The sequence below is a fragment of the Streptomyces sp. NPDC058955 genome (assembly GCF_042741435.1).
In the GTDB taxonomy this organism is placed as follows: domain Bacteria; phylum Actinomycetota; class Actinomycetes; order Streptomycetales; family Streptomycetaceae; genus Streptomyces.
Genome location: NZ_JBHYKM010000007.1, coordinates 1 through 51386, shown reverse-complemented (window position 1 = coordinate 51386; position 51386 = coordinate 1). Strand labels below are relative to the sequence as shown.

The following is a 51386-nucleotide window of genomic DNA, read 5'->3' as shown; positions in this document are numbered from 1 at the left end:
GCGGGCCCCCCCGGTTGTTTCTGCCCGTGGGGGTCTTCTGGTGTTCCCCCCCCCCCGTCCCCCCCCCATCCCGTGGCCCCCCGGGGGGCCCCCCGGCTTCCGGCGTCTCAGGCCAGCCGCTTGAGCCGGTCCACCGCCTCCTGGAGGACCTCGGTCCGCTTGCAGAAGGCGAAGCGGACGAAGGGGGCGCCGGCCTCGCGGTGGTCGTAGAAGACGGCGTTCGGGATGGCGACGACGCCGGCCCGTTCGGGCAGCGCGCGGCAGAACGCGAAGCCGTCGTCCTCGCCCAGCGGCCGGATGTCGGTGGTGACGAAGTACGTGCCCTGCGGCCGGTAGACCGCGAACCCGGCCTCCGCGAGCCCGTCGCTCAGCAGGTCCCGCTTGGCCTGGAGGTCGGCGCGCAGCCCGTCGTAGTAGGTGCTGGGCAGCCGCAGGGCCTCGGCGACGGCGTACTGGAACGGGCCGGAGGAGACGTAGGTGAGGAACTGCTTGGCCGAGCGGACGGTGGCGGTCAGCCCGGGGCTCGCGGTGACCCAGCCGACCTTCCAGCCGGTGAAGGAGTACGTCTTGCCGGCCGAGCCGATGGTGACGGTCCGGTCGCGCATGCCGGGGAGGGTGGCGATCGGCACGTGTGCGGCGCCGTCGAAGACCAGGTGCTCGTAGACCTCGTCGGTGACGACCAGGAGGTCCCGCTCGACGGCCAGCTCGGCGATCGCGGCGAGTTCGGCGCGGGTGAGGACGGTGCCGGTGGGGTTGTGCGGGGTGTTGAGGAGGATCAGCCGGGTGCGGGGGGTGACGGCGGCCCGCAGCTCGTCGAGGTCGAGGACGTAGCGCCTGTCGGCGGCTCCGCCGCCGGGGCCCTCGTGGGGGCGGAGGGTGACGGGCACCCTGGTGCCGCCGGCCATCGCCACGCAGGCCGCGTACGAGTCGTAGTACGGCTCCAGGGCGATGACCTCGTCGCCGGGCTCGACCAGGGCCAGCAGGGTCGCCGCGATCGCCTCGGTGGCGCCGGCCGTGACCAGGACCTCGGTGTCGGGGTCGTACTCCAGGCCGTAGCGGTCGCGCTGGTGGTCCGCGATCGCGGTGCGCAGCTCGGGGACGCCGGGGCCGGGCGGGTACTGGTTGCCGAGGCCGTCGCGCAGCGCCCGTACCGCCGCCTCGCGCACCTCCTCGGGGCCGTCGGTGTCGGGGAAGCCCTGACCGAGATTGATCGCCCCGGTCCTGGCGGCGAGCGCGGACATCTCGGCGAAGATCGTGGTGCCGAACTCGGCCAGTCGGTTCAGTCGCGTCATGGCGGTCATCCTGGGCCGAAGCTCTGGACTTGCTCAAGTGCGCTTTGGGCAGCGGACGGGGCGGGAATCCCCGGGGCAGAGGCGGCAGGGAGCCGCCGGAACGGGGGAGACGACGATGGAATTCGTGGTCACGGTGTTCGTGGTCGTGGTGGTGATCGGCCTGATCGTGGCGGGCACGGGATCGTCGGGCGGTGGGCGGCGGAAGCGGCGCGGCGGCTGGTCCGACGGCGGGAGCGGCTGCGGGGGGTCCAGCTCGTGCGGGTCCAGCTGCGGCGGCGGCGGGTGTGGCGGCGGTGGCGGGGGTGACTGACGGGGCGTGCGGGGCAACGGGCTGCGGACGGGACGGGATTGGCTTCGTGAGGGCCGCTGTCGATCGCTCGGCGATCGATTCTGTTTGAACAATTGAACTGTGGGGTCCCCGAAGGGGATGGAAACCACGGCAAGTTGGGTAAAAACGCTGCGAGTCGTCCGGAGACCGTGGTTCTCTCGCTCCTGTCAGAGACAGCCCTCGGACCGTGTGTGGACCCGAGCCGGCGATTCCCCCACTCCCGTTGAAACCCTCTCCGGGGCGCCCCCGGCCCACCCGCCAACCGTGTTTGCGGAGCCGACCCATGCTCACCACCCTGAAGACCTCCTACACCGACACGCGCGCGGCCGACCTGGCCTGGGCGCTGGGCCGCGAGCCGCTGCCCGCGCTCGCCGTGCTCGATCTCGAACTCTCCGGCGCCAAGCTCCAGTTGAGACTGCTGGGCGCCTCCCACCAGGTCCTCCTGGAGGAGGAGGGCCGCAGCTGCTCCGAGACCGTGGCCTGCATGCCGGGCAGCAGCACCCCGCTGCCGCTCGGCGTCTCCAAGCGGATCGGCGAATGGGAGTACGAATTCGCGGCCCGCGTCGAGACGCTCACCCAGGGCTCCTTCGCGGGCCGGGCGCAGGAGCTGCTCGCGCTGGTCGCCGACCATCCCCACGGCCTGGCCGGCACGTTCCCCGGCTCGCCGCACGCCTTCACCGCGATGCTGGCGCAGCGTCACGAGGGCCAGGTGCGCTGGCGGACCTGGCACGCCTACCCGCAGGAAGGCCAGCTCGTGGTCACCCGCACCAGGATCGGCGCCCGTATGCCCGCCACGCTCTGATGCGCCCTCCCGGAGCCCCAGGTGCACTCGTGTGGGTGACAAGGGGCGAGTGGGTCGTGACGTAGCGTTACTGCATGATCGAGCCGACCGTGACCCTGCCACCCACGAGGGTGCGGCGCCGACCGCCACCGCGGCCGCGCGACACGGTGCGGTGGCCGGTCCTCGCCGTCGTCTTCGTCTGCGCCGCCTGCGGTCTCGTCTACGAGCTCGAACTCGTCGCGCTCGCCTCGTACCTGATCGGCGACTCGGTCACGCAGGCGTCCGTCGTGCTCTCCGTGATGGTCTTCGCGATGGGCCTGGGCTCGCTCCTCGCCAAGCGGCTGCGCTGCCGTGCCGCCGTCGGCTTCGGCCTGGTCGAGGGCGCGCTCGCGCTCATCGGCGGCACCTCGGCCCTGGTGCTGTACGCCTGCTTCGCCTGGCTCGGCGAGTCCCGCTGGGTCCTGGTCGCCTTCTCGCTCGCCATCGGAGTGCTGATCGGCGCGGAGATCCCCCTCCTGATGTCGCTCATACAGCGGGTGCCGGAACGGTCCGTCGGCACCGGCCGGGCGGGCCGGGCGGGGCGGCCGACGCCGCCCGGCGACGCCGAGGACGCGGCCGGGACGGTCGCCGACCTCTTCGCCGCCGACTACGTGGGCGCGCTCGTCGGCGGCCTCGCCTTCCCGTTCCTGCTGCTGCCCTGGCTGGGACAGCTCACCGGCGCGCTCGTCACCGGCGCGGTGAACGCGGTCGCGGGCGCCGCCCTGGTGCTCTGGTTCTTCCGCCGCGACCTCACCGCCCGTGGCCGCGCGCTCGTCGTCGGCGTCAACCTCGCCGTCCTCGGCGTGCTCGCCACCGCGACCGTCCTCGTCGACGACTTCGAGGAGGCCGCCCGTCGGGCCGTGTACGGGGAGCCGGTCCGGGTCGCCGTCCACACCGAGCTCCAGGAGGTGGTGGTCACCGGCGGCCGCGAGGGCCCGCCCGACCTCTACCTCGACGGCCGGCTGCGGGTCTCCGGCGCCGACGAGTACCGCTACCACGAGGCGCTGGTCCACCCCGCGATGAACGGGGAGCACGCGCGCGTGCTCATCGTCGGCGGCGGCGACGGCCTCGCCGCCCGCGAAGTGCTCCGCTACCCCGACGTCCGCGCCGTCACCGTGGTCGAACTCGACCCGGGCGTCGTCCGGCTGGCCCGCACCGACCCCGCGCTCGCCGCGCTCAACCGGCAGGCGTTCCGCGACCCGCGGGTGCGGGTGGTCCACGCCGACGCCTTCCACTGGCTGAGGGGCGCCGTCGATCGTGTGCAGGAACGGTACGACGTGGTGATCTCCGATCTGCCCGACCCCGGGATCACCCCCAGCACCAAGCTGTACGCCCAGGAGTTCTACGGCCTCGCCGCCGGCGCCCTCGCCGACGGCGGCCGGCTCGTCGTGCACGCCGGGCCCGCCACCGACCGCCCGCGCACCTACTGGACCGCCGACGCCACCCTCCGCGCCGCCGGCTACGCCACCCGGCCGTACAGCACCGAGGGCGGCACCCCCGGCTTCGCCGCCGGCCCCGACCGCGCCGACCGGGACAGCGGCACCCGCCACGAACCCGACGACTGGGGCTTCCTGCTCGCCGTGCGCGGCGCCCGGCCGCCCGCCCTCGGGCTCGCCCCCGACGCGCCCCCGCTCCGCTCCCTGGCCCGCCGCGACCTGGCCGCCGCCGCCCGCCGGGCCGAGCGGACCCGGATCGCCGGACTGCCGCCGTCCACGCTGGTGCACCCCCGGTACGGCCACTGAGGCGGGGAACCGGGGCGCGGCACCCGGGACGAACGGGCGACGCCGGGCGCCCCGCTGAGTAGGCTCGGCTCCCATGGAGCATGAGGTGTTCGTCCCGGTCCCGGCCGAGGCCCTGCGGGCCACCCTCACCGACCCGGCCCGGGTGGCGCGCTGCCTGCCCGGCTTCCAGCGCGACGCCTCCGACCCCGGCGAGGGCGCCCCGGCCGAGGACCTCGTGGGGCGCTTCCGGCTCCGCGTCGGCGGCCACACCATCACCTACCGGGGCGGGCTGCGGATCGTCGAGCGGGACGGCGCCATCACCTACGAGGGCGAGGGCACCGAGGCCCGCGGCAAGGGCGTCGCCGAGGTCTCCCTCACCGTCGTCCTCACCCCGGCGGACGAAGGCACCGGACTCGGCTTCACCGGCGCCCTCACCGCCACCGGCCGGCTCGCCGAGGAGCCCGAGGAGGCCCGGGACGCCGCCCGCGCCCGGCTGCTGGACGCCTTCGTGGAGACCGCCGCCGCGCTCGCGGCCGCCGAGGCCGCCGAGGCCGCCCCCGACGGGGACACCGCCTTCGGCACCGGCGCCTTCGACGGCGGCCCCGGCTTCGACGACGACGTGTTCCCCGAGCCCGCCCCGCCCGTGGAGATCCCCGCCGCGCCCGCCGCCGAGGCCGCCCACGCCCGCCGGACGATGATCGGCCGGAGCGCCGAGGAGGTCGACCACGCGCCGCCGCGCGGCCGGTACGCCCCCGTGCCCGCCCCCGAGCCGAGCGGCGCGGGCGCCACGCTCCGCTGGGTCGCCCCCGCCGCCGCGCTCGCCCTCGCCTCCGCGGTCATCGTCGGACGCGCCCTGCGCCGACGCCGCTGAGCGTCCGCGTCGAAACGGTCCGATCGGCCGGGCGGCAGGACTTAGGGTCGGGGCGTGAGCAACCTGACGCGACTGACGGCGGGCGACGCCGAGCTGACCATCAACCCCGAGCGCGGCGGCCGGATCGAGAGCCTGCGCATCGCCGGCACCGAGGTCCTCAAGCAGGGTGAGCGCTACGGCAGCTTCCCGATGGCGCCCTGGTGCGGCCGGACCCGCGACGGCCGGTTCCGCGACGGCGCGACCACCCACCAGCTGCCGATCAACGCGGCCCCGCACGCCATCCACGGCACCGTCCGCGACCGGGCCTGGACGGTGGCCCGGGCCTCCGCCGCGGAGGCCGTCCTCACCTGCGAGCTCGGCGACCCGTGGCCGTACAAGGGCCGGGTCACCCAGGTCCTCGAACTGGCCGAGGACCGGCTGACGCTGCGGTTCGGGGTGGAGGCGTACGACGACTCCTTCCCGGCGCAGGCCGGCTGGCACCCCTGGTTCCTGCGGAACCTCGGGCAGGGCGGCGAGGACGTGACGATCGGCTTCACGCCCGGCTGGCAGGAGGAGCGCGGCGACGACCACCTGCCCACCGGCCGGCGCATCGCCCCCCTCCCCGGGCCGTGGGACGACTGCTTCGGCATGCCCGACGGCGTCGACGTCACCCTCACCTGGCCGGGCGAGCTGGAGCTGAAGGTCACCAGCCGCGCCGAGTGGGTCGTGATCTACGACGAGCCCGCGGACGCGGTCTGCGTCGAGCCGCAGTCCGGCCCGCCGAACGGCCTCAACACCCACCCGCGCCTGGTCACCCCCATCGACCCGCTGGAGGTCGAGAGCGTCTGGGCCTGGCAGCGGCTTTAAGCTGCTGCGCATGACTGACGTACGCGCTGAACTGCTCCAGCAGATCAAGGACAAGGCCGTGGTGCACGGCAAGGTGACCCTCTCCTCGGGTCTGGAAGCCGACTACTACGTGGACCTGCGCCGGATCACGCTGGACGGGGCGGCGTCGCCGCTGGTCGGCCAGGTCATGCTCGACCTGGTCAAGGACCTCGACTTCGACGCGGTCGGCGGCCTCACCCTGGGCGCCGACCCCGTCGCCACCTCGATGCTGCACGCCTCCGCCGCGCGCGGCGAGCGCCTGGACGCCTTCGTCGTCCGCAAGGCCGCCAAGGCCCACGGCATGCAGCGCCAGGTCGAGGGCCCGGACATCAAGGGCCGCCGGGTCCTGATCGTCGAGGACACCTCCACCACCGGCGGCTCCCCGCTGACCGCCGTCGAGGCGGCCCGCGCGGCCGGCGCCGAGGTCGTCGCCGTCGCCACGATCGTGGACCGCGCCACCGGCGCCGGCGAGAAGATCAGCGGCACGGCGGGCGTCCCGTACCTCTACGCCTACGCGCTCGACGAGCTCGGTCTCGCGTAGTCGCACGGAGGAACCGCCGCGAAGTCGTGACTTAGGTCCCGGACCCCGGCGAATGCGGTTCTGACCTGGGCTTTTCCCGAAGGGCGGGGTGTTTCACGTGAAACACCCCGCCCTTCGGCATGCGCCGCCCGTGGGAGCCCGCACAAGAGTCTGGAAAGATGGCACCGACGATGACGTCGCCCCTAGGTCAGGGACAAAGCAACGCCCACACCCGCACATCACAAGGAGCGGACGAATGCCCATCGCAACCCCCGAGGTCTACGCCGAGATGCTCGACCGGGCGAAGGCTGGCAAGTTCGCCTACCCGGCCATCAACGTGACCTCGTCCCAGACCCTCCACGCGGCGCTGCGCGGGTTCGCCGAGGCCCAGAGCGACGGCATCATCCAGATCTCGACCGGTGGCGCCGAGTTCCTGGGCGGCCAGTACAGCAAGGACATGGTCACGGGCGCCGTCGCCCTGGCCGAGTTCGCCCACATCGTCGCCGCGAAGTACGACATCACCGTCGCGCTGCACACGGACCACTGCCCGAAGGACAAGCTGGACGGCTACGTCCGCCCGCTGCTCGACATCTCCGCCGAGCGCGTCAAGGCAGGTCGGAACCCGCTCTTCCAGTCGCACATGTGGGACGGCTCCGCCGAGACCCTGGCCGACAACCTGGCCATCGGCCAGGAGCTGCTCGCCAAGGCCGCCGCCGCCAAGATCATCCTCGAGGTCGAGATCACCCCGACCGGCGGCGAGGAGGACGGCGTCAGCCACGAGATCAACGACGAGCTGTACACCTCCGTCGACGACGCGATCCGCACCGCCGAGGCCCTGGGCCTGGGCGAGAAGGGCCGCTACCTGCTCGCCGCCTCCTTCGGCAACGTGCACGGCGTCTACAAGCCGGGCAACGTCGTGCTCCGCCCCGAGCTCCTCAAGGACCTCCAGGCCGGCGTCGCCGAGAAGTTCGGCCAGGCGTCCCCGTTCGACTTCGTCTTCCACGGCGGCTCCGGCTCGACCGCCGAGGAGATCGCCACCGCCATCGAGAACGGCGTGGTCAAGATGAACCTCGACACCGACACCCAGTACGCCTTCACCCGTCCGGTCGTGGACCACATGTTCCGCAACTACGACGGCGTCCTGAAGGTCGACGGCGAGGTCGGCAAGAAGTCCACCTACGACCCGCGCACCTGGGGCAAGCTCGCCGAGGCCGGCATGGCCGCGCGCGTCACCGAGGCGTGCGAGGCGCTGCGCTCGGCCGGCAAGAAGCTGAAGTAACAGCCGTGACCGAAGGGCCCGGCACCCCCGCGTGGGTGCCGGGCCCTTCGCGCACCCCGAGGAGAGTGGCGTTGTACGACTTCGACGAGACACCGGACCGGCGGGGCACCTGGTCGGTCCAGTGGGACGGCATCACGGACCGCTTCGGCGTCCCCGACCTGCTCCCCTTCACCATCTCCGACATGGACTTCGCCTCCCCGCCCGAGGTCCTCGACGCGCTGCGCGCCCGCGTCGACCACGGCGTCTTCGGCTACACCGACTGGCGGCTCGGCGGGGACGACGGCTTCCGCGAGGCGATACGCCACTGGTACGCGAGCCGGTACGGCACCGCCGTCGACACCGAGGCGCTGGTGTACGCGCCCTCCGTGCTCAACCAGGTCTCCCAGCTGCTGCGGATGTGGACCCGCCCGGGCGACGGCGTCGTCACCCACACCCCCACCTACGACGGCTTCCGCAAGGCCGTCACCGGTCTCGGCCGCGAACTGCGCGGGGTCCCGGTCGGGGACACGGCCGCGCTGGAGCGGGAGCTGGCCCGGCCGGACAGCACGATGCTGCTGCTCTGCTCCCCGCACAACCCCACCGGGCGGGTGTGGACGGAGGAGGAGCTGACCGGCTTCGCGCGGCTCGCCCGGCGGTACGGCGTGCCCGTGGTCAGCGACGAGATCCACGCGGACCTCACCGCCGACGGGCACCGGCACATCCCGTGGACCCGGATCGCGGAGGCCGGCGGCGACCGGCGCTGGGCGCTCGTGACCTCCGGCACCAAGGCGTTCAACTTCCCGGCGCTCTCCGGCTCGTACGGCTTCGTCGGCGACCCGGAGGAGCGGGCGGCGTTCGTCCGCCGGATGGAGACCGGCGAGGGCCTCGCCTCCCCGGCGGTCCTCTCGCTCACCGCCCACATCGCCGCCTACCGGCACGGCGGACCGTGGCTGGACGCGCTGCGCGGCTATGTCGCCGGCACGATGGCGATGATCGCGGACCGGCTCGCGGCGGGCCTTCCCGGCGTGGAGTGGCGGCCGCCGCAGGCCGGCTACCTCGCCTGGATCGACCTCCGGCCGCTCGGCGTCGACGAGGACCGGCTCCAGGCGGAGCTGGTCGGGACCGAGAAGGTGGCGATCATGCCGGGCGGCACCTACGGGACCCCCGGCTTCGTCCGGCTCAACGTCGGCTGTTCGCGCGCCAAGGCCGAACGGGGCGTGGACGCCCTGGTCAGGGCCGCGGCACGGATGCGCACCGACCGGGGCTGAGGAGGCAGCCGGAGCCGGAACGCGGGACCATGCAGGCATGAGCGCGGCCGGTACCGAGGTGCGGATGGCGTCCGGGACGGGGCGGTGGATCGTCTTCACCACCGTCCTCGGGTCCGGTATGGCGCTGCTCGACTCGACCGTCGTCAACGTGGCGCTGCCGCACATCGGCGAGGACCTCGGCGCCGACCTCGCCGTCCTCCAGTGGACCGTCAACGCGTACATGCTGACGCTGGCCGGGCTCATCCTGCTCGGCGGGTCGCTCGGCGACCGGTACGGGCGGCGGCGGGTCTTCGTCGTCGGCGTCGTCTGGTTCGCCCTCGCCTCGCTGCTCTGCGGGCTCGCCCCGAACGCCGGCGTCCTCATCGCCGCCCGCGCCCTCCAGGGCGTCGGCGGGGCGCTGCTCACCCCGGGGTCGCTCGCGCTGATCCAGGCGAGCTTCCACCCGGACGACCGGGCCCGGGCGGTCGGCCTCTGGTCCGGCTTCGGCGGGGTCGGGGCCGCGATCGGCCCGTTCGTCGGCGGGTGGCTCGTCGACGGGCCCGGCTGGCGGTGGGTCTTCCTGCTCAACGTGCCGCTCGCCGCGCTCTGCGTGCCGGTCGCGCTGCGGCACGTCCCCGAGTCCCGGGACGAGACCGCGCACGGCCGCTTCGACGTGCTCGGGGCGGTGCTCGGCGCGGCGGCGCTCGGCCTCGTCACCTACGCGCTGATCGGCGCGGTGTGGTGGCCGGGGGCGGTGGGGGCGCTGGTCGGGGTCGCCTTCGCGCTGGTGGAGCGGCGGCGGGGCGAGGCCGCGATGGTGCCGCCGTCGATCTTCCGGTCCCGGCTCTTCACCGCCGTGAACCTGGTGACGCTCTGCGTGTACGCGGCCTTCGGCGGCTTCTTCTTCCTCGCCGTGATCCAGCTCCAGGTGGTCTCGGGCTACTCCGCCCTCGCCGCCGGGACGGCCCTGCTGCCCACCACCGTCCTGATGCTGCTGCTCTCCGCGCGCTCCGGCGAGCTGGGGGAGCGGATCGGGCCGCGCGTCCCGCTGACCGTCGGCCCGCTGCTGTGCGCCGCCGGGATGCTGCTGATGACGCGGGTCGGGGAGGACGCCTCGTACGTACGGGACGTGCTGCCGGCCCTCGTCGTGCTGGGGCTCGGCATGACGGCCCTGGTCGCCCCGCTGACCGCGACCGTGCTCGCCTCGGTGGACGTCTCCCGGGCCGGTCTGGCGAGCGGCATCAACAACGCGGCGGCCCGGGCGGCCGGGCTCGTCGCGGTGGCGGCGCTGCCGCTGCTGACCGGGATGGGGCCGGAGGCGTACCGCTCGGCGACCGAGTTCGACGCGACGTTCGACCGGGCGATGCCGATCTGCGCCGGGGTGCTGGTGGTGGGCGCGGCGCTCGCCTGGACGACCATGCGGACCCCCGAGCACCCGGGCTGCCACCCCGGGTGCCGGACGCACTGCGCGGTGACCGCCCCGCCGCTCGACCCGGGCACCCCCTGAACCCGGCCGCCGCGCGCACGGGCGTGCGGCAGACTGGGGGGATGGCTATCCATGAGAACTTGCTGGGCGGGCCCGCGCCCACCCTGCTGCCCGACGAGCCCGAGCCGCGCGAGCTGCTGGCGCAGGGCACCGCCCCGGCGGACGTGGCCGCGAAGTACCCGACCTCCTCGCTGGCGTGGGCGCAGCTCGCGGACGACGCGTTCGAGGCGGGGCGCGTGGTGGAGTCGTACGCCTACGCCAGGACCGGCTACCACCGGGCGCTGGACGCGCTGCGGCGCAACGGCTGGAAGGGCCACGGCCCGGTGCCGTGGGAGCACGAGCCGAACCGCGGCTTCCTGCGGGCCTTGCACGCGCTGGCGCGGGCCGCGGGGGAGATCGGCGAGCAGGCCGAGTACGAGCGCTGCACGACCTTCCTGCGGGACTCGTCGCAGACCGCGGCCGACACCCTCGGCTGATCGCCTCCCCCCGGCCGGTACGATCCCCCGGACCGGCCTGAAGCAGGGGGGAAACTGTCGTGGGCAAGCGGGGAGCGCCTGACCGGCGCCGACAGAACCGACATAGCGGGAGGAGCCGCCGCGGGGGGACGCGTGTCACGCGCCGCGGCCGGCTCGTCCTGTCGACCCTGGTCCTGATGGGCGTCTCGCTCGGCGCGGGCGTGGCGCTCGCGCACTTCCAGAGCGAGGCGGAGCTGCGCGACGGCGCGGCCAAGGCCCCGGCGTCCGAGGCGCCGGCGGCGCCCGCGCCGACGGCGGCCTCCCCGACGCCGACCCGCACGGCCTCGCCGAAGCCCCGGCCGAAGCCCACCGTCAAGCCGAAACCGAAGCCGACGCCGACGGCGACCCGTGAGAAGTCCGTGGCCGTGCCGCAGTCCGGCCGGGGCACCTTCACCACCGCCTCCTCCTCCGGCACCGTCACCGGGGAGAGCGGCACGCTGCGCCGGTACCGGGTGCAGGTCGAGGAGGGGGTCGACCTCTCGGCCCGGCGGACCGCCGAGGAGATCGAGGCGATCCTGGCCCATCCGCGCAGCTGGGCCGCGCACGGCCGGGGCCGTTTCCAGCTGGTCGAGTCGAACGCCGACTTCGTGATCCGGATCGCCACCCCCGACACGGCGGACGCGCTCTGCGCCCGGCAGGGCCTCAACACCCACGGCGAGCTGAACTGCGAGACCACCGACGGGGTGGTGGTGAACCTCAAGCGGTGGATGCTGGGCTCGCCGACCTTCGCGGGGCCGCCGGAGGAGTACCGGCACCTGATCATCAACCACGAGGTCGGGCACGAGATCGGCATCCGGCAGCACATGGGCTGCGGCGGTCCCGGCAAGCTCGCGCCCGCGATGATGCAGCAGATCAAGGGCCTCAACGGCTGTCGTTCGAACGCTTTTCCGTATGACGAAGACGGGGTCTACATCACCGGTCCGATCGTGTCATGATGCGCATGGGACGGCGCGCGACGCAGCACGCCTCCTGAGGGGACCGGGGCTCCCGTGGCGCCCTTCCGCACCGAGCGGAGGGTCGTGCGCGGTGGAGCAGACCGCTACCCGGTAGTGCGTACCGAGGAGACAGCGATGTCACTCTTCCCGGGTTCTCCGGATTCCACCGCGGCAGACGAGGCGTCCGAGGCGACGCCGAACCTCGACTTCGCGGGCACCACACCGTACGAGGACTACGTCCAGGCGGACGTCCTCACCCACCTCCAGCACCTCCGCTCGGACGACCCCGGCGAGATGGTCTTCCTGGTCACCACCCAGGTCATGGAGCTGTGGTTCACCGTCATCGTCCACGAGTGGGAGACCGCGAGCCGCGCCCTGCGCGAGGACCGACTGCCGGTCGCCGTCGACGCGCTGAAGCGCTCGGTGCGCGAGCTGGAGGCGCTCAACCACTCCTGGCGCCCGCTCGCCCAGCTCACCCCCGCCCAGTTCAACTCCTACCGCGGCGCCCTCGGCGAGGGCTCCGGCTTCCAGTCGGCGATGTACCGCCGCATGGAGTTCCTGCTCGGCGAGAAGTCGGCGTCCATGCTCGTCCCGCACCGGGGCGCGCCCCGCGTCCACGCCGAGCTGGAGAAGGCGCTGCACGAGCCGAGCCTGTACGACGAGGTGCTCGGCCTGCTCGCCCGGCGCGGCCTGCCGGTCCCGCCGTCCGTCCTCGGCCGCGACCTCACCCGGCGCTACGAGCCGTCGCCGCAGGTCGAGGCCGTGTGGGCGGGGCTCTACGCGGCGCCGGAGGAGAACGAGGAGCTGGTCCGCCTCGGCGAGGCGCTCAGCGACGTCGCCGAACTGGTCTGGCGATGGCGCAACGACCACCTGGTGGCGACCCGGCGCGCGATGGGCGCCAAGACGGGCACCGGCGGCTCCGCGGGCGTGGCCTGGCTGGAGAAGCGCGCCCAGAAGAACGTGTTCCCCGAGCTCTGGACGGCCCGCAGCCATGTCTGACCTGTACGAGCGAGCCCTGGAGCTCGACGCCGCCGACCCGCTCGCCGGCCACCGCGCCCTGTTCGCCCTCGACGACGCCACCGTCTACCTCGACGGCAACTCGCTCGGCGCGCTCCCCGCGCACGTCCCCGCCCGGATGGCCGAGGTCATCGGCCGCGAGTGGGGCGAGCTGCGGATCCGTTCCTGGGACGAGTCGGGCTGGTGGACCGCCCCCGAGCGGATCGGCGACCGGATCGCCCCGCTCGCCGGCGCCGCCCCGGGCCAGATCGTCGTCGGCGACTCGACCAGCGTGAACGTCTTCAAGGCGGTCGTCGCGGCGACCCGGCTCGCGGGGGAGGGACGCGACGAGATCCTCGTGGACGCGTCGACCTTTCCCACGGACGGGTACATCACGGAGTCCGCGGCCCGGATGACCGGTCACCGGATCGTGGCCCTCGACCCGGCCGACATCCCCGCCGCGGCGAACGACCGGACGGCGCTCGCGCTCGTCAACCACGTCGACTACCGCACCGGCCGCCTCCACGACCTGCCCGGCACCACCGCCGCCCTCCACGCGGCGGGCGCGCTCGCCGTCTGGGACCTGTGCCACAGCGTCGGCGCCCTGCCCGTCGGCCTCGACGCGCACGGCGTGGACCTGGCCGTCGGCTGCACCTACAAGTACCTCAACGGCGGCCCCGGTTCGCCCGCGTTCCTGTACGTCGCCGAGCGTCACCAGGACCGCTTCGACACGCCGCTGCCGGGCTGGACCTCGCATGCCGACCCCTTCGGCATGGACTCCGGCTACAAGCCCGCGGGCGGCGCCGTCAAGGGCCGCGTCGGCACCCCGGACATCCTGTCCATGCTGGCCCTGGAGGCGGCGCTCGACGTGTGGGACGGGGTCACGGTCGACGCCGTCCGCGCCAAGTCCCTCGCCCTCACGGACTTCTTCCTGGAGTGCCTGCGGGCGTACGTCCCCGAGGGCCGGGTCACGCCGATCACCCCCGAGGCGCACGCCGAGCGCGGCAGCCAGGTCGGGCTGGCCTGCGCGGACGCGGCCGCCGTCATGCCGGAGTTGATCCGGCGCGGCGTCGTGGGCGACCTGCGCCCCGGCCTCCTGCGGTTCGGCTTCACCCCGCTGTACGTCGGCTTCGCGGACACCGAGAAGGCGGCCCGCGTCCTCGCCGACGTGCTGGCGGCGACTCCGGCCCCGTAACGGCGCCGAATCACCGTCGGTGGACGGCCGGTGACCGGTCGTCAGGTCGGATCTTCACCTGATCTGCGGGGCCCGGACCCTGATACGGTCCCCGCAGGTCAGGCCGATTCGGCCCCGTCACCGAGAGGTTGGAACACTCCATGCCGGACCCCGCCGCGCGCGACGCCGCCGAAGAGGCATCGGCCTTCTCGCACCCGGCCGTCCCGCCCGACGCCACCGCCGCGTACGGCGAACACCCGGACCAGATCGTCGACTTCTACGCCCCCAGGACCGGCGCCGGACGCGCCCCGCTCGTCGTCGTCCTGCACGGCGGCGCCTGGCGGGCCCCCTACGACCGCCTGCACATCAGCCCCTTCGCGGACTTCCTCGCCCGCCGCGGCTTCGCCGTCGCCAGCGTCGAGTACCGGCGCGGCCCCGGCCTGCCCCACCAGGGCGGCACGGCCCCGGTCGCCGGCCGCTGGCCGGAGACCTTCGACGACGTCGCCGCCGCCCTCGACGCGCTGCCGGACCTCGCCGCCGCCCACCTGCCGGGCGCCGACCCGCACCGCACGGTCCTCACCGGGCACTCGGCCGGCGGCCAGCTCGCCCTGTGGGCCGCCGCCCGGCACGTGCTGCCGGCCGGCTCCCCCTGGCGGCTGCCCGAGGCGCCCGCGCTGCGCGGCGTCGTCGCCCTCGCCCCGATCGGGCACTTCGAGCGCGCCCGCGAACTCGACGTCTGCGGCGGGGCGGTCACCCAGCTGCTCGGCGGCGAGGCGGCGTACGAGGAGCGGGCCGCCGCCACCGACCCGGCGCGGCTGCTGCCCACCGGCATCGCCACCACCCTCGTCCAGGGCCGCGAGGACGTCGTCGTCCCCGCCGAGGTCGCGGACGCCTTCGTGGAGGCGGCGGCGAAGGCGGGCGAGACGGTCGGCCTGACGCTCCTGGAGGACGTCGGCCACTTCCCGCTGATCGACCCGGCGGCCGACGCCTGCGCGGTGGTCGCGGAGGAGCTCGCGCAGCTCGCGTTCTGAGCCGCCGGGGCCCGTGTAGTACTCAAGGGGGACGGCCCGGGATCCGTATCCAGCCGGACGCGGGCCTCCCCGGGCCTTCCGTACCGTGGACGGCGTGAACCCGACACAGACCCCCGACACGGGCAGCCGCAGCCCCGAGCTCCGCATGACGCTGGACGCCCTCGGCGGTCTGCGCGACGACCTCTCCGGCGACGCCCTCTCCTACCGCCCGCTGCCCCGGCTCACCCCGGACAGCCCCGCCCTGCGCTTCCTGCCCCGGCGGCTGCGCCCGCACGCCGTGCTGCTGCCGCACGCGGTGATCGGCTTCCTCACCCTGGTGACCTTCCTCATCGGCTTCGACGAGGTCAACGACTCCGTCGGGCCGGTCGCCCTGGTCTCCTGCGGGGTGCCGGCGGCCGCCGTGCTCCTCACCCTGGTCCGCACCGCGCCGGCCTTCTGGCTGTCGATGGGCTCGACGCCCTTCGTCGCCTATCTGAGCGGGTACGACGGCTGGCCCTGGGCGCCGAACTCCTTCGCCGCCCACCTCTTCGTCCTGGTGATCGTCGCCATGCGGACCGGGCCCCGGACCGCGGCCTGGATGTGGCTGGTCACCGCCGCGTACGCCACCTTCACCTCCCTCTTCCTGAGCATGGGCTCGGGATACGGCTCCAACGGCGCCGAGATGCTCTTCTTCTCCGCCCTCTTCCTGCTGGTCATCGCCGTCGTCCAGATCCGCCGCCAGGCCGCGCGGGAGGTCACCGCCCAGCAGACCGTCACCGCCGTCGAGCGGTCCAAGCGGACCCTGCTCGAAGAGCGCACCACCATCGCCCGCGAGCTGCACGACGTCGTCGCCCATCACATGTCGGTGGTCGCCATCCAGGCCGAGGCCGCGCCCTACCGGGTGGAGAACCCGCCGCCGGAGCTGGAGCAGGCGTTCCGCACCATCCGGGAGAACGCGGTCGCCGCCCTCACCGAGCTGCGCCGCATCCTCGGGGTCGTCCGCGCCGAGGACTACGAGGCCCCCGACGCCCCGCAGCCGACCCTCGCCGACCTCGACGGCCTCGTCGCCAACGTCCGGGAGGCCGGCCTCGACGTGACCATGACGGTGACCGGCGCGGTGCGCGAACTGCCGCAGGGCGTGGAGCTGTCCGCGTACCGGATCGTCCAGGAAGCCCTGTCGAACGTGCTGCGGCACGCGCCCGGCGCCCCGGCGAAGGTCGAGGTCAGCCATGTCCTCGGCGGCCTCGGCCTGCGGATCGCCAACGGCCCGGCGCGCGGCCTCGTCAAGCCGTCACCGGGGGCGGGGCACGGCATCACCGGCATGCGGGAGCGTGTCACGATGCTCGGTGGCGAGATGACCGACGGGCCGACCGAGGACAGCGGCTACGAGGTCGCCGTCTTCGTCCCCGTCCAGCGGGAAGGGACCGACCAGTGATCAGGGTGCTGATCGTCGACGACCAGATCATGGTCCGCGAGGGCTTCTCCGTGCTGCTCGGCGCGATGCCCGACATCGAGGTCGTCGGAGAGGCCGTCAACGGCCGGGAGGCGGTCGCCCAGGTCGCCGCGCTCCGCCCGGACGTGGTGCTCATGGACATCCGGATGCCCGAGCTGAACGGCATCGACGCCACCCGGGAGATCGTCGCCGCCGACGCGGACGCCAAGGTGCTCGTCCTGACCACCTTCGACCTCGACGAGTACGTCTACCAGGCGCTGCGCGCCGGCGCCTCCGGCTTCCTGCTCAAGGACGCCTCCGCGCGGCAGCTCGCCGAGGGCGTCCGGGTCGTCGCGGCCGGGGAGGCGCTGCTCGCGCCGACCGTGACGAAGCGGCTCATTACCGAGTTCGCGAAGTCCGCCGACACCGCGCCGAAGGCGCCCGCCGTCGCCCAGATCGGCGAACTCACCGAGCGCGAGACGGAGGTCCTGGTGCTGATCGCCCAGGGCCTGTCCAACCAGGAGATCGCCGCCCACCTCGTCGTCGCCGAGTCGACGATCAAGACGCACGTCAGCCGCATCCTGGTGAAGCTGGGCCTGCGCGACCGGACGCAGGCGGCGGTCTTCGCGTACGAGGCACGGCTGGTCCAGGTCGGGCGCTAGCGTCCGGGCGGCGGTAGCGTCCCTGCCATGGACGCCGCCGCCGCATTCGACCCCTGGTCCCCGGAGTTCGTCGCCGACCCGTACCCCGCGTACGCCGCGCTGCGGGAGGCCGGGCGGGCGCACTGGTACGGGCCCACCCGCCAGTGGCTGGTCCCGCACCACGAGGACGTGTCGGCGCTGCTGCGGGACCGGCGGCTGGGGCGGACGTACACCCACCGCTTCGGCCACGAGGAGTTCGGGCGCACCGCCCCCGACCCGCTGCACGAGCCCTTCCACACCCTCAACGACCACGGGCTGCTCGACCTGGAGGGCGCCGACCACACCCGGATCCGGCGCCTGGTGTCGAAGGCGTTCACGCCGAGGACGGTGGAGAAGCTGGCCCCGACGGTACGGGAGCTGGCCGCCGGCCTGGTCGGCGAACTGGTGGCGGCGGGCGGCGGCGACCTCCAGGCGGCGGTCGCCGAGCCGCTGCCGGTCGCGGTGATCGCCGCGATGCTCGGCGTCCCGGAGGAGGACGAGGAGCGGGCCATGCTGCGGCCCTGGTCGGCGGCGATCTGCGGGATGTTCGAGCTGAACCCGTCGGAGGAGACGGCCCGGCGGGCGGTCCGGGCGTCGATCGAGTTCTCCGGCTATCTGCGGGAGCTGATCGCGCGGCGGCGGTCCGATCCGGGCGACGACCTGGTCTCGGCGCTGATCGGGGTCGAGGAGCTGACCGAGCAGGAGATGATCTCCACCTGCGTGCTGTTGCTGAACGCGGGGCACGAGGCGACGGTGAACACCGCGACGGGCGGGGTGTGGACGCTGCTGCGGCACGGGAGGTGGGACGCCGCCCTGGCCTCGGCCCTGTCCTCGGATTCCGAAAAGTTGTCCACAGCTGTGGACGAACTGCTCCGGTACGACACGCCGCTGCAGATGTTCGAGCGCTGGGTCCTCGACGACATCGAGATCGGCGGGACCGTCGTCCCCCGCGGCGCGGAGGTCGCGCTCCTCTTCGGCTCCGCCAACCGCGACCCGGCCCGCTTCGGCCCCACCGCGGACGAGCTGGACCTGGCCCGTGCGGACAACCCCCACGTCTCCTTCGGCGCGGGCATCCACTACTGCCTGGGCGCGCCGCTGGCCCGCCTCGAACTCGCCTCGGTCCTCGGCGAGTTGCTGCGGCAGGCGCCGGGGATGCGGCTCGCCGCGGACCCCGTCCGGAAACCCGGTTACGTGATCCGCGGCTTCGAGTCGCTGCTCGTGGAGGTCTGAGCCCGTCAGACCTGGAGGTCGCGGCGGCGCAGGGCCGCCAGGCCGGCCGCGGTGAGGGCCGCCGCCAGGGCGGTGAGGAGGAGGACCGGGGTCCAGGCCGCCTCCGGGCCCGGCAGCTTGGGCAGGTGGGCGAAGGGGGAGACGTCCAGGACCGCCTGCGGGAGGTCCAGCGCCGGGCCGATCCAGCCGAGCGCCAGGCAGAGTCCGGCGGCGGCCCAGCCGGCGCCCGCCGCCCGCGGCAGCGCGCCCCACAGCAGCGTCGCCACGCCCGCGAGCGTCCACACGGCCGGCAGCTGGGCGAGCGCCGCGCCGAGGACGGGCCCGTACGAGCCGCCGAAGCCGAGGGAGAGCCCGAGGCCCGCCGCGAGGAGGATCAGCGCCGAGCCGGCGAACGCGGGGACGAGGTGGCCCGCCGCCCAGCGGAGCCGGCCGAGGGAGCCGGCGAGCAGGGGTTCGGCGCGGCCGGAGGTCTCCTCGGTGTGCGCCCGCAGCACCGCGCCGACCGCGTACAGCGCGGCGAGCATCCCGAAGAGGGAGACCATCGTGGCGAGGAAGGCGTCGGTGAGCGCGGCCTGGCCGCCCATCCGCTCGAAGATCTCCCGGGCCTTCTCGTTGTCGCCGACCAGCTCCGCCGCCCCCTCGGCCATGCCGCCGAAGACCAGCCCGCCGAGCAGGAAGCCGAGCCCCCAGCCGATCAGCGCGCCGCGCTGGAGGCGGAGGGCGAGCGCCCCGGCGGAGGCGAGCCGGCCGGTGGCCGGGCCGGGCCGGGTGGCGAGGAAGGAGGCGCCGACGTCACGGCGGGCGGTGAGCCCGTACGCGAGGACCGTCTGGGCGAGCACGGCGGCGGCGATCAGCAGCAGCACCCACCACCGCTCCCCGCCGTAGGCGCGGACGTTCTCGGCCCAGCCGACGGGGGAGAGCCAGGTGAGGACGGAGGAGCCGGAGGCGTCCCCGGAGTCGCCCGCCGCGCGCAGGACGAACGCGAGGCCGAGGACGCCGCCCGCGATGCCCTTGGCGAGCCGGGCGCTCTCGGTGAGCTGCGCGGCGAGCGCGGCGACGGTCGCGAAGACCATGCCGGTGCCGCCGACGGCGAGGCCGAGCGCGAGCGCCCCGGCGAGGCCCTGGCCGGCCAGCCCGGCGACGATCAGGAGCGCGGCGGCGGCGTTGAGCGTCAGCGCGGCGAGCAGTGCGGAGGTGAGCGGCGCGCGGCGGCCCACCGCCCCGGCGGAGAGCAGTTCCTGACGGCCCGTCTCCTCCTCCTCGCGGGTGTGCCGGACGACGACGATCAGCGAGGCGACGGCGGCGAGGACGGCGGCGAAGGTGCCGAAGCGCCAGGCGACGAGCCCGCCGAGGGAGTCGGAGAAGACCGGCCCGTAGAGGGAGCGCATGGAGCTGTTGGCGGTCATGGAGGCGGCGAGTTCGGCGCGCGCCGCGGCCGTCCCGTACAGCCCTTCCAAGGAGCCGGGTCCGGAGGCGACGAGGCCGCCGGTGACCAGGGCCCAGAGGGGGATGGTCAGCCGGTCGCGGCGGAGCGCGAGCCGGGTGAGGGTGCCGGTGCCGGCGAGCGCGGTCATGAGGCCACCTCTTCGTCCGCGTAGTGGCGGAGGAAGAGCTCCTCCAGGGTGGGCGGGGTGCTGGTGAGCGAGCGGACGCCGGCGGCGAGGAGCGCGGCGAGGACCGGGTCGAGCTTGTCGGTGTCGACCTGGAGGCGGACCCTGCGGCCCTCGACGTGCAGGTCGTGGACGCCGGTCAGGCGGTCCAGGCCCTCGGGGGCGCCGGCGAGTTCGGCGGTGACGCTGGTGCGGGTGAGGTGGCGCAGCTCGGCGAGCGAACCGGACTCCACCGTGTGTCCCTTGCGGACGATGGAGACCCGGTCGCAGAGGGTCTCGACCTCGCTGAGGATGTGGCTGGAGAGCAGGACGGTGCGGCCCCGGTCGCGGGCCTCGCGGACGCAGTCCTGGAAGACCTCCTCCATCAGCGGGTCGAGGCCGCTGGTGGGTTCGTCGAGGACGAGGAGTTCGGCGTCGGAGGCGAAGGCGGCGACGAGGGCGACCTTCTGCCGGTTGCCCTTGGAGTAGGTGCGGCCCTTCTTGGTGGGGTCGAGCTCGAAGCGCTCGATCAGCTCCGCGCGGCGGGACTTGTCGAGGCCGTTGCCGCGCAGCCGCCCGTACAGGTCGATCACCTCGCCGCCGGAGAGGTTGCGCCAGAGGGTGACGTCGCCGGGCACGTACGCGAGGCGCCGGTGGAGGGCGACGGCGTCGGCCCAGGGGTCGCCGCCGAGCAGCCGGACGGTGCCGGAGTCGGCGCGCAGCAGCCCGAGGAGGACGCGGATGGTGGTGGACTTCCCGGCGCCGTTGGGGCCGAGGAAGCCGTGGACCTCGCCGGTGGCGACGGTGAGGTCGAGTCCGTCGAGGGCGTGCGTGCGGCCGAAGGACTTGTGGAGTCCGGCGACGCTGATGGCGTTCGTCATGCTTCGGAACGTACGCTCATTTCACAAATTTGTGAAGTTAAGGAAGCGTATAAAGTCGGTGACGAGGTGCGAGCGAGGGAGACGATGAAGCCATGACCAAGAGCGACGAGGAAACCGTGTCCCGTTTCGTCGAGCGGTTCGCCGCGGAGCTGACCGAGGCGGGCATGCAGCGGATGGCCGCGCGGGTCTTCGCCGCGCTGCTCGCCTCCGAGACCGCCTCGCTGACCTCGGCGGAGCTCGCCGAACAGCTCAGGATCAGCCCGGCCGCCGTCTCCGGCGCGGTCCGCTACCTCACCCAGGTCGGCATGGTCGCCCGCGAACGCGAACCGGGCACCCGGCGCGAGCGGTACGTGCTCCACAACGAGATCTGGTACGAGACCTTCACCCGCCGCGACCAGGTCCTGACCCGCTGGGAGAAGGTCCTCCGCGACGGCGCCGACACCCTCGGCCCCGACACGGCGGCCGGCGCCCGCACGGCCGAGACCGCCGACTTCTTCGCCTTCATGCAGGAGGAGATGCTCGTCCTGATGGACCGCTGGCGGGAGCGGAAGGCGGCCCGGGAGGCCGCCGGAACGGCACCCCGGGCGACGGCTCAGCCCTGAGCCCCGGGCCCCGGCGTCGGCTCCGGCGCCGGCCCGGTCTCCAGCAGCTCGGCCATGGCCTCCAGGAGCTCCGCTCCGTCCGCCGTACCGGCCTCCAGGTACGGCCCGGCGGGCCACAGCGGCCGCCCGCCGCACCAGGCCACCACCACGGCGTCACCGTCCCCGTCCTGCCCGTCCCGGTCCAGCCAGCCGCGCAGCTCCACCGTGCCGGCGGGCTCCACCGGCCCCTCCGGCGGCAGCAGCGGCAGCACCCCCTCGGGCCGGTCGTCCGGCCCGCCGTGCGCGGGGAAGACCACCAGCGCGGCGCCCTCGCCGACCGGCGCGGGCACCAGCGCGTACCGCCGCTCGACGGGTACGGGGGCGAGCGCGGCCCGCACCAGGACCCGCACGACCGGCAGCCCCCGGTTCCACACCTGGAAGGCGGCCCACAGGGTCCAGGCCACGGAGGCTGTCAGCAGGACCAGGCGGCCCGTGGACACCGACCCGTCCGCGCCCTCCTCCGGCCAGACCACGTCCATCGCCGTCAGCCCGCCGTAGAGCGCGAGGCCGATCAGGCCGATCCCCACCTCGTTCAGTCCGCCCGTCCTCCGCAGCGCCCGCACCCGCCACCACGGCACCGTCCGCACGTCCGGCTCGGGGCGCCGCCTCCGCTCCCGGCGCCGGGGCGTCGCCGCCCAGGCCCCGGCATGGGCGGCGAACCGCGCGTAGGACGGCACGGGGGTCCGCGTCGCGGGAGCGCCGGGGGCCTCGGGCCCGGCCTGCGGCGGGGCCGGCACCGGCAGCGCCGACAGGCGCGCCTCCTCGGCGGCGGCCAGCAGCCGCCGCGCGGCCGCGCCCCGGGCCGGCCTGGCCCAGAAGAGCGGCCCGCCGCCGGGCGCCGCGAGCACCCCGCCCTTCCGCGGGTCGCCGCACCACCACAGCACCCCCGTCGGGACCGGCCGGGCCACCTGCCAGCGCGCCCGGCTCGCGATCACCCGCAGCGGCAGCATCCCCTCGCCGTCCACCGCCGCCAGGACGACGCCCTCGCCGCTCCAGGCACGGGGCACCACGGTCGCCGGGTGCGCCGACCAGGGCCCGGCGGCCAGGACCCGCCGGAACCGGCGGGCATAGGGGAAGCGGACGAGGCCGAAGACGGCGGCCATGGACCCGCCGAGACAGACGAAACCCGCCAGGTCCCCCGCCCACGGCGGGTCCTCGGGGAAAACGGCGAAGGAGAGGAAGGCGAGGACCGCGAGCACGGCCCCGCCCGCCGCCAGCCGGACGCCCCCGCGCCGGTACCCCACCAGCTCCTCCGCCGTCCCCGGCAGATCCAGCGCCCGCGCCCTGCCCACCCCGGTCACTCCAGCCACCCCTCGCCCCTCCCGTGCCTTCCGTGCCTTCCGTGCCTTCCGGCGTGCACAGTAACCAGCCCGGGCCCGGTCGGGGCAGCCCCGGGGAGCGGGTCAGGCCGGCTGCTCCGGGTCCCGGGGCAGGGTGAGCCCCCAGCCCGCCGCGCGGACCGTCCAGGTGCGGCGGCGCACCGGGCCCGTCACGCGGCCGTCCGCGCGGTAGCGGAAGTCAGGGCCGGAGACCGTCAGGGTGCCCGCGACGGCCCGGCGCGGCGCGTCGGCCGGACCGGCCGGGTGCACGGTCACCTCCGCCGTACCGCCGCCGCCGTCCACCGGGCGGGCCGTCACCGCCGCCACCGGCGCGTCCACGTCGGCCAGCAGCACCCCGTCCGCCTCCACCCGCAGCCGGTGCACCGGCACCGAGGGGACCGGCGGCGCGGTGGTCCGCACCAGGGTGCGGACCAGGGAGCGGCAGGTCCCCCAGACGGAGGGCGCGCTGCCGGCCGCGGGCGCGGGCAGCGCGGGCACCCGCAGATCGCCCAGGACCACCCCGCCGCTGTCGTCCACCAGCAGGTCCAGGCTCCGCACCGCCCCGTCCAGGACCGTCCGGGCGGCCGCCACCGCCGAGCGCGGCACGCCGAGGCCGTACGCGACCTCCAGCGCGTCCGGCGGCCCGATCGGGACCAGCGCGAGCGGCGCCCGGTCCCGGTGCAGCAGGGCCACCGCGCGCAGCAGCGCCCGGTCGTCGCCGAGCACGACGGGGCGGCGGGAGCCGCGCCGGGACAGGGCCCGGGAGAATTCCTCGGGGGAGTCCGGCAGGCAGATCTTCGCTTCCGCGCCCGCGGACAGAACATCCTTCGCGATCCGTACGGACTCGCCGTCACTTCGGCGGGCGACCGGGTCGACGATGACCAGCAGCTGGTCGTGATCCGACACCTCGGTCCTTCCTCGGGTAGCATCTTTGTGCAAGAGCCCCTTGCGCTATTGCGCCAGGGGCTTCGTCTATTCCGGGGCACACCGGTGAGGCGGCGTACGCCATCTGACCTTGGACATGCCCCACCCGGAAGGGGTGTACGCCTGTGCCCGCACTTGTGCTGCTCGGTGCTCAGTGGGGTGACGAGGGCAAGGGAAAGGCCACCGACCTGCTCGGTGGATCCGTGGACTACGTGGTGCGTTACCAGGGCGGCAACAATGCCGGCCACACGGTCGTCGTGGGCGACCAGAAGTACGCGCTCCACCTCCTCCCTTCCGGAATCCTCTCCCCGGGGTGCACCCCGGTGATCGGAAACGGTGTCGTCGTCGACCCGGCGGTCCTGCTCTCCGAGCTGAGCGGACTGAACGAGCGCGGCGTGGACACGTCGAAGCTGCTGATCAGCGGCAACGCCCATCTGATCACCCCGTACAACGTCACCCTCGACAAGGTGACGGAACGGTTCCTCGGCAAGCGCAAGATCGGCACCACCGGTCGCGGCATCGGCCCCACCTACGCCGACAAGATCAACCGCGTCGGCATCCGGGTCCAGGACCTGTACGACGAGTCGATCCTGGAGCAGAAGGTCGAGGCGGCCCTGGAGCAGAAGAACCAGCTCCTCGCCAAGGTCTTCAACCGTCGCGCGATCGAGTCCGGCCGGATCGTCGAGGAGATGCTCCAGTACGCGGACCAGATCAAGCCGTACGTCGCCGACACCACCCTGATCCTCAACAACGCCATCGACGAGGGCAAGGTCGTCCTCTTCGAGGGCGGCCAGGGCACCCTCCTGGACGTGGACCACGGCACGTACCCCTTCGTCACCTCCTCGAACCCGACCGCCGGCGGTGCCTGCACCGGCGCCGGCGTCGGCCCGACGAAGATCAACCGGGTCATCGGCATCCTCAAGGCGTACACCACCCGCGTCGGCGCCGGCCCGTTCCCGACCGAGCTCTTCGACGAGGACGGCGAGGCGCTGCGCCGCATCGGCGGCGAGCGCGGCGTCACCACCGGCCGTGACCGCCGCTGCGGCTGGTTCGACGCGGTCATCGCCCGCTACGCCACTCGCGTCAACGGCCTGACCGACTTCTTCCTCACCAAGCTGGACGTGCTGACCGGCTGGGAGGAGATCCCGGTCTGCGTCGCGTACGAGATCGACGGCAAGCGCGTCGAGGAGCTCCCGTACTCCCAGACCGACTTCCACCACGCGAAGCCGATCTACGAGACCCTGCCCGGCTGGTCGGAGGACATCACGAAGGCCAAGACCTTCGCGGATCTCCCGAAGAACGCGCAGAACTACGTCAAGGCGCTGGAGGAGATGTCCGGCGCCCCGATCTCCGCCATCGGCGTCGGCCCCGGCCGCACCGAGACCATCGAGATCAACTCCTTCCTGTAAGGAGCACGCGGGTACGCCGAAGGGCCCGCATCCCGGTTCGCCGGGGTGCGGGCCCTTCGCGCGTCCGCGTCAGTCCACCCGGTGGTACTCGCCCGGCTCCGTGTCCACCATCGGGTAGACCTGCAGGATCTCCTCGCCCTTGTACGTCGTCAGGACCATGTAGCTGCCGAGGTCGTCGCTCACGCACTCGGAGTCCCCGCCGGGCTCCAGGGCCATCGGGCCGAGGACGTACGGGGGCGTCGTGGTCGCCAGGATCGCCGTCCGGGTGCAGTTGACCGCGTCGGCCAGCGTGTTGCCCTGTTCGTCCGTCCGCGGATAGACGTTCAGCGAGCGGTAGACGGTCGCGCCGACCGCGCCCTGGGTGATCGTCACCTCGTCGGTGTAGCGGTCCGCGTCCGGCCCGTCGACCAGCGGCTTCATCCTCCAGCGGCCGAGGTACTTCGCGGGCAGGATCTCCGAGCCGGTGCGGGCCTTGTGGAAGGTGGCCTTCGCGGTGCCGGAGGACCATTCGAGGACCTCGGGGGAGCGCAGGGTGAGGGTCTGGTGGGCGGCCGCCATGCACCGCTGCGGGGGCACGCTGGTGGTCACGTCGGACTCGCCGAGGACGACCCTGTCCTCGTCGGCGGAGACCAGCCGCGAGCGGCCCATGCACAGCCGGTTGTCGCCGACGTGCGTGTAGACGGCGGTCTTGGCCCCCGGCGCGCCCTGTGCGAGTTCGATCCGGATGGTCTCGCGGGGGACCTCCGGGCTGCCCTGGAGGACGCCCTCCCAGGCACCCAGGAAGGCGGCCGGCACCGCCCCGGCGGGCCGCGCCGAGGACGACGCCGAGGACGACGACGAGCCGCTGCCCCGGCCGTCCGGGATGGTGCCCGGGCCGCCGAACGGCCAGAGGGCGTAGCCGACGCCCGCCGCGGCCGCCACGGCGGCGGTCGTGAGCGCGGCGGTCAGCACCCGCCGCCGGGACCGGGACCGCGGCGGCTCCGCCGCCGGCCCGGTCGCCGGCCCGGCGGACGCGCCGGCCGTCCGGTCGCCGGGCGCCGCGCCCCGCGTGCGGTCGTCGGCCCGCCCGGCCGTCTCCTCGGCCGCCTCCCGCGCGCTCGCCGCGCTCTCCGCCTCCAGGAGCCGCGCCGCGTGCCGGCCGAGCCGGGCCAGGACGCCGGCGGGCAGCCACGGGTCGGCGAAGGGCAGCGTCTCGGCGATCTCGGCGGCGGTCGGCCGGGCCGCCGGGTCCTTGGCGAGACAGGCCCGGATCAGCCCGGTCAGCTCCGGCGCCACGTCGGTCAGGTCCGGCTCGTCGTGGGCGATCCGGAACATCAGCGCGTGCACCCCGCTGTCGGAGGTGCCGAAGGGGGAGCGGCCGGTCGCCGCGTAGGCGAGGACCGAGCCCAGGCAGAAGATGTCGGAGGCCGGGCCGAGCCGCTCGCCGCGCACCTGCTCGGGCGACATGAAGCCGGGGGAGCCGACGACGGCGCCGGTGCTGGTCAGCCCGCCGTCGGTGACGGTGTCCACGGCCCGGGCGATGCCGAAGTCGATGATCCGGGGGCCGTCGACGGTGAGCAGCACGTTGGAGGGCTTGAGGTCGCGGTGGACGAGCCCGGCGCCGTGGATGTGGTCGAGGGCGCGGCCGAGGCCGGAGCCGAGGGCGCGGACGGTCGCGGTCGGCAGCGGCCCGTACTCGTCGCCGACGACGGTCCGCAGCGACGGCCCGGGGACGTAGCCGATGGCCACCCACGGGGCGGCGGCGGTGGTGTCGGAGCCGAGGACGGGCGCGGTGCCGGTGCCGCCGACCCGCTCCAGTGCCTCGACCTCGCGGGCGAAGCGGCGCCGGAACTCCTCCTGGGCGGCCAGTTCGGCGTGCACCACCTTCACGGCGACGGTCCGTCCGCCGGCCGAACGCGCGAGGAACACCCGGCCCATGCCGCCGACCCCGAGCCGGCCGACGATCCGGAACGGGCCGATGCTGACCGGGTCTTCCGCGTTCAATGGCTCCACGTGGCAAGAGGATGCCAGACCGGGCGGAGGGGCCGGTGACGGTCCGGGTCACGGTCCGGTGTCAGCCTTCCCCGCAGATCCGCAGCCCCTTCGGGGTGGCGCACGGCAGGTGCCCGCGGGCGCGCACGATGTCCTGTCCCCGGCCGCGCGCGAGGTAGGCGAGGAAGCCGGCGGTGAGCGAGTCGCTCGGCGGATCGCCCCAGGTGTAGGCGTACTCGATCTCCCGGTAGGGGTACGGGGAGGTGCCCAGCTCGTCCAGGACCGGGGCGCGGCCGTCGAGGTCGACGCGGTGCAGGCCCTTCGCCGCGGCGACGGCGCCGAGTTCGGCGTAGCCGATGGCGCCGGGAAGGCGGCCGACGGTGGTCAGGACCTGGGCGGTGGAGTCGAGTTCGCAGCGGACGACCTTCGCCTCCGGGTCGTCGACGGTGGCGCAGTCGCGGGAGGAGTTGGCGGGCTCGTTGCGGCCGAGGACGCGGCGCTGGAAGACCTCCCGGGTACCGGAGTCGGCGTCCCGGCTGACCAGGAGGACGGGCAGGTCGGGGAGGTCCGCGGGCAGTCCGGGGCCGGTGAGCTGGTTCCAGCGGGTGACGTCGCCGCGGTAGAGGGCGCGGATCTGGTCCAGGGTGAGGCTGCGGACGGGGACGGATTCGTGGGTGACGACGGTGAAGAGGGAGACGGCCACCATGTGCGCGCGGAGCCGGGGGTGGCCGCCGGGGCCCTCTCCGTCGGAGAGGGCGATGACGGCGGGGGAGCCCTCGGTGTGGGCGCCGGTCTCGGCGAGGTCGCGGACGCCGGAGGTGGAGCCGTCGGCGTCGACGGTGACCTTCGCGCCGTCGCAGTCCTTCTCGTACGCCTTCGCCACCTCGCGGACGACCGGGGCGAAGGCGGTGGAGCCGGTGACGGTGAGGCTGCCGCGGGCGCAGCCGATGGGCGGCGGGGTCTGCTCGCGGACGATGATCGCGGCGAGCGCGACCACGCAGGCGGTGAGGACGACGGTGACGGAGCGGGCGGCGGTGGAGAAGCGGCCGGCCTGGTCGTCGGGGGTGGTGGAGCGGTTGCGGCGGATGGAGCCGCCGGCGACGGTGCCGTGCACCTTGATGTCGCGGTCGGCGACGGGGCCGGAGAGCTGGACGAGGAGCTTGAAGTACTGGCCGGTGTCGAGGGCGACGCGGGGGACGAGGACGGCGTTGCCGTCGCGGCCCAGCTTGGGGGCGCTGTCGAGGTCGTCGCGGACGGCGTTCCAGCCGGGCGGGACGGTGGCGACGACGCCCCGGACGGTCACCGTGGGGGCGCCGAAGGTGATGCGGAGGGCGTGGTCGGCGGCGGCGACGGCGTAGTCGTCGATGCTGATGTCGAGGTCGCGGTCGTTCTCGATGCGGAGCAGGACGAGGGTGGCGCCGGCGGCGGCGCTGCCGAGCACCTCGCCGTCGCGGACGGTCATCACGCCGCCGTCCTGGTCGTCGCCCTCCTTGTGCAGCGGGGTGTTCAGCTGGACGCGGTAGCCGAGCCGCTTGCGCTGCGGCTTGAAGCGGTCGATCCAGACGGCGCCGACCGAGACGAGGACGCCGAGGAGGGCGGTGGCGACGGCGACCACGTTCTCTGCGGTTATCCACTCCATGACCGGGACCGTACGGACGGGTGTGCGACACCGGGGGCGGCGTAGCGGCCGGACACCTGGATTTCGCCGCGCGTTCAGCCGGCCGGGAGGGCGCCGCGGGGGCCGCCGCGGCGGGGGTCGTCCGGGTGGCCCGGCCGGGGTTGCCCGGGTCGGAGAGGCGTGGATGTAATGGCCATGAGGGGGCCCTTCCGGAGGAGGAACCCCATGCGTGTCGTCGAAGTGACCGCCTACGGCGGACCCGAGGTCCTCGCATCGGCCCGTCGGCCGGAGCCGGACCCGGCGGACGCCCCCGGGCGGGTCCGGGTGCGGCTGAAGGCCGCCGGAGTGAACCAGGCGGACCTCAAGATCCGCTCGGGCCGGCTCGCGGCCGCGCTCGGCGAGCTGGCCCCGCCCTTCGTGCTGGGCTACGACTTCGCGGGGGTCCTGGCGGACCCGGCGCCGGGCCTGCCGGTGGGCACCCGGGTGGCCGGTTTCGTGCCCTGGGTGGCGGAGGCGACCGGCGCGGGGACGTACGCGGAGACGGTCCTGGTGGAGCCGGCCTGGCTGGCGCCGGTCCCGGACGAGGTGGACTTCACGGCGGCGGCCTCGCTGCCGCTCTCCGCGCTGACCGCCGCGCAGGCGCTGGACCTGCTGGCGCTGCCGGAGGGCGCGACGGTGCTGATCACCGGCGCGAGCGGGGTGGTGGGCCGGTTCGCGGTGCAGCTGGCGGCGCGGGCGGGGCTCCGGGTGATCGCCCTCGGCAATCCCGACGACGCGCACGAGCTGCGGGTCCTCGGGGCCCACGGGGTGGTGGGGCGCGGCGCGCCGGACGAGGTGATCACCGGGGTGCTCGGCTTCGCGCCGGAGCGGGTGGACGGCGTCTTCGACGCGGCGCTGATCGCCGATCCGCTGCTGCCCGCGGTGAAGGACGGCGGGGTCTTCGTCTCCGCCTCCGGCGAGCGGATGCCGGTGGCCGAGCGGGACGTGCGGGTGGACGCGGTGGTCGGCCGCCCGGACGCGGCACGGCTGAAGGAGCTGCTCGAACTGCTCGGCGCGGGCGGGCTCGCGACCCGGGTGGCCGACGTGCTGCCGCTGGAGGAGGCGGCGGAGGCGCACCGGCGGGTGGAGGCGGGCCGCCGGCCGGGCCGGATCGTGCTGATGATCTGACGGCCGGGGAGAAAACAGCGCGGTTTCGGACAACCCTGGGGGGCCTTCGACGGTCGGAAGGGTGAGAACGAAACAACGCAGGGGGAATTCGATCATGTTCGAACGACGCAGGCCCGGGCTGAGGGCCGGTTTCCTCGCCACCGCCGTCGCGGTGGCGACGGCCGTCGGCGCGGGCTCCGCCGTGGCCGCGCCGGAGGCGGACCCGGTGGTGGCGCCCGTCTTCAATCTGTACGGCCTCCACAAGCAGACCCACGACCTGTGGGAGTGGCACCACGACGGGCCCCGCCTCACCAGCGACCTGTACCTCCCGGCCGACCAGTCGCACCTCGCCGACATCATCACGGTCGACAACACCAACGACGGTCACGGCGAGGCCAAGTGGACCCTCTACAAGGACGGCCGTCTGGACTTCGCCGGGATGGTCGGCGAGTACTGGCAGTCGACGAAGACCGTCGGCAAGGGCTGGAACATCTACCCCGAGGTCCTGTCGCCCGGCGACCTCGGCGGGGCCGAGGAGGCCGACCTGATCGGCCGTGACACGGCCGGCGTGCTGTGGAGCTACCTGAGCTACCCGGACGGCCGCCTCACCACCCGGACGCGGGTCGGCGGCGGGTGGAACGCCTACGACCAGCTCGCGGGCCAGGGCGACCTGACCGGCGACGGCCGGGCCGACATCGTCGCCCGCGACAGGACCGGCGTCCTGTGGCTCTACAAGGGCACGGGTGACTACAAGGCGCCGTTCACGACCCGTACGCGGATCGGTGGCGGGTGGAACGCGTACGACCGGCTGCTGTCGCTCGGCGACGACAACCAGGACGGCAAGGTGGACCTGCTGGCCCGGAAGACGACGGGCGAGGTGCTCAGCTACGCGGGCACCGGCGACGCGGCGAAGCCGTTCAAGGCGCCGGTGGCGTTCCAGGGCACGTACATGAAGAACTTCAACCTCCTCTAGGGGGAGGCGACTTCGCGCGGAGGCGGCTCCGGCCCCGGTTCCCCGGGCCGGGGCCGCCTCCGTGTGCAGGGCCGACCGTCCCGAGTCCTGGTCTAGACCTTGACAGGTACAGACCAGTGCCGCTTCGCTGGCCTTCCCCCCACCGGAAGGACGACAGCGCATGCGACGACGTCTCCTCGCCCTCCTCGCCGCCCTGTGTACGGCGTTCGGGCTCGCGGTCCTGCTCCCCGCCACCGCCGGCGCGGCCCCCGCCTGCGTCACCGCCTGGAGCTCGGGCCAGGTCTACACGGGCGGCATGACCGCCTCGTACAACGGCCACAACTGGTACGCGAAGTGGTGGACGCAGAACGAGCGCCCCGGCACCACCGACGTCTGGCGCGACGAGGGCGTCTGCGGCACCGACGGCGGCGGCGGGACCCCGGACCCGTCCGGATTCGTGGTCACCGAGGCCCAGTTCAACCAGATGTTCCCGAACCGGAACCCCTTCTACACGTACGCCGGTCTGGTCGCCGCCACCAAGAAGTACCCGGCCTTCGCCGGCACCGGCAGCGACACGGTGAAGAAGCAGGAGGCCGCGGCCTTCCTCGCCAACGTCTCCCACGAGACCGGCGGGCTCGTCCACATCGTCGAGCAGAACACCGCCAACTACCCGCACTACTGCGACGCGAGCCGGCCCTACGGCTGCCCCGCCGGCCAGGCCGCCTACTACGGCCGCGGCCCGATCCAGCTCTCCTGGAACTTCAACTACAAGGCCGCGGGCGACGCGCTCGGCATCGACCTCCTGAACAACCCCTGGCGGGTCGAGCGCGAGCCGGACGTCGCCATGATGACCGGCCTCTGGTACTGGAACACCCAGAACGGCCCCGGCACCATGACCGCCCACAACGCCATGGTCGACGGCGCCGGCTTCGGCCAGACCATCTGGGCCATCAACGGCTCCCTGGAGTGCAACGGCGGCAATCCCGCCCAGGTCCAGAGCCGCGTCACCACGTACCAGCAGTTCACCCAGATCCTCGGCGTCCCGACCGGCCCGAACCTGTACTGCTGAGCCGTCAGGAGAGCCGCCAGCCCGCCCTGGCCACCCAGGTCAGGGCGAGCGCGGGCGTGAAACCGGCGACGAACGCGGGCAGGTGGTCGTACCCCGCCACCCGGAACCCCAGCGCCATCGGCAGCAGCAGCACCACCCCGGCCAGCAGGATGCCGAGGGCCGGCAGGTGCACCACCGGCCGGAAGCGGCGCATCCGCCGGAGGTCGGAGACGTCCATGTACGACTTCAGACAGCACCCGGCGATGATCATCCACGGCCAGACCCAGATCGCCATGGCCCAGCTCAGGATCGATCCCGACCAGCCGATCTCGTCGTGCTCGCCCACCGGCCCGTCGGAGGCCCCCGGCGCGTAGTACACCTCCAGCTCCGTGCCCGGCGCCGGCGGCTCGGGCGCGGTGACGTAGTCCTTCACCGTGACCTCGCGGGCCCCGTCCCGGAACGGCACCCGCACCACGACGTCGGTCAGGTAGTACGGGTCGTTGTCCTCGCCCTCGGGGACGTACTCGGGCTTCCCCGCCAGCCGTACGACCTCCACCCGGTGCTCCCCGTACCCCGCCGCCTCCAGCCGCTCCTCCCACTGCCCCCGCGCGCTGCTCGGGGTGAAGAGCACGAGGAAGGCGGCGAGCGTGGCCAACGGGATCCCGAAGGCGAAGAGGTACGGCAGCACCTTGCTGTCCGGCCGGGCCTTGCGCGGCGGCGCGTCCAGGTGCCCCTTCCCCCGCACCCGGTACGAGGCCACCACCCACCCCACCGCGCAGAGCGCCGACGCCCCCGCCAGTGCCACCTCCGGCACCAACGGCGGATACGCGGACACCCCCACCAGCGAACACCCCACAGCGCCGACCGCGCTGACGACCATCCCCCACCCGAAACCCCTGGTGGCGGCGCTACCCCCCGACGTGTACATGGCGCGCAGCATAGGCGCCGCCGGGCCGGAGGGCACCCGCCCGCCCGCGCGACGAAATCCGCAGCCGCCCGCCCGGCAGAGCACAGTGTCGTGTCCGGCGCGTTCTCGGTGGACAAGATGGTGATGGCCGCCCCACCTGCGGTTCCTTACAGTTCGGGGCATGACCCCTCATGTCGTGCCCGACCCCCAGGCCGGCGCCGCCGTCAAGGCCGCGGACCGCGCCCACGTCTTCCACAGCTGGTCCGCCCAGGGCCTGATCGACCCGCTCGCCGTGGCCGGCGCGGAGGGGTCGTACTTCTGGGACTACGACGGCAACCGCTACCTCGACTTCACCAGCGGACTTGTCTACACGAACATCGGCTACCAGCACCCCAAGGTGGTCGCCGCCATCCAGGAGCAGGCCGGGAAGCTCGCGACCTTCGCGCCCGCCTTCGCCGTCGACGTCCGCTCCGAGGCCGCACGCCTCATCGCCGAGCGCACCCCCGGCGACCTGAACAAGATCTTCTTCACCAACGGCGGCGCCGAGGCCGTCGAGAACGCCGTCCGGATGGCCCGGCTGCACACCGGCCGCCACAAGGTGCTCTCGGCCTTCCGCTCGTACCACGGCGCCACCTCCACCGCGATCAACCTCACCGGCGACCCGCGCCGCTGGGCCTCCGACACCGGCTCCGCCGGCGTGGTCCGCTTCTGGGCGCCCTTCCTCTACCGCTCGCCGTTCTACGCCGAGACCGAGCAGCAGGAGTGCGAGCGCGCCCTCGCGCACCTGGAGGACACCATCGCCTTCGAGGGTCCCGGCACCATCGCCGCGATCATCCTGGAGACCGTCCCCGGCACCGCCGGCATCATGACCCCGCCGCCCGGCTACCTCACCGGCGTCCGCGAGATCTGCGACAAGTACGGCATCGTCTTCGTCCTCGACGAGGTCATGGCCGGCTTCGGCCGCACCGGCAAGTGGTTCGCCGCCGAGCACTTCGACGTCGTCCCCGACCTGATGACCTTCGCCAAGGGCGTCAACTCCGGCTACGTGCCGCTCGGCGGCGTCGCCATCAGCGAGAAGATCGCCGCCACCTTCGAGACCCGCCCCTACCCGGGCGGCCTCACCTACTCCGGCCACCCGCTGGCCTGCGCCGCCGCCGTCGCCACCATCCAGGTGATGGAGGACGAGGGAGTCGTCGAGAACGCCGCCCGCATCGGCGAGACCGTCCTCGGCCCCGGCCTGCGCGCGCTCGCCGAGCGCCACCCGTCCGTCGGCGAGGTCCGCGGCATGGGCGTCTTCTGGGCGCTCGACCTGGTGAAGAACAAGGAGACGCGCGAGCCGCTCGTCCCGTACAACGCGGCCGGCGAGGCCAATGCTCCGATGGCCGCCTTCGGCGCCGCGGCGAAGAAGAACGGCCTGTGGCCCTTCGTCAACATGAACCGCACCCACGCCGTCCCCGCCTGCAACGTCTCCGAGGACGAGGTCAAGGAGGGCCTGGCGGCCCTCGACGCGGCCCTCGCCGTCGCCGACGAGCACACGGTCTGACGCCGCCGACGACGGCACGGCACCGGCGTCACCCCGTGTGACGGGGGCCTCCTCCCGAGGGACCGGGTCTGGACTAGAGTCTTCCGGAACCTCATGGAGGGGGCCCCACCCGCATGCCCGGCACGCCCGCGAACAGCGCCGTCACCCGCAGCACCCTCAGCCGGCAGATCGCGGACGCGCTCCGTGACGAGGTCCTCGCGGGGCGTCTCCAGTCCGGCCAGGAGTTCACCGTCAAGCAGATCGCCGAGCAGTACGGCGTCTCCGCCACCCCCGTCCGCGAGGCGCTCGTCGAACTCTGCGCCCAGGGCCTGCTCGACTCCGACCAGCACCGCGGCTTCCGCGTCCACCGCTTCTCGGTGGCCGACTACCGGGCCATGGTCGAGGCCCGGATGCTCGTCGTCGACGGCATCTTCCGCCGCCACGCCCCGCGCGAGCGCGCCCCGCTCCCCGAGCCGGACACCGGCATCGGGGTCGTCCTGGTGTCGATACGCCGCCGGGGCGAGGCCGCCGCCCGCGCCGCCCGCGCCGGCGACCTGGACGTCCTCATCGGCTACGACCTCCGCTACTGGCACGAGCTGGGCCGGCTCGTCGCCCGCAACGAGCCCATCGCCGACTTCCTGCACCGCCTCCGCGTCCAGGCGTGGGTCTTCTCCGTGCCCTACCTGCGGGCCGAGCGCGAACTCCACGGCTGGCTCTGGTCCGGCCACGTGGAGCTGATCGACGCCGTCACCCGCGGCGACGCCGAGGCCGCCGTCGGAGTCGTCCGCGCCTACAACGCGCACTCGCTGGAATGGGCCGACCGCCTGGAGGCCCGGATCGGCCGGTGACCCGCCGCCGGGTTGAGGCCCCTGTTCCCGGGGCAGTTCCTCCACGGGTGGGCGTCGTCGGCGCCGCCGACTACCCTGGCCCTCCCCGGAACTGACGGAGAGCGAGCCTCCCTTGGCCTGTGACCTGTGGCTGGTCCCCCTCGTCGACGTGCTGTGCCACAGCCCCGACAACCCCTTCGCCGAAGACCTCGCCGCCTACGACGCCGTGCTGAGCGCCTCCGGCCTGCCGACCGTGCCCGTGTACGCCTACATGCCCGGGCTCTCCGGCGACGTCGCCCCGGTCGCGGGCTTCGACTACGAGGCCCTGCACTACCTGCGCCGCGCCTACCTGCTGCGGATCTGCGGACTGCCGGTCGAGCCGGTCGGCGAGCTCGGCGGCGACTACGAGCAGCTCCTGGAGATGTTCGAGGCCACCGCCCAGCAGTCCCACCTGGTCTGGCACTACGACCACGCGGGCGCCTACGTGCCGGTCGACTTCCCGGTCCCGCTCTCCAGCGACGAGCTGCTCGAAGGCGGCGGCCCGCTCGGCTCCTCGTACGGTCTGCTGCGGGAACTGGAGTTCGTCGCCCCGGCGCTCGGCATCGACCCGGCGAACCCGCCGGCCGCCCCGGCCCCGCCCGCCCGGCCCACCGAGCTGGAGGAGCCCGCCGCCCCGCTCCCGTACGACGACGGCCCCTTCGCCCGGGAGCGGCACGTCTGGCTCGGGCTGCACGCGGCGGCCACCCGCAGCCTCGCCCAGGGCTCGATGATCATGCTGAGCTGAGTCCGAGGGGTCCGCGAGACCCCCGCGGCACCCCGGAGGGCCTCAGCGGGCCTCCGGGGGCCGCTGGCGCGGCATGTTCGGCCGGGTGCCCGGCGGCAGCGGGAAGCGCCCGGACGGATGCGCCGTCTCCGGCCGGGCCGGTACGACCCCGACCGACTGGAGCGCCAGCGGCGCCGGGCCCGAGCGGAACTCGACCATCCAGTCCGCGGTCTCCGCCCGGACCAGCTCCGTGACGTCCTCCGAGAAGCGGCGCAACACCCCGAGGCACCGCTCGGCGGCCTCGCTGGCGGTCCCCTCGGTCGGGCCGAGGACCTCCCGCACGCTCTCCGAGGCCCAGTCGAACTGGAGGGCCTGGAGCCGCCGCTGCACGGCCTGGGCGGTCGCCACGTCCCTTATCCAGCCGGACGTCAGCCCGAAGTACCGGTCGCAGGCCAGACAGGCCGCGCCGAGCAGCAGCGACAGGTAGCCCCAGCCGGCCGTGCCCTCGGCGACCCCGGTCAGGTCGAGCAGCGGCAGCGCGGCCCCGGCGATCACGCCGAGCGCGGTGCCGATCCGCAGCGCGCGGGCGCAGCGGCGCTTCCAGACCCGGTCCGAGAGGTACCACTCGGCGGTGCGCAGGGCGTTGGACTCCACCCACCGGTAGAGCTCGTCGAGGCGCTCCGCGGGCTCGCCCCAGTCGCCCAGGGGGAAGGGCTTCCCCGTCAGATCTCTGTCGACGGCTTCCCCGGGCTGCCCCGGCGGCTGCATCTCCGGCTGGTGGCTCACCGGGGGACTCCTCTGCTCAGCCCAGCGTTCGTGTCGCTCGTGTCCTTCTGTGACGTGCGGTGCACGTGGTGCCTGCCCTTCCTACCGCCGAATGGTGGGCGGTGGGCCCGGAATCCCGGGATTTCCGCCCGCAAGAGGGTGTTGATCAGGTAGAGGAGCCCGCAGTTTCTCACCCGAAAGAGTTGTCGCGGCAGGCCGGTCCGTGACCGCGTAGGCTCGGAGCACCGGTACCCGACGGGACCGACCGACCTTTCGACACGAGGAGTGACCGTGATCCCCGGTGGCGGCCAGCCCAACATGCAGCAGATCCTCCAGCAGGCGCAGAAGATGCAGCAGGACCTCGCGCGCGCCCAGCAGGAGCTCGCCGCGACCGAGGTCGAGGGCCAGGCGGGCGGCGGTCTGGTGAAGGCCACCGTGACCGGCTCCGGCGAGCTGCGCGCCCTGGTCATCGACCCGAAGGCGGTCGACCCCGAGGACACGGAGACGCTGGCGGACCTGGTCGTGGCCGCCGTCAAGGCCGCGAACGACAACGCGCAGCAGCTCCAGCAGACGAAGCTGGGCCCGCTGGCGCAGGGTCTCGGCGGGATGCCGGGCCTGGGCTTCTAGGGAGCACTTCCAGCCACTACCGTAAGAGGGCAAGGCAGCACACCCGGAAAGGGCGTTCCGTTGTACGAAGGCGTGGTCCAGGACCTGATCGACGAGCTGGGCAGGCTGCCCGGCGTCGGTCCCAAGAGCGCGCAGCGGATCGCCTTCCACGTCCTCCAGGCCGAGCCGACGGACGTGCGCCGGCTGGCCCACGCGCTCCTGGAGGTCAAGGAGAAGGTCCGGTTCTGCGCGGTTTGCGGGAACGTGGCACAGCAGGAGCAGTGCAACATCTGCCGCGATCCGCGCCGGGACCTGACCGTCATCTGCGTGGTCGAGGAGCCGAAGGACGTCGTCGCGATCGAGCGGACCCGCGAGTTCCGGGGGCGGTACCACGTCCTCGGCGGCGCGATCAGCCCGATCGAGGGCGTCGGCCCGGACGACCTGCGGATCCGGGAGCTGCTCGCCCGTCTCGCGGACGGGGAGGTCACCGAGCTGATCCTGGCGACCGACCCCAACCTGGAGGGCGAGGCCACCGCCACGTACCTGGCCCGGATGATCAAGCCCATGGGGCTGAAGGTCACCCGGCTGGCCAGCGGTCTGCCGGTCGGCGGCGACCTGGAGTACGCCGACGAGGTGACCCTGGGCCGTGCCTTCGAGGGGCGGAGGCTGCTAGATGTATGACGACCGGGCGCGGGAGGACCGGGCCGGTGCCGGTGAGCTCTCAGGGAGGCTCCTCGATGTCTGACCCCACGCTGCACTCCGTCACGCAGAGTCCCGACGACTTCGCGGTCCAGATCGCGGACTCCGTCGAGAGCTTCATCGTCGCCACGACCGAGGTCGCCAAGGGCGACGAGCCGGACAGCGCGGTGCCCTTCCTGCTCCTGGAGATCTCCCAGCTGCTGCTGGCCGGCGGCCGGCTGGGCGCGCACGAGGACATCCTCCCGGACGAGCGGTACGAGACGGACGCGGGCCCGGAGCCGGACGTGGACGAGCTGCGCGAGCGGTTCGCGGTCATGCTGGAGCCGGTGGACGTCTTCTCCGAGGTCTTCGACCCGTACGAGCCCCGCAAGGCGCCGGTCCCGGCCCGCATCTCGGACAACCTCGCGGACATCGTCGCGGACCTCCGCCACGGCCTCGCCCACTACCGGGCCGGCCGGACCACGGAGGCCCTGTGGTGGTGGCAGTTCTCCTACTTCTCCAACTGGGGCCCGACCGCCTCGGCGACCCTGCGCGCCCTGCAGTCCCTGGTCGCCCACGTCCGCCTGGACCAGCCGCTGGCGGCCCTGGACGGGCTCGACATCGACGAGGACCTCACCGAGGACGACCTCGCCGAGGAGGCGGGCCGGGTGATGGTCCAGGAGATCGCGGGACCGCTGGGACTGAAGGGTCTCTAGGGCACCGAGTGATCACTTTCTGAGCACCGTGTCTCAGGATGTGATAGCGAGCCGGTGTTTTTCGGTCGCTCGTTAGACTGAGCCGACCGCAGCACGGGCTGTGGCACCGACCGAGCGAGGAGCGCACGTGGGCCTTGTCGTGCAGAAGTACGGAGGCTCCTCCGTTGCCGATGCCGAGGGCATCAAGCGCGTCGCCAAGCGGATCGTGGAAGCCAAGAAGAACGGCCACCAGGTGGTCGTCGTGGTCTCCGCGATGGGCGACACGACGGACGAGCTGATCGATCTCGCCGAGCAGGTTTCTCCCATGCCTGCCGGACGTGAGTTCGACATGCTGCTGACCGCCGGAGAGCGGATCTCCATGGCCCTGCTGGCGATGGCGATCAAAAACCTGGGCCACGAGGCCCAGTCGTTCACCGGCAGCCAGGCGGGTGTCATCACCGACTCGGTCCACAACAAAGCGCGCATCATCGATGTCACGCCGGGCCGGATCCGCACCGCCCTCGACGAGGGCAACATCGCCATCGTCGCCGGCTTCCAGGGCGTGTCCCAGGACAAGAAGGACATCACCACGCTGGGCCGCGGCGGCTCCGACACCACGGCCGTGGCGCTCGCCGCCGCGCTCGACGCCGAGGTGTGCGAGATCTACACCGACGTCGACGGCGTCTTCACCGCCGACCCGCGCGTGGTGAAGAAGGCGAAGAAGATCGACTGGATCTCCTTCGAGGACATGCTGGAGCTCGCCGCCTCCGGCTCCAAGGTGCTGCTGCACCGCTGCGTCGAGTACGCGCGCCGCTACAACATCCCGATCCACGTCCGCTCGTCCTTCTCCGGACTCCAGGGCACGTGGGTCAGCAACGAACCGACAGGGGACAAGGTGGAGCAGGCCATCATCTCCGGTGTCGCCCACGACACCTCCGAGGCGAAGATCACCGTCGTCGGCGTGCCGGACAAGCCGGGCGAGGCCGCGGCCATCTTCCGGGCCGTCGCGGACGCCGAGATCAACATCGACATGATCGTGCAGAACGTGTCGGCGGCCTCCACCGGTCTCACCGACATCTCCTTCACCCTCCCCAAGGCCGAGGGCCGCAAGGCCATCGACGCCCTGGAGAAGGCGAAGACCGCGATCGGCTTCGACTCGCTCCGCTACGACGACCAGATCGGCAAGATCTCCCTCGTCGGCGCCGGCATGAAGACCAACCCGGGCGTGACCGCGGACTTCTTCCGCGCCCTGTCCGACGCGGGCGTCAACATCGAGCTCATCTCCACCTCGGAGATCCGCATCTCGGTCGTCACCCGCGCCGACGACGTCAACGAGGCCGTGACGGCCGTCCACTCCGCCTTCGGACTGGACAGCGACTCGGACGAGGCCGTCGTCTACGGCGGCACCGGGCGCTGACCCCGCCGCCCCTCGCGCACCACCCACCGCGCCCCGGCCCCCCCCCCCCGGCGGGGCCGGGAAACGACCACGGCCGACCGGTCCGCGACCCGGACCGGGTCGGGCGGTGACCCCGGTGGAGTCGGCCCGGGACCATGGCGGGGGTGCGCGGCCCCCGGCCGGGCCGTGTGGCAACCACGGCCGGACCGGGTGGCGCCCCTGGCCGGACCCGTCCGCGAGCCCGGTCGGGCCCGGCCGGCGGCCACGGCCGGGCGTGAGGCCCGGCGGGACCGGGCGATGACCGTGGCCGTGCCGGTCCACGACCCTGGCCGGGTCGGGCGGGCGGCCCTGTGGGGCCCTCGGCGGCCGTGGCCGGGACGTGTGGCCGCGGACGGGTCGGGGTGCGACCACGGCTGGGCCCGGGGCGCGGCTCCGGTCGGCCGGGCGTCCGCCTCGGCCGGGGCGGGTGATGCCGGGGCGGTAGGCAACAACCTCGTGCGGGGGTCACCCGTTAGGACGTGTGGAGACACGTCCACGCAGGGAGCCACCGAGATGATCGACACGCCGCGCCTGGTGGACCAGTACTGCCACGGGGTGCTCCGGACGGAGCTGGGGCTCGGGACCTTCGAGGCGCACCTCGGCCCGGCGGGCGTCCTGCCCGCCTCCGGGACCACCTTCTTCGACACCCAGACGGGCTTCGCCGTACGCCGCTGGTGTCCGCCGCTCCTCGGGCTCGAACCGCACTGCCCGCCCGCGCGCTACCTCGCCCGCCGCCGGGAGCTCGGGGTCGCCGAGACCGGACGCCGGCTGCTGCGGGGCGCCGGCATCGCCACGTACCTCGTCGACACCGGTCTGCCGGACGACCTCACCGGGCCCGCCGAGCTCGCCGCCGCGGGGCGCGCCCGCGCCCACGAGATCGTCCGCCTCGAACCCCTCGCCGAGCAGGTCGCCGACACCTCCGGGACCGTCGACGCCTTCCTCGCCAACCTCACCGAGGCCGTCCAGGACGCCGCCGTGCGCTCGGTCGCCTTCTCCTCGGTCTCCGCCGCGCGCTGCGGCCTCGCCGCCGCCGCGGAGCCCCCGGGGCGCGGCGAGGCCCGCCGGGCGGCCGGGCGGTGGCTCGCGGACCGGCCCGCGAAGGGCCCCCTCGACTCGCCGGTGCTGCTGCGCCATCTGCTGTGGATCGCGGTGGGCGCGGGGCGGCCGCTCCAGCTGCACACCGGCGACCGGGACCCGGCCGGGCTGGCCGGCTTCGCCGCCGCCACCGCCGGGCTGGGCGCCGACCTGGTGCTGCTGCACGGCTCGCCGCACCACCGGACGGCGGCCCGGATGGCCGGGGTCTTCCCGCACGTCTACGCGGACCTGGGCGCCGCCCTGGCGCACACCGGGGCGCGGGCGGCGGACGTCCTCGCCGAGGTCCTGGAGCTGGCCCCGTTCGGCAAGCTGCTCTACTCCAGCGGCGCCCGCGGCCTGCCCGAGCTGCACGTGGTCGCCGCCAGCGCCTTCCGGGCCGCCCTGGGCCGGGTGCTGGGCGCCTGGGTCCTGGACGGCGCCTGGTCGCGTACGGACGCGCAGCGGGTCGCCGCGATGCTCGCCGCGGACAACGCGACGCGGGTCTACCGGCTCGGGTGAGCCGGTGGACCCGCGTCGGGAAGAGCGTCGGGGGCGGGCGTCAGGCCGTCGCGAGCTCCGGGTCCGCCTGGGCCGGGATGCCGGCCGTCGGCAGCGGGCGCTCGCGCAGGCTCAGGGCCAGCCGCAGCACCGCGATCCACATCAGCGAGGAGCCGAGCATGTGCGCGGCGACCAGCAGCTCGGGGACGCCGGTGAAGTACTGGACGTAGCCGATGCCGCCCTGGAGCAGCAGCACGATCAGCAGGTCGCGGGCGCGGGCCCGGGTGTCGTCCGGGGCGTCGACCACGCGCAGGACCAGCCACATCGCGACGGCGAGGGCGAAGACCGCCCAGGCGGCGACGGCGTGGAGGTGGGCGGCGTTCGTCCAGTCCCACGGCATCCGGGGCACGTCGCTGCTGTCGCCCGCGTGCTTGCCGGCGCCGGTCACCGTGGTGCCGAGCGCGATCAGCAGCGCCGACACGACCGTGATCGCCCAGGACAGCTTCCGTACCGGCCTGGGCACGCGCGGGCGCGCGGGCGTGTCGCCCTCGCCGGCCCGGTGCCAGGTGATCACGGCGACGGTGAGCAGCGCGTTGGCGGCCAGGAAGTGGCCGGCCACGGTCCACGGGTTGAGGCCCATCCAGACGGTGATGCCGCCGATGACGGCGTTGCTCATCACGATCCAGAACTGCGCCCAGCCCCAGCGGGTGAGGCCGCGGCGCCACGGCTTCGTCGAGCGGGCGGCGATGATCGCCCAGCCGACGGCGGCCGACAGGACGTACGTCAGCATCCGGTTGCCGAACTCGACGAAGCCGTGGAAGCCCTGCTCGGCGGTGACGATCAGGCTGTCGTCCGTGCACTTCGGCCAGGTGTCGCAGCCGAGTCCGGAACCGGTCAGCCGGACCGCGCCACCCGTGACGATGATGAGCACGCTCATCACGACGGCGGAGAGCGCGGCGCGCCGGAGGACCCGGGGGGACGGGGTCCAGCGCTGGGCGATGAAGGCGAGGGGGGTCTGCACGGGCCCTATCGTAGGCGCGGGCTTGTGCACGCTTTCACGAGGGGTGGCTTGTCGGGAAACGTCACCCTCTGAACCCTCCCGGCTACTCCGGGCGCCTACTCCCAGCGGAAGAACCTCGCCGCCGCGCCGAGGCCCAGGACGGCCCAGACGGCGAGGATCCCGGCATCGGCCCACGGCATCCCCGCGCCGCCCTGGAGGACGTCCCTGAGGCCGTCGGAGAGGGCGGAGATGGGCAGCAGCGCCAGCACGTCGCCGGCCGCGCCGAACTTCTCCAGCGGGACGATCACCCCGCCGCCGACGAGCAGCAGCAGGAAGACCAGGTTGGCGGCGGCGAGCGTGGCCTCGGCCCGGAGCGTGCCGGCCATCAGCAGCCCGAGCCCGGAGAAGGCGGCCGTGCCGAGGACGAGTAGGAGCAGCACGGCGAGCGGGTTGCCCCGCGGGGACCAGCCCAGGCCGAACGCGATGGCGGTCAGGAGGGCCACCTGGAGGACCTCGGTGACCAGGACGGCGAGCGTCTTGGCGGTCATCAGGGCCCAGCGGGGGAGCGGGGAGGCGCCGAGCCGCTTCAGGACGCCGTAGCGGCGCTCGAAGCCGGTGGCGATGGCCTGGCCGGTGAAGGCGGTGGACATCACGGCGAGCGCGAGGACGCCGGGGGCGAGGAAGTCGACGGCCGCGCCGTCGCCCGTGTCGACGACGTCGACGGTCGAGAAGAGCACCAGCAGCAGGGACGGGATGATCACCGTGAGGAGGAGCTGCTCGCCGTTGCGGAGCAGCATCCGGGTCTCCAGGGCCGTCTGGGCCGCGATCATCCGCCCGACGGGGGCGGCCCCCGGCTTCGGGGCGTACGTACCGGTGCTCATGCGCGCAGCTCCTTGCCGGTCAGCTCCAGGAAGACGTCTTCGAGGGTGTGGCGCTCGACCGCGATGCCGTCGGGCATGACGCCGTGCTGGGCGCACCAGGTGGTGACGGTGGCGAGCAGTTGGGGGTCGACGGTGCCGGTGATCCGGTACGTGCCGGGGAGCGGCTCGGCGGCCTGGCTGCCGTCCGGGAGCGCCTTGAGCAGGGAGCCGAGGTCGAGGCCGGGGCGGCCGGTGAAGCGGAGGGTGTTCTCGGCGCCGCCGCGGCAGAGCCGTTCGGGGCTGCCCTGGGCGGCGACCCGGCCGCCGTCGACGATGGCGACGTCGTCGGCGAGCTCCTCGGCCTCCTGCATGAAGTGGGTGGTGAGGACGACGGTGACGCCGTCGGCGCGCAGCTCGCGGACGAGGTCCCAGGTGGCGCGGCGGGCCTGCGGGTCGAGGCCGGCGGTGGGCTCGTCGAGGAAGACGAGTTCGGGGCGGCCGACGACGGCCATGGCGAGGGCGAGCCGCTGCTGCTGGCCGCCGGAGAGCCGGCGGTAGGTCGTCCGGCCGCAGGAGCCGAGGCCGAGGCGTTCGATCAGGGCGTCGACGTCGAGCGGGTGGGCGTGCAGCTTCGCCATGTGGCGGAGCATCTCGTCGGCGCGGGCGCCGGAGTAGACGCCGCCGGACTGGAGCATCACGCCGATGCGGGGGCGCAGGGCGGCGGCGTCGGCGAGCGGGTCGAGGCCGAGGACGCGGACGGTGCCGGCGTCCGGCCTGCGGTAGCCCTCGCAGCTCTCGATCGTGGTGGTCTTGCCGGCGCCGTTGGGGCCGAGGACGGCGGTGACCGTGCCGGTGCGCACGTCGAGGTCGAGGCCGTCGACGGCGGTCTTGGCGCCGTACCGCTTGACCAGGCCGCGGACGCGGACGGCGGTGTCGGCCCTGTCGGCGGACTCGTTTCGCATGCCCGGAAGTCTAGGAGAGCCGCGGACGGGCCCGTCCGTCCGGGTCCCGGATTCATCCCATGAATGATCGTTTTCGCAGGTCAGGTAAGCCTTACCTGAGTGATGCACGCCATCGTCACCACTTCCGGCGCGGCTTGTCACTGCCTGATTAATTACGCAACAATGGCGTTGTGAAAAACCTTGGCGCGGCTCCGGTGGAGGAACTCGCGACCCGAGAGCGCTCCACACGCAACCGGGTCGCGCGGTCCATCCTGGACCACGGGCCGTCCACCGTCGCGGACCTCGCGGAGCGGCTGGGCCTCACCCAGGCCGCCGTCCGCCGGCACCTCGACGCGCTCGTCGCCGAGCAGGTCGTCGAGGCCCGCGAGAAGCGCGTCTACGGGACCCGTACCCGCGGCCGCCCCGCCAAGGTCTTCGCCCTCACCGACTGCGGCCGGGACGCCTTCGACCAGTCGTACGACTCGCTCGCCGTCGAGGCGCTCCGCTGGATCGAGCGGAACGCCGGCGGGGAGGCCGCCGTCGCGGCCTTCGCCCGCGACCGGATCGAGGCCCAGGCCGAGTCCTACCGCGAGGCCGTCGAGTCGGTCGAGCCCGAGCGGCGGGCCGAGGCGCTGGCCAAGGCCCTGACGGCGGACGGGTACGCTGCCACTGCGCGCAACGCGCCGGTCGGCGAGCAGCTCTGCCAGCACCACTGCCCGGTCGCCCACGTCGCCGAGCAGTACCCCCAGCTGTGCGAGGCGGAAACGGAGATCTTCTCCCGCCTCCTGGGAACGCACGTCCAGCGCCTGGCCACCATCGCCCACGGCGACGGCGTCTGCACCACGTTCATCCCGCACGGCGCCCCACAGACCACCGAATCAGCATCCGCAAGCACGGCCGGGAGGAACCCCGCATGACCACCGAGATCAGCCACCCCGAGCTCGAGGGCCTGGGTCGGTACGAGTACGGCTGGGCCGACTCGGACGCGGCCGGCGCCACTGCCAAGCGCGGTCTCAACGAGGACGTCGTCCGCGACATCTCCTCGAAGAAGAACGAGCCCGAGTGGATGCTGAAGCTGCGTCTCAAGGGTCTGCGCCTCTTCGACAAGAAGCCCATGCCGACCTGGGGCTCCGACCTCGGCGGCATCGACTTCGACAACATCAAGTACTTCGTGCGGTCCACCGAGAAGCAGGCGGAGTCCTGGGAGGACCTGCCCGAGGACATCAAGAACACGTACGACAAGCTCGGCATCCCGGAGGCGGAGAAGCAGCGCCTCGTCGCCGGTGTCGCGGCCCAGTACGAGTCCGAGGTCGTCTACCACCAGATCCGCGAGGACCTGGAGGAGCAGGGCGTCATCTTCGTCGACACCGACACCGCGCTGAAGGAGCACGAGGAGCTCTTCAAGGAGTACTTCGGCACCGTCATCCCGGTCGGCGACAACAAGTTCGCCTCGCTGAACACGGCCGTCTGGTCCGGCGGATCGTTCATCTACGTGCCGAAGGGCGTGCACGTCGAGATCCCGCTCCAGGCGTACTTCCGTATCAACACGGAGAACATGGGCCAGTTCGAGCGGACGCTGATCATCGTCGACGAGGACGCCTACGTCCACTACGTCGAGGGCTGCACCGCCCCGATCTACTCCTCCGACTCGCTGCACTCCGCGGTCGTCGAGATCATCGTGAAGAAGGGCGGCCGCTGCCGCTACACGACCATCCAGAACTGGTCGAACAACGTCTACAACCTGGTGACCAAGCGCGCCGTCGCCTACGAGGGCGCCACCATGGAGTGGGTCGACGGCAACATCGGCTCCAAGGTCACCATGAAGTACCCGGCCGTCTACCTGATGGGCGAGCACGCCAAGGGCGAGACCCTGTCCATCGCCTTCGCGGGCGAGGGCCAGCACCAGGACGCCGGCGCCAAGATGGTCCACATGGCCCCGAACACCTCGTCGTCCATCGTCTCCAAGTCGGTGGCGCGCGGCGGCGGCCGCACCTCCTACCGCGGCCTCATCGAGATCGGCGAGGGCGCCCCCGGCGCCAAGTCCAACGTCCTCTGCGACGCGCTGCTCGTCGACACGATCTCCCGCTCCGACACGTACCCCTACGTGGACGTGCGCGAGGACGACGTCACCATGGGCCACGAGGCCACCGTCTCCAAGGTCTCCGAGGACCAGCTCTTCTACCTGATGCAGCGCGGTCTCACCGAGCAGGAGGCCATGGCGATGATCGTCCGCGGCTTCGTCGAGCCGATCGCCAAGGAGCTGCCGATGGAGTACGCCCTGGAGCTGAACCGGCTGATCGAGCTGCAGATGGAAGGCGCGGTCGGCTAACCGCCCCGCCCCCTCCGTACCGCAGCGACTGATTTCTTTACGCAGGAAGAGAGCAAGACGACAGCCATGGCTGAGGCTCAGAACATCCCGGCGGGCTCCACCACCGCCGGCTCGATCGCGGTGGCCGCCGAGTCCACCGTCGCCACGCGCATGAGCGCCCCGCCGTCCTTCGACGTCGCGGACTTCCCCGTCCCGCACGGCCGCGAGGAGGAGTGGCGCTTCACCCCGCTCGCCCGCCTCCGCGGTCTGCACGACGGCACCGCCGTCGCCACCGGCGAGGGCGTCCGGGTCGAGATCGAGGCCCCCGAGGGCGTCACCGTGGAGACCGTCGGCCGCGACGACGAGCGCCTGCGCAAGGCCGGCAAGCCGGTCGACCGCGTCGCCGCCCAGGCGTACTCCTCCTTCGAGAAGGCGTCGGTCGTCACCGTCGCCAAGGAGGCCGTCCTCGCCGAGCCGATCCGCGTCGCCGTGCACGGCCAGGGCGGCGTCGCCTTCGGCCACCAGGTGATCGAGCTCGGCGCCTTCGCCGAGGCCGTCGTCGTCATCGACCACACCGGTGACGCGGTGCTCGCCGCCAACGTCGACTTCGTCCTCGGCGACGGCGCCAAGCTCACCGTCGTCTCCGTGCAGGACTGGGACAAGGACGCCGTCCACGTCGCCCAGCACAACGCGCTGCTCGGCCGCGACGCCTCCTTCAAGTCGGTCGTCGTCACCTTCGGCGGTGACGTCGTCCGCCTCCACCCGCGCGTCAGCTACGCCGCCCCCGGCGGCTCCGCCGAGCTCTTCGGCCTGTACTTCACCGACGCCGGCCAGCACCAGGAGCACCGCCTCCTCGTCGACCACAACACCCCGCACTGCACCTCGAACGTCGCCTACAAGGGCGCGCTCCAGGGCCAGGACGCGCACGCGGTGTGGATCGGCGACGTCCTCATCCAGGCCGCCGCCGAGGGCACCGACACCTACGAGCTCAACCGGAACCTCGTCCTCACCGACGGCGCCCGGGTCGACTCGGTGCCGAACCTGGAGATCGAGACCGGCGAGATCGCCGGCGCCGGCCACGCCTCCGCCACCGGCCGCTTCGACGACGAGCAGCTCTTCTACCTGATGTCCCGCGGCATCCCGGAGACCGAGGCCCGCCGCCTCGTCGTCCGCGGCTTCTTCGCCGAGCTGGTCCAGCAGATCGGTCTGCCGGACGTCGAGGAGCGGCTGATCGCCAAGGTCGAGGCCGAGCTGGAGGCTTCCGTCTGATGGCCTTCGTCCGAGTCTGCGCGCTGAGCGAGCTGGAGGCCGACACCCCGAAGCGGGTCGAGGTCGACGGCACGCCGGTGTCGGTCGTCCACACCGAGGGCGAGGTGTACGCGATCAACGACATCTGCTCGCACGCCAACGTCTCCCTCTCGGAGGGCGAGGTCGAGGACTGCGCCATCGAGTGCTGGCTGCACGGTTCCAGCTTCGACCTCCGTACCGGCAAGCCGTCGGGCCTTCCCGCGACGCGCCCCGTCCCCGTGTACCCCGTAAAGATCGAAGGGGACGATGTGCTCGTCTCCGTCACCCAGGAGTCCTGAGTCACCCATGGCAACGCTCGAAATCCACGACCTGCACGTCTCCGTCGAGGCGGAGAACGGCCCCCGCGAGATCCTCAAGGGCGTCGACCTGACCATCAAGCAGGGTGAGACCCACGCGGTCATGGGCCCCAACGGCTCCGGCAAGTCGACCCTGGCGTACTCCCTGGCGGGTCACCCCAAGTACACGGTCACCGGCGGCACCGTCACCCTCGACGGCGAGGACGTCCTGGAGATGTCCGTCGACGAGCGCGCCCGCGCCGGCGTCTTCCTCGCCATGCAGTACCCGGTCGAGGTCCCCGGCGTCTCGGTCTCCAACTTCCTGCGCACCTCCGCCACCGCCATCCGCGGCGAGGCCCCCAAGCTGCGCACCTGGGTGAAGGAGGTCCGCGAGGCCATGGACAAGCTGTCCATGGACCCGGCCTTCGCCGAGCGCAACGTGAACGAGGGCTTCTCCGGCGGTGAGAAGAAGCGCCACGAGATCCTCCAGCTGGAGCTCCTCAAGCCGAAGATCGCGATCCTCGACGAGACCGACTCCGGCCTGGACGTCGACGCCCTGCGCATCGTCTCCGAGGGCGTCAACCGCGTCCGCGAGACCGGCGAGGTCGGCACCCTCCTCATCACCCACTACACGCGCATCCTGCGCTACATCAAGCCCGACTTCGTGCACGTGTTCGCGAACGGCCGCATCGTCGAGTCCGGCGGCGCCGAGCTCGCCGACCAGCTGGAGAACGAGGGCTACGACAAGTACGTGAAGGGTGGCGCATCCGCGTGACTTCCGCCCATCAGGGGCTGACCGGCCTCCTCGACACCGAGGCGATCCGCAAGGACTTCCCGCTCCTGGATCGCACGGTCCACGACGGCAAGAAGATCGTGTACCTGGACTCCGCGGCGACCTCGCAGAAGCCGCGCCAGGTCCTCGACGCGCTCAACGCCTACTACGAGCGGCACAACGCCAACGTGCACCGTGGCGTCTACACGGTCGCCGAGGAGGCCACCGCGCTGTACGAGGGCGCCCGCGACAAGGTCGCCGCCTTCATCAACGCGCCGAGCCGCAACGAGGTGATCTTCACCAAGAACGCCTCCGAGTCGCTCAACCTCGTGGCCAACATGCTCGGCTGGGCCGAGGACCCCTACCGGGTCGACCACGAGACCGAGATCGCCATCACGGAGATGGAGCACCACTCCAACATCGTCCCGTGGCAGCTGCTCTCGCAGCGCACCGGCGCGAAGCTGAAGTGGTTCGGCCTCACCGACGACGGCCGCCTCGACCTGTCGAACATCGAAGAGGTCATCACGGAGAAGACGAAGATCGTCTCCTTCACGCTGGTCTCCAACCTGCTCGGCACCCAGAACCCGGTCGAGACCATCGTCCGGCGCGCCCAGGAGGTCGGTGCGCTCGTCTGCATCGACGCCTCGCAGGCCGCCCCGCACCAGGTCCTCGACGTGCAGGCGCTCCAGGCCGACTTCGTGGCCTTCACCGGCCACAAGATGTGCGGCCCGACCGGCATCGGCGTGCTGTGGGGACGGCAGGAGCTCCTGGAGGACCTGCCGCCCTTCCTCGGCGGCGGCGAGATGATCGAGACCGTCTCGATGCACTCCTCCACCTACGCGCCGGCCCCGCACAAGTTCGAGGCGGGTACGCCCCCGATCGCCCAGGCCGTCGGCCTCGGCGCGGCCGTGGACTACCTGTCGGCGATCGGCATGGAGAACATCGCGCGCCATGAGCACGCGATCACCGAGTACGCCGTCCGCCGCCTCCAGGAGGTGCCGGACCTGCGGATCATCGGCCCCACCACGGCCGAGGACCGCGGCGCGGCGATCTCCTTCACCCTCGGCGACATCCACCCGCACGACGTGGGCCAGGTCCTCGACGAGCAGGGCATCGCGGTCCGGGTCGGCCACCACTGCGCGCGGCCGGTCTGCCTGCGGTACGGAATTCCTGCGACCACGCGGGCGTCGTTCTACCTGTACTCCACTCCGGCCGAGGTCGACGCCCTCGTCGAGGGGCTGGAGCACGTCCGTAACTTCTTCGGATAGGGCGGCTGAGCGCTGTGAAGCTGGATTCGATGTACCAGGACGTCATCCTGGACCACTACAAGCACCCGCACGGGCGGGGCTTGCGGGACGGCGACGCCGAGGTGCACCACGTCAACCCGACCTGTGGTGACGAGATCACGCTCCGCGTGAAGTACGACGGCGACCGCATCGAGGACGTCTCGTACGAGGGCCAGGGCTGCTCCATCAGCCAGGCGTCGGCCTCCGTCCTCAACGAGCTCCTCGTCGGCAAGGAGCTGGCCGAGGCGCAGCGGATCCAGGAGACCTTCCTGGAGCTGATGCAGTCCAAGGGCCAGGTCGAGCCGGACGACGCCATGGAGGAGGTGCTGGAGGACGCGGTCGCGTTCGCCGGCGTCTCCAAGTACCCGGCCCGGGTGAAGTGCGCGCTGCTCAGCTGGATGGCGTGGAAGGACGCGACCGCCCAGGCACTGGGCGGAGACGACCAGAAGTCTGTGAGGAAGTCGGCATGACCGAGAACGCGACCGAGAACGCCGAGGCGGCCACGATGAAGCCGGCCTCCGAAGAGGAGATCCGCGAGGCGCTGTACGACGTCGTCGACCCCGAGCTGGGCATCGACGTCGTCAACCTCGGCCTGATCTACGGGATCCACATCGACGACTCCAACGTCGCGACGCTGGACATGACGCTGACCTCGGCGGCCTGTCCGCTGACCGACGTCATCGAGGACCAGGCCCGCTCGGCCACCGACGGCATCGTCAACGAGCTGCGCATCAACTGGGTCTGGATGCCCCCGTGGGGCCCGGACAAGATCACCGACGACGGCCGCGAGCAGCTCCGCGCGCTCGGCTTCAACGTCTGAGCGGTGACCGTGTGAGAGAAGAGGGGCGCGGGCGGGCGCCGCGGGGGCGCGGCGGGTGAGGCAGCCCGGGCGGGGACGCGGCGCGGGTGCGGGAGTGGAGGGCGCCTCCCGACGGGCGGGGGCGCGCGGGCGCGCGCGCGCCGCGGGGCGGGGGCGGGGCGGGGGGGGG

General features: G+C 73.3%; 49 protein-coding genes. 37 read left to right on the top strand and 12 right to left on the bottom strand.

Annotated features, from left to right (window positions below):
- Positions 1 to 107: 107 nt before the first annotated feature.
- Complete coding sequence (locus tag ACFW1I_RS05205) at positions 108 to 1301, bottom strand: pyridoxal phosphate-dependent aminotransferase (RefSeq protein ID WP_384666202.1); 1194 nt, start codon at positions 1299 to 1301, stop codon at positions 108 to 110.
- Between the two features lie 602 nt (positions 1302 to 1903).
- On the opposite strand from ACFW1I_RS05205, the gene ACFW1I_RS05200 reads away from it, so the two are divergent.
- The 16 genes from ACFW1I_RS05200 (at position 1904) to ACFW1I_RS05125 (ending at position 18379) form a co-directional block, all read left to right on the top strand.
- On the top strand, positions 1904 to 2422 hold the full coding sequence (locus tag ACFW1I_RS05200; RefSeq protein WP_031008732.1) for a DUF2617 family protein: 519 nt from the start codon (positions 1904 to 1906) through the stop codon (positions 2420 to 2422).
- Positions 2423 to 2496: 74 nt separating this feature from the next.
- Entirely contained in the window at positions 2497 to 4182 is a 1686-nt protein-coding gene (locus ACFW1I_RS05195) for a polyamine aminopropyltransferase (RefSeq protein ID WP_384666201.1), read from the top strand.
- Positions 4183 to 4255: 73 nt separating this feature from the next.
- Entirely contained in the window at positions 4256 to 5032 is a 777-nt protein-coding gene (locus tag ACFW1I_RS05190; protein WP_384666199.1) for an SRPBCC family protein, read from the top strand.
- A 54-nt stretch (positions 5033 to 5086) separates the two neighbouring features.
- A complete protein-coding gene (locus tag ACFW1I_RS05185; protein ID WP_384666197.1) occupies positions 5087 to 5878 on the top strand; it encodes an aldose 1-epimerase in 792 nt (263 codons plus the stop codon).
- 10 nt (positions 5879 to 5888) lie between these two features.
- Positions 5889 to 6437 carry an orotate phosphoribosyltransferase gene (gene pyrE / locus ACFW1I_RS05180; protein ID WP_031008740.1) on the top strand — a complete coding sequence of 183 codons (549 nt, stop codon included), beginning with the start codon at positions 5889 to 5891 and terminating at the stop codon, positions 6435 to 6437.
- Between the two features lie 235 nt (positions 6438 to 6672).
- Entirely contained in the window at positions 6673 to 7695 is a 1023-nt protein-coding gene (gene fbaA / locus ACFW1I_RS05175) for a class II fructose-bisphosphate aldolase (protein WP_384666195.1), read from the top strand.
- A gap of 71 nt (positions 7696 to 7766) precedes the next feature.
- Complete coding sequence (locus tag ACFW1I_RS05170; RefSeq protein ID WP_384666193.1) at positions 7767 to 8942, top strand: MalY/PatB family protein; 1176 nt, start codon at positions 7767 to 7769, stop codon at positions 8940 to 8942.
- Between the two features lie 37 nt (positions 8943 to 8979).
- Positions 8980 to 10428, top strand: coding sequence for an MFS transporter (locus ACFW1I_RS05165; protein WP_384666191.1), 1449 nt, complete (start codon positions 8980 to 8982; stop codon positions 10426 to 10428).
- A gap of 41 nt (positions 10429 to 10469) precedes the next feature.
- Positions 10470 to 10883: a DUF3151 domain-containing protein gene (locus ACFW1I_RS05160; RefSeq protein ID WP_384666189.1), complete on the top strand. Its 414-nt coding sequence runs from the start codon at positions 10470 to 10472 to the stop codon at positions 10881 to 10883.
- Positions 10884 to 11059: 176 nt separating this feature from the next.
- Positions 11060 to 11857 (top strand): DUF3152 domain-containing protein, encoded by a 798-nt coding sequence (locus ACFW1I_RS05155; protein WP_384666187.1) that lies wholly within the window; start codon positions 11060 to 11062, stop codon positions 11855 to 11857.
- A 135-nt stretch (positions 11858 to 11992) separates the two neighbouring features.
- Entirely contained in the window at positions 11993 to 12856 is an 864-nt protein-coding gene (locus tag ACFW1I_RS05150) for a tryptophan 2,3-dioxygenase family protein (RefSeq protein ID WP_384666186.1), read from the top strand.
- Complete coding sequence (gene kynU / locus ACFW1I_RS05145; protein WP_384666184.1) at positions 12849 to 14048, top strand: kynureninase; 1200 nt, start codon at positions 12849 to 12851, stop codon at positions 14046 to 14048. Before ACFW1I_RS05150 ends, kynU begins: the two co-directional genes overlap by 8 nt.
- Positions 14049 to 14188: 140 nt before the next feature.
- Entirely contained in the window at positions 14189 to 15058 is an 870-nt protein-coding gene (locus ACFW1I_RS05140; RefSeq protein WP_384666182.1) for an alpha/beta hydrolase, read from the top strand.
- Between the two features lie 145 nt (positions 15059 to 15203).
- Positions 15204 to 16472 (top strand): sensor histidine kinase, encoded by a 1269-nt coding sequence (locus tag ACFW1I_RS05135; protein WP_384666349.1) that lies wholly within the window; start codon positions 15204 to 15206, stop codon positions 16470 to 16472.
- On the top strand, positions 16469 to 17131 hold the full coding sequence (locus ACFW1I_RS05130; protein ID WP_384666180.1) for a response regulator: 663 nt from the start codon (positions 16469 to 16471) through the stop codon (positions 17129 to 17131). Before ACFW1I_RS05135 ends, ACFW1I_RS05130 begins: the two co-directional genes overlap by 4 nt.
- Before the next feature lie 27 nt (positions 17132 to 17158).
- Complete coding sequence (locus tag ACFW1I_RS05125; protein WP_384666178.1) at positions 17159 to 18379, top strand: cytochrome P450; 1221 nt, start codon at positions 17159 to 17161, stop codon at positions 18377 to 18379.
- 5 nt (positions 18380 to 18384) lie between these two features.
- On the opposite strand, the gene ACFW1I_RS05120 is transcribed toward ACFW1I_RS05125, so the two are convergent.
- Positions 18385 to 19953, bottom strand: a complete 1569-nt coding sequence (locus ACFW1I_RS05120; protein WP_384666177.1) for an ABC transporter permease — start codon at positions 19951 to 19953, stop codon at positions 18385 to 18387.
- The gene (locus ACFW1I_RS05115) at positions 19950 to 20849 is read right to left on the bottom strand and encodes an ATP-binding cassette domain-containing protein (RefSeq protein WP_384666175.1); all 900 of its coding nucleotides are present in this window, start codon (positions 20847 to 20849) and stop codon (positions 19950 to 19952) included. The genes ACFW1I_RS05120 and ACFW1I_RS05115 overlap by 4 nt, the downstream gene beginning before the upstream one ends.
- Before the next feature lie 92 nt (positions 20850 to 20941).
- Between ACFW1I_RS05115 and ACFW1I_RS05110 the strand changes: the two genes are divergently transcribed.
- The gene (locus tag ACFW1I_RS05110; RefSeq protein ID WP_384666174.1) at positions 20942 to 21451 is read left to right on the top strand and encodes a GbsR/MarR family transcriptional regulator; all 510 of its coding nucleotides are present in this window, start codon (positions 20942 to 20944) and stop codon (positions 21449 to 21451) included.
- Here the strand turns inward: ACFW1I_RS05110 and ACFW1I_RS05105 are convergent.
- Both ACFW1I_RS05105 and ACFW1I_RS05100 read right to left on the bottom strand, forming a co-directional pair.
- Positions 21442 to 22800, bottom strand: coding sequence for a hypothetical protein (locus ACFW1I_RS05105; RefSeq protein WP_384666172.1), 1359 nt, complete (start codon positions 22798 to 22800; stop codon positions 21442 to 21444). The genes ACFW1I_RS05110 and ACFW1I_RS05105 overlap by 10 nt on opposite strands.
- Before the next feature lie 93 nt (positions 22801 to 22893).
- On the bottom strand, positions 22894 to 23715 hold the full coding sequence (locus tag ACFW1I_RS05100; RefSeq protein WP_384666170.1) for a diacylglycerol kinase: 822 nt from the start codon (positions 23713 to 23715) through the stop codon (positions 22894 to 22896).
- A 143-nt stretch (positions 23716 to 23858) separates the two neighbouring features.
- Between ACFW1I_RS05100 and ACFW1I_RS05095 the strand changes: the two genes are divergently transcribed.
- Complete coding sequence (locus tag ACFW1I_RS05095; RefSeq protein WP_319009503.1) at positions 23859 to 25142, top strand: adenylosuccinate synthase; 1284 nt, start codon at positions 23859 to 23861, stop codon at positions 25140 to 25142.
- 69 nt (positions 25143 to 25211) lie between these two features.
- Here ACFW1I_RS05095 and ACFW1I_RS05090 read toward each other — a convergent pair whose 3' ends face one another.
- Positions 25212 to 27134, bottom strand: a complete 1923-nt coding sequence (locus ACFW1I_RS05090) for a serine/threonine-protein kinase (RefSeq protein ID WP_384666168.1) — start codon at positions 27132 to 27134, stop codon at positions 25212 to 25214.
- 61 nt (positions 27135 to 27195) lie between these two features.
- The gene (locus ACFW1I_RS05085; protein WP_384666166.1) at positions 27196 to 28752 is read right to left on the bottom strand and encodes a PstS family phosphate ABC transporter substrate-binding protein; all 1557 of its coding nucleotides are present in this window, start codon (positions 28750 to 28752) and stop codon (positions 27196 to 27198) included.
- A gap of 204 nt (positions 28753 to 28956) precedes the next feature.
- Here ACFW1I_RS05085 and ACFW1I_RS05080 point away from each other — a divergent pair, with 204 nt between their 5' ends.
- The 3 genes from ACFW1I_RS05080 (at position 28957) to ACFW1I_RS05070 (ending at position 31898) form a co-directional block, all read left to right on the top strand.
- Positions 28957 to 29898, top strand: a complete 942-nt coding sequence (locus tag ACFW1I_RS05080) for an NADP-dependent oxidoreductase (RefSeq protein WP_384666164.1) — start codon at positions 28957 to 28959, stop codon at positions 29896 to 29898.
- 94 nt (positions 29899 to 29992) lie between these two features.
- Complete coding sequence (locus ACFW1I_RS05075) at positions 29993 to 30850, top strand: FG-GAP repeat domain-containing protein (RefSeq protein WP_384666162.1); 858 nt, start codon at positions 29993 to 29995, stop codon at positions 30848 to 30850.
- A 160-nt stretch (positions 30851 to 31010) separates the two neighbouring features.
- The gene (locus tag ACFW1I_RS05070) at positions 31011 to 31898 is read left to right on the top strand and encodes a glycoside hydrolase family 19 protein (protein WP_384666160.1); all 888 of its coding nucleotides are present in this window, start codon (positions 31011 to 31013) and stop codon (positions 31896 to 31898) included.
- 4 nt (positions 31899 to 31902) lie between these two features.
- Here ACFW1I_RS05070 and ACFW1I_RS05065 read toward each other — a convergent pair whose 3' ends face one another.
- Positions 31903 to 32712, bottom strand: a complete 810-nt coding sequence (locus tag ACFW1I_RS05065) for a hypothetical protein (protein ID WP_384666159.1) — start codon at positions 32710 to 32712, stop codon at positions 31903 to 31905.
- A gap of 253 nt (positions 32713 to 32965) precedes the next feature.
- Between ACFW1I_RS05065 and ACFW1I_RS05060 the strand changes: the two genes are divergently transcribed.
- From ACFW1I_RS05060 to ACFW1I_RS05050, 3 genes are all read left to right on the top strand, one after another.
- Positions 32966 to 34327, top strand: a complete 1362-nt coding sequence (locus ACFW1I_RS05060; RefSeq protein WP_384666157.1) for an aspartate aminotransferase family protein — start codon at positions 32966 to 32968, stop codon at positions 34325 to 34327.
- Positions 34328 to 34440: 113 nt separating this feature from the next.
- The gene (locus ACFW1I_RS05055) at positions 34441 to 35154 is read left to right on the top strand and encodes a GntR family transcriptional regulator (protein WP_384666155.1); all 714 of its coding nucleotides are present in this window, start codon (positions 34441 to 34443) and stop codon (positions 35152 to 35154) included.
- A gap of 112 nt (positions 35155 to 35266) precedes the next feature.
- Positions 35267 to 35917 carry a hypothetical protein gene (locus ACFW1I_RS05050; RefSeq protein ID WP_384666153.1) on the top strand — a complete coding sequence of 217 codons (651 nt, stop codon included), beginning with the start codon at positions 35267 to 35269 and terminating at the stop codon, positions 35915 to 35917.
- 42 nt (positions 35918 to 35959) lie between these two features.
- On the opposite strand, the gene ACFW1I_RS05045 is transcribed toward ACFW1I_RS05050, so the two are convergent.
- Positions 35960 to 36664 (bottom strand): SLATT domain-containing protein, encoded by a 705-nt coding sequence (locus ACFW1I_RS05045; RefSeq protein ID WP_384666347.1) that lies wholly within the window; start codon positions 36662 to 36664, stop codon positions 35960 to 35962.
- 288 nt (positions 36665 to 36952) lie between these two features.
- Between ACFW1I_RS05045 and ACFW1I_RS05040 the strand changes: the two genes are divergently transcribed.
- From ACFW1I_RS05040 to ACFW1I_RS05020, 5 genes are all read left to right on the top strand, one after another.
- Positions 36953 to 37288 (top strand): YbaB/EbfC family nucleoid-associated protein, encoded by a 336-nt coding sequence (locus tag ACFW1I_RS05040; RefSeq protein ID WP_384666151.1) that lies wholly within the window; start codon positions 36953 to 36955, stop codon positions 37286 to 37288.
- 60 nt (positions 37289 to 37348) lie between these two features.
- A complete protein-coding gene (recR, locus tag ACFW1I_RS05035; RefSeq protein WP_031008792.1) occupies positions 37349 to 37948 on the top strand; it encodes a recombination mediator RecR in 600 nt (199 codons plus the stop codon).
- Positions 37949 to 38004: 56 nt separating this feature from the next.
- Complete coding sequence (locus tag ACFW1I_RS05030) at positions 38005 to 38661, top strand: DUF5063 domain-containing protein (protein ID WP_384666149.1); 657 nt, start codon at positions 38005 to 38007, stop codon at positions 38659 to 38661.
- 127 nt (positions 38662 to 38788) lie between these two features.
- Positions 38789 to 40057, top strand: a complete 1269-nt coding sequence (locus ACFW1I_RS05025; RefSeq protein WP_319009142.1) for an aspartate kinase — start codon at positions 38789 to 38791, stop codon at positions 40055 to 40057.
- Between the two features lie 531 nt (positions 40058 to 40588).
- Positions 40589 to 41668: an amidohydrolase gene (locus tag ACFW1I_RS05020; protein ID WP_384666147.1), complete on the top strand. Its 1080-nt coding sequence runs from the start codon at positions 40589 to 40591 to the stop codon at positions 41666 to 41668.
- 40 nt (positions 41669 to 41708) lie between these two features.
- On the opposite strand, the gene ACFW1I_RS05015 is transcribed toward ACFW1I_RS05020, so the two are convergent.
- The 3 genes from ACFW1I_RS05015 to ACFW1I_RS05005 all read right to left on the bottom strand — a co-directional run bounded on the left by ACFW1I_RS05015 (position 41709) and on the right by ACFW1I_RS05005 (position 44469).
- Positions 41709 to 42698, bottom strand: coding sequence for a heme A synthase (locus ACFW1I_RS05015; protein ID WP_384666145.1), 990 nt, complete (start codon positions 42696 to 42698; stop codon positions 41709 to 41711).
- Between the two features lie 65 nt (positions 42699 to 42763).
- Positions 42764 to 43528, bottom strand: a complete 765-nt coding sequence (locus ACFW1I_RS05010) for an ABC transporter permease (RefSeq protein WP_384666143.1) — start codon at positions 43526 to 43528, stop codon at positions 42764 to 42766.
- Positions 43525 to 44469, bottom strand: a complete 945-nt coding sequence (locus ACFW1I_RS05005) for an ABC transporter ATP-binding protein (RefSeq protein WP_384666141.1) — start codon at positions 44467 to 44469, stop codon at positions 43525 to 43527. The genes ACFW1I_RS05010 and ACFW1I_RS05005 overlap by 4 nt, the downstream gene beginning before the upstream one ends.
- 170 nt (positions 44470 to 44639) lie before the next feature.
- On the opposite strand from ACFW1I_RS05005, the gene ACFW1I_RS05000 reads away from it, so the two are divergent.
- The 8 genes from ACFW1I_RS05000 to ACFW1I_RS04965 all read left to right on the top strand — a co-directional run bounded on the left by ACFW1I_RS05000 (position 44640) and on the right by ACFW1I_RS04965 (position 51217).
- Positions 44640 to 45365: a metalloregulator ArsR/SmtB family transcription factor gene (locus ACFW1I_RS05000; RefSeq protein ID WP_319011099.1), complete on the top strand. Its 726-nt coding sequence runs from the start codon at positions 44640 to 44642 to the stop codon at positions 45363 to 45365.
- On the top strand, positions 45362 to 46777 hold the full coding sequence (sufB, locus tag ACFW1I_RS04995) for a Fe-S cluster assembly protein SufB (protein WP_384666139.1): 1416 nt from the start codon (positions 45362 to 45364) through the stop codon (positions 46775 to 46777). The genes ACFW1I_RS05000 and sufB overlap by 4 nt, the downstream gene beginning before the upstream one ends.
- A 66-nt stretch (positions 46778 to 46843) precedes the next feature.
- Positions 46844 to 48025, top strand: coding sequence for a Fe-S cluster assembly protein SufD (gene sufD / locus ACFW1I_RS04990; protein ID WP_384666138.1), 1182 nt, complete (start codon positions 46844 to 46846; stop codon positions 48023 to 48025).
- A complete protein-coding gene (locus tag ACFW1I_RS04985; protein ID WP_030692512.1) occupies positions 48025 to 48342 on the top strand; it encodes a bifunctional 3-phenylpropionate/cinnamic acid dioxygenase ferredoxin subunit in 318 nt (105 codons plus the stop codon). Before sufD ends, ACFW1I_RS04985 begins: the two co-directional genes overlap by 1 nt.
- A gap of 7 nt (positions 48343 to 48349) precedes the next feature.
- The gene (gene sufC / locus ACFW1I_RS04980; RefSeq protein ID WP_031002808.1) at positions 48350 to 49114 is read left to right on the top strand and encodes a Fe-S cluster assembly ATPase SufC; all 765 of its coding nucleotides are present in this window, start codon (positions 48350 to 48352) and stop codon (positions 49112 to 49114) included.
- Positions 49111 to 50379: a cysteine desulfurase gene (locus ACFW1I_RS04975; RefSeq protein WP_043219406.1), complete on the top strand. Its 1269-nt coding sequence runs from the start codon at positions 49111 to 49113 to the stop codon at positions 50377 to 50379. The genes sufC and ACFW1I_RS04975 overlap by 4 nt, the downstream gene beginning before the upstream one ends.
- A 14-nt stretch (positions 50380 to 50393) precedes the next feature.
- On the top strand, positions 50394 to 50867 hold the full coding sequence (gene sufU / locus ACFW1I_RS04970; RefSeq protein WP_384666135.1) for a Fe-S cluster assembly sulfur transfer protein SufU: 474 nt from the start codon (positions 50394 to 50396) through the stop codon (positions 50865 to 50867).
- Positions 50864 to 51217 (top strand): metal-sulfur cluster assembly factor, encoded by a 354-nt coding sequence (locus tag ACFW1I_RS04965; RefSeq protein ID WP_384666134.1) that lies wholly within the window; start codon positions 50864 to 50866, stop codon positions 51215 to 51217. Before sufU ends, ACFW1I_RS04965 begins: the two co-directional genes overlap by 4 nt.
- Positions 51218 to 51386: the final 169 nt, after the last annotated feature.

Coding starts and splice junctions, on each gene's coding strand:
- ACFW1I_RS05055 (WP_384666155.1), top strand. CDS start 34,441: ATGCCCGGCACGCCCGCGAACAGCGCCGTCACCCGCAGCACCCTCAGC.
- ACFW1I_RS05045 (WP_384666347.1), bottom strand. CDS start 36,664: ATGCAGCCGCCGGGGCAGCCCGGGGAAGCCGTCGACAGAGATCTGACG.
- pyrE (WP_031008740.1), top strand. CDS start 5,889: ATGACTGACGTACGCGCTGAACTGCTCCAGCAGATCAAGGACAAGGCC.
- ACFW1I_RS04965 (WP_384666134.1), top strand. CDS start 50,864: ATGACCGAGAACGCGACCGAGAACGCCGAGGCGGCCACGATGAAGCCG.
- ACFW1I_RS05020 (WP_384666147.1), top strand. CDS start 40,589: ATGATCGACACGCCGCGCCTGGTGGACCAGTACTGCCACGGGGTGCTC.
- ACFW1I_RS05190 (WP_384666199.1), top strand. CDS start 4,256: ATGGAGCATGAGGTGTTCGTCCCGGTCCCGGCCGAGGCCCTGCGGGCC.
- ACFW1I_RS05150 (WP_384666186.1), top strand. CDS start 11,993: ATGTCACTCTTCCCGGGTTCTCCGGATTCCACCGCGGCAGACGAGGCG.
- sufD (WP_384666138.1), top strand. CDS start 46,844: ATGGCTGAGGCTCAGAACATCCCGGCGGGCTCCACCACCGCCGGCTCG.
- ACFW1I_RS05010 (WP_384666143.1), bottom strand. CDS start 43,528: ATGAGCACCGGTACGTACGCCCCGAAGCCGGGGGCCGCCCCCGTCGGG.
- ACFW1I_RS05165 (WP_384666191.1), top strand. CDS start 8,980: ATGAGCGCGGCCGGTACCGAGGTGCGGATGGCGTCCGGGACGGGGCGG.
- ACFW1I_RS05195 (WP_384666201.1), top strand. CDS start 2,497: ATGATCGAGCCGACCGTGACCCTGCCACCCACGAGGGTGCGGCGCCGA.
- ACFW1I_RS04985 (WP_030692512.1), top strand. CDS start 48,025: ATGGCCTTCGTCCGAGTCTGCGCGCTGAGCGAGCTGGAGGCCGACACC.
- ACFW1I_RS05080 (WP_384666164.1), top strand. CDS start 28,957: ATGCGTGTCGTCGAAGTGACCGCCTACGGCGGACCCGAGGTCCTCGCA.
- ACFW1I_RS05115 (WP_384666175.1), bottom strand. CDS start 20,849: ATGACGAACGCCATCAGCGTCGCCGGACTCCACAAGTCCTTCGGCCGC.
- ACFW1I_RS05005 (WP_384666141.1), bottom strand. CDS start 44,469: ATGCGAAACGAGTCCGCCGACAGGGCCGACACCGCCGTCCGCGTCCGC.
- sufB (WP_384666139.1), top strand. CDS start 45,362: ATGACCACCGAGATCAGCCACCCCGAGCTCGAGGGCCTGGGTCGGTAC.
- ACFW1I_RS05120 (WP_384666177.1), bottom strand. CDS start 19,953: ATGACCGCGCTCGCCGGCACCGGCACCCTCACCCGGCTCGCGCTCCGC.
- ACFW1I_RS05030 (WP_384666149.1), top strand. CDS start 38,005: ATGTCTGACCCCACGCTGCACTCCGTCACGCAGAGTCCCGACGACTTC.
- ACFW1I_RS05135 (WP_384666349.1), top strand. CDS start 15,204: ATGACGCTGGACGCCCTCGGCGGTCTGCGCGACGACCTCTCCGGCGAC.
- ACFW1I_RS05085 (WP_384666166.1), bottom strand. CDS start 28,752: ATGGAGTGGATAACCGCAGAGAACGTGGTCGCCGTCGCCACCGCCCTC.
- ACFW1I_RS05125 (WP_384666178.1), top strand. CDS start 17,159: ATGGACGCCGCCGCCGCATTCGACCCCTGGTCCCCGGAGTTCGTCGCC.
- fbaA (WP_384666195.1), top strand. CDS start 6,673: ATGCCCATCGCAACCCCCGAGGTCTACGCCGAGATGCTCGACCGGGCG.
- ACFW1I_RS05155 (WP_384666187.1), top strand. CDS start 11,060: ATGGGCGTCTCGCTCGGCGCGGGCGTGGCGCTCGCGCACTTCCAGAGC.
- ACFW1I_RS05205 (WP_384666202.1), bottom strand. CDS start 1,301: ATGACCGCCATGACGCGACTGAACCGACTGGCCGAGTTCGGCACCACG.
- ACFW1I_RS05075 (WP_384666162.1), top strand. CDS start 29,993: ATGTTCGAACGACGCAGGCCCGGGCTGAGGGCCGGTTTCCTCGCCACC.
- kynU (WP_384666184.1), top strand. CDS start 12,849: ATGTCTGACCTGTACGAGCGAGCCCTGGAGCTCGACGCCGCCGACCCG.
- ACFW1I_RS05110 (WP_384666174.1), top strand. CDS start 20,942: ATGACCAAGAGCGACGAGGAAACCGTGTCCCGTTTCGTCGAGCGGTTC.
- ACFW1I_RS05060 (WP_384666157.1), top strand. CDS start 32,966: ATGACCCCTCATGTCGTGCCCGACCCCCAGGCCGGCGCCGCCGTCAAG.
- ACFW1I_RS05070 (WP_384666160.1), top strand. CDS start 31,011: ATGCGACGACGTCTCCTCGCCCTCCTCGCCGCCCTGTGTACGGCGTTC.
- sufC (WP_031002808.1), top strand. CDS start 48,350: ATGGCAACGCTCGAAATCCACGACCTGCACGTCTCCGTCGAGGCGGAG.
- ACFW1I_RS05160 (WP_384666189.1), top strand. CDS start 10,470: ATGGCTATCCATGAGAACTTGCTGGGCGGGCCCGCGCCCACCCTGCTG.
- ACFW1I_RS05140 (WP_384666182.1), top strand. CDS start 14,189: ATGCCGGACCCCGCCGCGCGCGACGCCGCCGAAGAGGCATCGGCCTTC.
- ACFW1I_RS05200 (WP_031008732.1), top strand. CDS start 1,904: ATGCTCACCACCCTGAAGACCTCCTACACCGACACGCGCGCGGCCGAC.